The sequence below is a fragment of the Paenibacillus sp. JT22N12 genome, assembly GCF_056269365.1.
Window position 1 is genome coordinate 1 of record NZ_JBWDNU010000024.1, and the last position, 45929, is coordinate 45929.

Annotated in this window: 32 protein-coding genes and 1 pseudogene; 8 read left to right on the plus strand and 25 right to left on the minus strand. The window is 50.9% G+C overall.

The features are described from left to right. Both AC0YOA_RS36725 and AC0YOA_RS36730 read right to left on the minus strand, forming a co-directional pair. A partial coding sequence (locus AC0YOA_RS36725) for an Ig-like domain-containing protein (RefSeq protein WP_475790721.1) occupies positions 1-2190 on the minus strand: 2190 nt, incomplete at its 3' end. 168 nt (positions 2191-2358) lie between these two features. Then, the gene (locus AC0YOA_RS36730) at positions 2359-3438 is read right to left on the minus strand and encodes a HupE/UreJ family protein (RefSeq protein ID WP_475790722.1); all 1080 of its coding nucleotides are present in this window, start codon (positions 3436-3438) and stop codon (positions 2359-2361) included. 181 nt (positions 3439-3619) lie between these two features. Here AC0YOA_RS36730 and AC0YOA_RS36735 point away from each other — a divergent pair, with 181 nt between their 5' ends. Next, positions 3620-4816, plus strand: a complete 1197-nt coding sequence (locus tag AC0YOA_RS36735) for a YibE/F family protein (protein ID WP_475790723.1) — start codon at positions 3620-3622, stop codon at positions 4814-4816. 224 nt (positions 4817-5040) lie between these two features. Here AC0YOA_RS36735 and AC0YOA_RS36740 read toward each other — a convergent pair whose 3' ends face one another. The 3 genes from AC0YOA_RS36740 to AC0YOA_RS36750 form a co-directional block, all read right to left on the minus strand. Then, entirely contained in the window at positions 5041-5370 is a 330-nt protein-coding gene (locus tag AC0YOA_RS36740; protein WP_475790724.1) for a hypothetical protein, read from the minus strand. Further along, positions 5370-7427, minus strand: a complete 2058-nt coding sequence (locus AC0YOA_RS36745; RefSeq protein ID WP_475790725.1) for a PrsW family intramembrane metalloprotease — start codon at positions 7425-7427, stop codon at positions 5370-5372. The genes AC0YOA_RS36740 and AC0YOA_RS36745 overlap by 1 nt, the downstream gene beginning before the upstream one ends. A 322-nt stretch (positions 7428-7749) precedes the next feature. Beyond that, on the minus strand, positions 7750-8211 hold the full coding sequence (locus AC0YOA_RS36750) for a hypothetical protein (protein ID WP_475790726.1): 462 nt from the start codon (positions 8209-8211) through the stop codon (positions 7750-7752). Positions 8212-8380: 169 nt separating this feature from the next. On the opposite strand from AC0YOA_RS36750, the gene AC0YOA_RS36755 reads away from it, so the two are divergent. Next, positions 8381-8731: a helix-turn-helix domain-containing protein gene (locus AC0YOA_RS36755; protein WP_210038655.1), complete on the plus strand. Its 351-nt coding sequence runs from the start codon at positions 8381-8383 to the stop codon at positions 8729-8731. 142 nt (positions 8732-8873) lie between these two features. Here AC0YOA_RS36755 and AC0YOA_RS36760 read toward each other — a convergent pair whose 3' ends face one another. From AC0YOA_RS36760 to AC0YOA_RS36785, 6 genes are all read right to left on the minus strand, one after another. Then, positions 8874-9914, minus strand: coding sequence for a LacI family DNA-binding transcriptional regulator (locus AC0YOA_RS36760; RefSeq protein WP_475790727.1), 1041 nt, complete (start codon positions 9912-9914; stop codon positions 8874-8876). A gap of 258 nt (positions 9915-10172) precedes the next feature. Beyond that, entirely contained in the window at positions 10173-11540 is a 1368-nt protein-coding gene (locus tag AC0YOA_RS36765) for an ABC transporter substrate-binding protein (protein ID WP_475790728.1), read from the minus strand. Positions 11541-11592: 52 nt separating this feature from the next. Further along, entirely contained in the window at positions 11593-12435 is an 843-nt protein-coding gene (locus tag AC0YOA_RS36770) for a carbohydrate ABC transporter permease (RefSeq protein ID WP_475790729.1), read from the minus strand. Between the two features lie 12 nt (positions 12436-12447). After that, the gene (locus AC0YOA_RS36775; protein ID WP_210038651.1) at positions 12448-13341 is read right to left on the minus strand and encodes a carbohydrate ABC transporter permease; all 894 of its coding nucleotides are present in this window, start codon (positions 13339-13341) and stop codon (positions 12448-12450) included. 8 nt (positions 13342-13349) lie between these two features. Then, positions 13350-14450: a Gfo/Idh/MocA family protein gene (locus AC0YOA_RS36780; protein ID WP_475790730.1), complete on the minus strand. Its 1101-nt coding sequence runs from the start codon at positions 14448-14450 to the stop codon at positions 13350-13352. Positions 14451-15074: 624 nt separating this feature from the next. Next, positions 15075-16535, minus strand: coding sequence for an amidase family protein (locus AC0YOA_RS36785; RefSeq protein WP_475790731.1), 1461 nt, complete (start codon positions 16533-16535; stop codon positions 15075-15077). 206 nt (positions 16536-16741) lie between these two features. On the opposite strand from AC0YOA_RS36785, the gene AC0YOA_RS36790 reads away from it, so the two are divergent. Next, positions 16742-19882 (plus strand): hybrid sensor histidine kinase/response regulator, encoded by a 3141-nt coding sequence (locus AC0YOA_RS36790; RefSeq protein WP_475790732.1) that lies wholly within the window; start codon positions 16742-16744, stop codon positions 19880-19882. A gap of 202 nt (positions 19883-20084) precedes the next feature. Here AC0YOA_RS36790 and AC0YOA_RS36795 read toward each other — a convergent pair whose 3' ends face one another. Continuing rightward, a complete protein-coding gene (locus AC0YOA_RS36795; RefSeq protein WP_475790733.1) occupies positions 20085-21218 on the minus strand; it encodes an AlbA family DNA-binding domain-containing protein in 1134 nt (377 codons plus the stop codon). A gap of 999 nt (positions 21219-22217) precedes the next feature. On the opposite strand from AC0YOA_RS36795, the gene AC0YOA_RS36800 reads away from it, so the two are divergent. After that, positions 22218-23015: an SDR family oxidoreductase gene (locus AC0YOA_RS36800; protein WP_210038642.1), complete on the plus strand. Its 798-nt coding sequence runs from the start codon at positions 22218-22220 to the stop codon at positions 23013-23015. A gap of 247 nt (positions 23016-23262) precedes the next feature. On the opposite strand, the gene AC0YOA_RS36805 is transcribed toward AC0YOA_RS36800, so the two are convergent. From AC0YOA_RS36805 to uxaC, 3 genes and pseudogenes are all read right to left on the minus strand, one after another. Beyond that, on the minus strand, positions 23263-28959 hold the full coding sequence (locus AC0YOA_RS36805) for a choice-of-anchor I family protein (RefSeq protein WP_475790734.1): 5697 nt from the start codon (positions 28957-28959) through the stop codon (positions 23263-23265). Between the two features lie 390 nt (positions 28960-29349). Further along, positions 29350-29547, minus strand: a pseudogene (locus AC0YOA_RS36810) (NAD(P)-dependent alcohol dehydrogenase); the annotation flags it as partial. Positions 29548-29680: 133 nt separating this feature from the next. After that, positions 29681-31081 (minus strand): glucuronate isomerase, encoded by a 1401-nt coding sequence (gene uxaC, locus AC0YOA_RS36815; RefSeq protein WP_475790735.1) that lies wholly within the window; start codon positions 31079-31081, stop codon positions 29681-29683. 106 nt (positions 31082-31187) lie between these two features. Between uxaC and AC0YOA_RS36820 the strand changes: the two genes are divergently transcribed. The 4 genes from AC0YOA_RS36820 to AC0YOA_RS36835 all read left to right on the plus strand — a co-directional run bounded on the left by AC0YOA_RS36820 (position 31188) and on the right by AC0YOA_RS36835 (position 34931). Next, positions 31188-31868 (plus strand): GntR family transcriptional regulator, encoded by a 681-nt coding sequence (locus tag AC0YOA_RS36820; protein ID WP_210038639.1) that lies wholly within the window; start codon positions 31188-31190, stop codon positions 31866-31868. A gap of 19 nt (positions 31869-31887) precedes the next feature. Next, positions 31888-32982, plus strand: a complete 1095-nt coding sequence (gene uxuA / locus AC0YOA_RS36825) for a mannonate dehydratase (protein ID WP_475790736.1) — start codon at positions 31888-31890, stop codon at positions 32980-32982. Further along, positions 32979-33833 carry an SDR family oxidoreductase gene (locus AC0YOA_RS36830; RefSeq protein WP_475770285.1) on the plus strand — a complete coding sequence of 285 codons (855 nt, stop codon included), beginning with the start codon at positions 32979-32981 and terminating at the stop codon, positions 33831-33833. Before uxuA ends, AC0YOA_RS36830 begins: the two co-directional genes overlap by 4 nt. Before the next feature lie 216 nt (positions 33834-34049). After that, positions 34050-34931, plus strand: coding sequence for a 3'-5' exonuclease (locus AC0YOA_RS36835; RefSeq protein WP_475790737.1), 882 nt, complete (start codon positions 34050-34052; stop codon positions 34929-34931). A gap of 84 nt (positions 34932-35015) precedes the next feature. Here the strand turns inward: AC0YOA_RS36835 and AC0YOA_RS36840 are convergent, their stop codons facing one another. The 10 genes from AC0YOA_RS36840 to AC0YOA_RS36885 form a co-directional block, all read right to left on the minus strand. Continuing rightward, positions 35016-35441, minus strand: coding sequence for a GTP pyrophosphokinase (locus AC0YOA_RS36840; RefSeq protein ID WP_475790738.1), 426 nt, complete (start codon positions 35439-35441; stop codon positions 35016-35018). 66 nt (positions 35442-35507) lie between these two features. Continuing rightward, positions 35508-36215 carry an AIM24 family protein gene (locus AC0YOA_RS36845; RefSeq protein ID WP_379113482.1) on the minus strand — a complete coding sequence of 236 codons (708 nt, stop codon included), beginning with the start codon at positions 36213-36215 and terminating at the stop codon, positions 35508-35510. A 12-nt stretch (positions 36216-36227) separates the two neighbouring features. Then, positions 36228-36677: an SH3 domain-containing protein gene (locus AC0YOA_RS36850; protein WP_475790739.1), complete on the minus strand. Its 450-nt coding sequence runs from the start codon at positions 36675-36677 to the stop codon at positions 36228-36230. Positions 36678-37040: 363 nt separating this feature from the next. Then, positions 37041-38018, minus strand: a complete 978-nt coding sequence (locus AC0YOA_RS36855) for a 3'-5' exoribonuclease YhaM family protein (protein ID WP_210038633.1) — start codon at positions 38016-38018, stop codon at positions 37041-37043. Between the two features lie 177 nt (positions 38019-38195). Then, a complete protein-coding gene (locus AC0YOA_RS36860) occupies positions 38196-39122 on the minus strand; it encodes a sugar-binding transcriptional regulator (RefSeq protein WP_210038919.1) in 927 nt (308 codons plus the stop codon). 205 nt (positions 39123-39327) lie between these two features. After that, complete coding sequence (locus AC0YOA_RS36865) at positions 39328-40284, minus strand: ABC transporter permease (RefSeq protein WP_210038632.1); 957 nt, start codon at positions 40282-40284, stop codon at positions 39328-39330. 3 nt (positions 40285-40287) lie between these two features. Next, on the minus strand, positions 40288-41364 hold the full coding sequence (locus tag AC0YOA_RS36870) for an ABC transporter permease (protein ID WP_379113480.1): 1077 nt from the start codon (positions 41362-41364) through the stop codon (positions 40288-40290). Continuing rightward, positions 41361-42884 (minus strand): ABC transporter ATP-binding protein, encoded by a 1524-nt coding sequence (locus AC0YOA_RS36875; protein ID WP_475790740.1) that lies wholly within the window; start codon positions 42882-42884, stop codon positions 41361-41363. The genes AC0YOA_RS36870 and AC0YOA_RS36875 overlap by 4 nt, the downstream gene beginning before the upstream one ends. A gap of 234 nt (positions 42885-43118) precedes the next feature. Further along, positions 43119-44252: a BMP family lipoprotein gene (locus tag AC0YOA_RS36880; protein ID WP_475790741.1), complete on the minus strand. Its 1134-nt coding sequence runs from the start codon at positions 44250-44252 to the stop codon at positions 43119-43121. Between the two features lie 429 nt (positions 44253-44681). Further along, positions 44682-45644, minus strand: a complete 963-nt coding sequence (locus AC0YOA_RS36885; RefSeq protein WP_475790742.1) for a helix-turn-helix transcriptional regulator — start codon at positions 45642-45644, stop codon at positions 44682-44684. Positions 45645-45929 lie beyond the last annotated feature (285 nt).

Genomic DNA, 45929 nt, shown 5'->3' on the forward strand with positions numbered 1-45929 from the left:
TACTTTACCCGTCGAATCTACCGTGGCAACCGATGCGTTGCTTGTGCTCCAGCTCACCGATTTGTTCGTAGCGTTCGTTGGTTGTACCGTTGCGGTCAGGTTTGCTGTGTCACCTTCCGTTAAATTGAGCGTGGTTTTATCCAGCACAACTCCGGTTACCGGAACGGTCGTAGTTCCAGCGGTTACTGTCACCGCGCTTGTTGCTTCGAAACTGCCATTCGTTGTCGTTACCTTAATCGTGGCTGTTCCTGCCGATACTGCCGTTACTTTACCCGTCGAATCTACCGTGGCAACCGATGCGTTGCTTGTGCTCCAGCTCACCGATTTGTTCGTAGCGTTCGTTGGTTGTACCGTTGCGGTCAGGTTTGCTGTGTCGCCTTCTGTTAAATTGAGCGTGGTTTTATCCAGCACAACTCCGGTGGTTGGAACTCCGACCGTAACATCAGCCTTACTAACTTCCACAGTGGATGCTACATCACTATGTTTGTTTAGGGTAGTAAGGGCAGACTCTCCAAGATCTAAAGTTGCTGTTACAGGATTTTGCTTATCTACAAGCTCAAAAGAAAGCTTGATGACATCCTTATACGTGTCATACTCTTCAAAGCGGATTGCTTCGTCAAGGTCAGCCTTGATGTTTACCACTCCAGGGCTCACTTCAGTAGCAGCGAAATCACCAGTATCTGCTGTTACCAGTTCCGCACCTACATACTTGATTTTTGTGCTGTCGTAATTGAATGTTGTATCCAGTTTCTGTACTGCGGTAGCATTGCTCATTGCGTAGTAATAATCAACGTTTGCAGTTGCATCGTCTTGTTGATTTGCTTTAGCATACACTTTTACTTTCTCTGGCTCTTTAACCAAACCATAAGTATCAAGTTTTTCCAATGTATCCGACCGGAAAGTGTCAACCGTAATGCTGGTCGGGGTAACGCTGATGGAGGAGAAGGTTGGTGTATGAAGCTGCATTCTGACTTCGGAATATACTTCCGGCGTTGTTTGCAATTCATAATACTTACTTCCGCTCGCCGAGTTCGCTGTAACGTAGGTTGAACCTGTCGGGTTAACATCTCTTCCTTGACTGTCAACAAGCTGTCTTCCTTGGAGATTGTCACCGTTCATAACAAATGTTCTAACGTAAGAGTGATCATGACCCATAAAGATCATGTCTACATCCAGTTTATCGAAGAATGGAAACAAAGCTTGTCTTAAGCCGGTAATTGCTGTTTCCGTTGAGTGTGGACCAGCTCCATAGATATCATGGTGAAACGTTACGATTCTCCATTTGGTGTCTGGAACTGCAGCAACTGTGTCTTCCATGAATTTGCCATGCTCGGCACCGTTCATATTGTTGGTATTCAATACCATGAACAAGGTATCGCCATAGGTGTAGTAGTAGTCACCGCTAGCATTGGTCGCGCCCAGCGTTGATTCATTAGGAACATTAAAGTGATATTTGTAATTCACATTGGTGTCGTGATTACCAACAGCTGTTGCCATAGGCAGGTTTCTAAGAACCGCAGGGCTTTCAAAGGCATCATACTGCGCTTCGCTGCTGTTAGTTTCAATTTGGTCCCCTGCAGACATGATAAAGCTGAAGTTGGGGAATTTGCTGACCGCTTGGTTCAACGTATTCGTCCAGCCTGCTGTATCATTGGGCACACTGCCTGAAGCGCCAATTTGCGGATCTCCTACAAACATGATGGTGTAGTTTGTCGGATCTTGAGTGGCATAATCGTAAACCGGGCTCCAGTTGGCATCGTTGCCGTCACCTACACGGTATACATATTGAGTTTTTGGAGCAAGGTTGATAGCAGTTGCCTTATTGGAATAATAGACTACTCCTGTAACTGTCGCTGCTGTAGTTGCCGTTCCTGTTACTGTCACAGCGTTGGCAGTGGGAAAGTCAGTTCCAGTCATATCTGATTTCTTAGCCATCTGAACAATACTGGCAGCCGGTTGACCGGGTGTATACCAAGTAAAATTCAGTTTTGTCTCATCTGCACCAGTATTAAGCGCGATGTCCTTGACAGAGTAAGGGACTGCATCAGCTTGGACGACGTTTACCGGACTAAGCTTGTTATTAAAGCCCGGGATTCTCGACGGGAGCAGAGATATGACAAGCAGCAATGACAGAGCCATTATACTAATCTTGTAAACTCTTTGCTCCTTCTGACTGAATCTCTTCAACATTAAAAAAATCACCTCTTAAATAATGTTTGCCCGGGTGTCTCACCCATAAGAGCAACTGCATCAATATAGCCTAAGTTTGTAAAATGAAATGTTCAATTACATGAAAATTATGTAAATGTGGCAACATTTTGACTGCCCTCATTTGTGGAAAACGGCAGGAAATTGGTTTTACAAATAGGCTTTCATAATAAACCAGACCAATCCAAAAAGCGCAGTTGCTGTAAGGATTCCCGGAATTACCCGTTGGAGCTTGCGTAAATAATAGAATACGAGATAAAGGATCAGCGCAACAATTATCAAACCGACTTCAATACCTGCATTATAGGCTACTAGAGAAGAGACAGAATGTCCGCCGTCCTCTCTCATCCCTGACAATACTCCAGCAAACCCGAACCCGTGGATTAAACCAAAAAGGCCAGCCAGCCATATATGATACTTCATATTCTTGTTGAACAGGGTGTTCAATGCCACATATAGAACACTCAGGGGGATGACAGATTCAACGAAGGTGTCAGGCAATGACACAACGTGCAAGCCAGCCAAGATCAGGGTTAAAGAATGCGCTGCGGCAAACACAGCCACAACCGCAAGGGTCTGCTTTATCGTTTTGCTTCCTATAATAAGAGCCAATAGGAGCAAAATAGCTTCAACTGCGGTTAACCAATGCTCCAGACCGATCAGGAAAAAATGCTGGATCGCATATTGGAAGCTCATTTGACCTACTTGTAGCTCCCGGAGTTCGTTCACAATTACGGCTTCTTTTTTCAAATCTCCAAGGTTTATCGACACATAGTTAACATGCCATTGATCACTTTCAAAAACCAGATCATAATCCAAAACAAAATCCTTCGGGATATTCCTTACCGGGTACGACAGCTCCGCTTCGGCAAATGGTTGAACCTCGTTCTCCTTCTCTATATGAGAAAGCTTGGTCAGCTTTCCCTTAAGCGGCAAATCATCTGCATATAACTGGATTTTGGAAAGCATATAGGCTTCTACTGATTCCCGCGAATTGTTGACGAAGCGGTCCAAAACCTCTGGAGCTGTTGAAGCTATATCAGGATCATCCGGAGCCGTCGCTGCTCTCAGATCGTACATATCTATCTTCAATACATATTTAATGGCGCCATTTTCAAATGTAATATCCGAATAGGCTAAGCTGTTATTGTCATGGGCCATTGTAACCGGCACCCATAAACCAAACAGAGCTAACGATGCTGCAACCAACAGAATCCATCTTGTCATCATCTTCATGTCCTCCTGAATAGCTTTCTTAAGAAAATCACACCTCTTAAATACTATCTTCTAAATCTAATCAACTGAAAAGAGATGTCATTGTGTTGTTTATGTAAAGCAAGTCCAAAAAATAGGCTTTATTGGTATAATCAATCGTACTGATTTGGGTCACAAACTTCATGGAGGTTAAGATATGTTTGCATCAAAAAAAGTCAGAGTCATTCTTTTCATTGCCATATTGCTGCTCATATCCGGATCAATGTATGCTTTCAATCAATCTCCCGAGCCAAAGTATAATGATCAAGGCAGTTCATCTAACAAAAAATATGAAAAAGCAAAAGTATTGAAGATTGTCAGCGAAAATTTACAAAAGGATCCGGAAAGAGGGAATTTCTATACCGGTTCCCAGGAGATAGAGCTTAAAATTCTGTCCGGTGAGCATAAAGGTGAAGTTCATACCATTACAAACAATGTGAGCGTATATCTAAACGTTATTGCTAAAAAAGGGCAGACCCTGATTGTAAACATTGACACTGCTGACCCCACGTACTATTTGATAACGGTTTACAGTTATTATCGGGCACCTATTATGTATGGGATGGCTTTGCTGTTCTTCGGGGTTCTTTGGTGGATTGGCGGAAAGAAAGGCTTGATGTCGGTTCTGGGCATCATATTCACTTTTGCTTGCGTTGTATATTTATTTATCCCGATGTTATATAGAGGCTATTCTCCGGTTCTTGCATCCGTGTTGGTCGTTATCCTTGCCACTTGTATCACATTGCTGTTATTGAACGGTTGGAGTTCGAGATCGTTGGCAGCTATATTAGGCACTATTAGCGGAGTGGCGATTTCGGGGATTATTGCTTATATTGCCGGAAATTTAGCCCATATTTCAGGCTATAATACCGCAGAGGTCGAAGTCTTGGTTGTCGTTGCCGATGAGACCGGACTCCAACTCGGAGGGCTGCTGTTCGCAGGAATACTACTCTCCTCCCTTGGCGCCATTATTGATGTAGGCATCTCCATTGCCGCATCCATTTATGAAGTTTATACGACGGATCCTAAGCTGAGCAAGCAGGCATTGTTTAAATCAGGTATTAATGTGGGCCGCGACATGATGGGCACAATGGCGAATACGTTGATCCTTGCCCTTACAGGAACGACCCTCGCTTCGCTCATGATCCTATATGCGATTAAAGCGCCCCTCACCCAGTTGCTTAATATGAATATGGTAACCATAGAAGTGATTCAAGGAATAACCGGTTGCTTTGGCGTTGTATTGACCGTACCAATCGTCGCTTTTATTTCCTCAAGAATCATTCCGAATTTCGAGAAGAAAACTGCTATGAATCAGGAGTTAGGAAAATCGCCAGTAACCCGTGTCTCTTGAAGTATGAGACTGGAACAGAGCGGCTGTTTCAGCCCGTTATTTCCTTGCGAGATCCTTTGTTTCAAAAGCTAATCCCAAATTCAAAAAAAGAAGCGTTGGCACCTCATCGGCCAACGCTTCTTCATTATTTACTATTGAAAATATTTACCAATGAAACGCTTCTCCCAATTTCTAGGTATGCGCTCTTATGAATATCGTTCAGTAGTCTCCTGTCATCCCCCAACTCACCCAATAAACACCACGGCCCCATCCCGCTCCAGCGCCTTCGGCAGCTCTGCCGCAAGACGTTCAATCCGGACAAGCATTTGTCCGCGGCGCTCTCCGCTCAGCTCCTGCTCAGCCCACTGCTTCAAGCGCTCCAGCTCATCCAGCACGGCAGGCAGGTCCTCTTTGGTAATATCGATGCCGGATGAGAAAACGGGCACCCACTGCAGCCCGAGCTCCTTCACGGCAGGCTCCCAGCATTCCTGGAAAAAAGCCTCGGTTGCAACCGGCACGTTAAAGAAACGCTCGAATTCATTTTCAGGCTCAGGTATAAAAGCGCTAATGGACATTATGGTTTCCCCCTAAACAGAACGTTGAATGTATGATCCGGAAATTCCGTCCTCAGCTGGTTCAGACTGTTCTCCACGGCGCTTCTGAGCGCAGGCGTATCGCCATCCAGCCGGAAAACGAATTGACGGATCGATTTGATCTCCTCAAGTGACGGCACCTCCGCTGAACCATGCGCAGTGGGACGGGTAGCGACCGCTTTGGTTTGCATATTCAATATGCGGTTGCGGGTCTTCGCCAGGATTTGTTTATCGGCGAACTGCTGCGGCGTCTGGGCCGGCAGGCCGGTCCTTGGATTGATAATATCCAGCCCCTTGGCTGTCTTGTCTTCAATGAAAATACCCTTATCCAAATCGATTCCATCGAACTCGCCGACCGGGTTGCCCCGTTGGTCGACAATTTCGACCTCATGATACGATTTCCCTGCCGCTGCGGTTGTATCGTCCTTCTCTTCGTCGGATTTATTTTCACCGTTGCCTTTATCCTGCTCAGGATCATCGGTTTTATGGCCTCCGGTACCGTCTTTCTTCGGAGGTTGTTCCGGTTCATGCCCGTCAGGCTTCCGCCGCTTGAGCTTGTCGAGGATGCGTTGTATCGGCTTGCGCCCTTTCTTCGCCGCCCATTCGAGGGCTTTGCCAAACGGAATTCGGCTGAGCAGGATGGCCAGACCTGCGGCGATGGCATTCTCCGGCGTCAGCAGCCGCTTGGGATCGCGGATATCGCTGGCAATCTCATGTCCGCTACCGGCAATGCCGGGGATCGTCAGCGCAATGCCGAGCGCCGGCCAGAACTCGAAGAACAGCAGGGACAGCGCAAGCGCCCCCAGTATAATCGCGCCTTTCTCGAATCCGCTCAGACGGTCCCACCAGTTCTGCAGGGAATCGAACAGACAGGCGAAGCAGGCATCACCCGAGCCTCCCGAAGCATACGCCTCCATTCCTGCCCACAACCCCGCAACAAGCAGCACCACTGCAAGCCCCGCCGCCGCCCCGAGGAATATTTTCATCCGTTCCCGGACCCGGTCTTCTCTGCCTGCCGCTTCCTCATTGCCATAGCGTAAAATGAAGCCAAGCTCCCGCCGCTCCCGGTAAAATCCCATCAGATAAGCGAACCTGCCGTTCCTGCGGAAGAGCGCTTCGCCCATATTCCATATTTCGGAGAATGGGTTGATGATGGACTCCTGCGCAAGCAGCGGGAGCTTGCTCCGTACCTGGTTAAGCGTCCAATAATCGGCGACCAGCGAACCTGCCAGCATCAGCAGAAATACATCCTTCGTCTTGTAGCCGCTGCCAGTCCAATCGTGGATATGCAGCAACCAGCCGGGCAGCCCGTATTGCCCATTATAGGCGGCATGATCCAGGATCGCCCATACCAGAAGCAGCCCGGGAAACACAAAAATCCACTTGTTCAGCCGGGTCCGGAGACGGTAGGCAATGCCGCAGCCGAGAGCGATCATGGCCGTATGTACGGGATGGCTTACCGTCATCATGGATGGCAGGAAGCTCTCCTCGAAGCGTCCCGGAAACAGCGTCCAGAAATCCCAATGGATCGTCTCCCCGCCGAACATGGTATAGCTGTAGCCGTAAGTGTCCGAGATGATCCCGGAGTTGGCCCAGCGGCGGGACAGCTCCTCCACCAGCTGAAACCCCGTGCCGGATGCGGCTCCAATCAGCGTATAATCGCTCAGGCTGAGGGCCGAAGCACGCCGCGAGAATAGCAAAAAGACTCCCAGTGGAATCAGCTTCCACGCTTCCTCCACGACCGGTGTCAGAACCGCCATCGACCAGGTGTCCGAGGTTCTCCCTCCGATAACCGCATGAACAGTATTGACCGTAAGGGCCGTAAACGGCACCACCAAGAGGGCACCCGCCATTACGAACGCAGCAGCCGGTTTCCATGGCAGCGTTTTGCCCCTGCACAAGACCCAGAACTGCAGCAGTACATAAAAAGACCATAAATACTGGACCATCATCTTGCGGGATTCTTCGAAAAAAATCAGGCTGAGCAGAAGCACGGCCAGCGAAATCCACGAAAAAACCGTATATGCCGTACGGATCAAGGGATATCTCGCGATCCAGCCTTTACATAACCGGTAAACCGCCTCCAGCCAATCCCGGATTCCGGTGCGGATTTGCCAGATGGTATTCGTTATACTCTCCTCCCTTCACAGCAGCTTATGCCCACTATTGTATGCTTTTTTGCAATACGGCCAAGCCAATATGAGCAAATACTAATGATTACCCCAATTGAATGGAAAGTAAAAGAAAGGCAGCAAAAATAAGACCTCATTCCTGATTGGAATGAGGCCTCTCGTTCTTTAGCCGGATAATATCATCCATCAAGCCCAGGGTTCCCCGCCCAGGACTTGCTTGAGTCCAGGCTTAACCGTGACGATACTCTGCAAAAACCAGCCTATACGGCTCAGCGCCAGCAGCGGCTGCATCTGGTGACAGCCGCAGCAGGTACTCATCGATTTGCTCCAATACAGCTCTAGCCTGCTCCTGCGATAGCTGATGGGTCATTCCATGACCGGGCAGATAGCCGAATTTAGAAAGCAGCTCAATATTCACGTTTACGCCTGTGAGGATTTGGACATGACTGATCAGAACATCGTCGGGAGACGGCGAAGCAGCAGCCGGGAGCTTCCCGTCCACCTTCAGGCAGTAGGCCCGCAGCATGGCATTAACAGCCATAACCGCAACCGTCAGGCTTTGCTCCGCCATTCCGTTATTCCAGAAAATAAGCGCGCTCTCCATATATCGCCGGGAGGTGTCATGCCAGTATTGAGGATTCAACAACAAGCTGTGGGACAATACGGACGATTCATCCAGTCGCTCTGCCATGCCAGCCTCTTTTCGAAGTCGGAAAAAGTAAGATTATTCCGTCATGTCCTGTCATTATACACCATTTTATTACTGTATAGTAGTTGTTTATCCAAAAAACTTATTATCGGTATGTTATGAAGCTTGCTATATTTCACTACACTTTTAGCAGAAGAGAGGTGTAGTCATTATGTCGGAAACCCTTAAGCTGGTTGGCGCGAGAATCCGGGACATTCGAAAATCCAAAGGATTATCCCAGGAGGCTCTGGCCGAATTGGCCGGGTTTAATTCCAGTTATATCGGGTTTATTGAAAGAGCGGAACGAAATATCTCCATTCTTAATCTCGAAAAAATCGCAGTAGCGCTCCATGTTGGCGTTTCTGATTTATTCTCCTATGTCCGGGAATACGAGGATCTTGCTGAAAGCGAGTCCCGCCTCAAGGAGATTTTATCCATGCTGAAAAATCGCGATTCGCGCGATCTCAATACGGCCAAAAATGTACTGCTGGAGATTTTCGAGCGTTATGATCATAAAGGCTGAGGTGTAACGGATATCGCCATCCTTTGGCGCAGTCGACGAAAAGCTTATCCTTCCTGCAACGTTAGAAACGACAAATCCCCCCGCCCTGTCGATCATGGGCTGAGGGGATTTCTTATTTGTTTGCTCTTTGTTCGAATGCCATTTATCGGGCATCGCGTTCTATTTTGCTTCTTGTGGAATGCCTGAGCATCATTTTGTAGGGGATAATCATTTTGACCGGGAGGGGATACTGATTTTCCATATAATCCAGCAGCAGCTTGGCGGCAAACATGCCCATTTCCAGCTTGGGCACATGAATGGTCGACAAAGGCGGCGAGGTGAATTCCGAAATTTCAATATTATCGACGCCAAAAAAAGCGATATCATCCGGAATTTTGAGCTCGCGTTCCGTGGCGGCGCGCATCGCGGCAATGGCCATCATATCGCTCGCGGCAAAAATAGCGGTCGGCGTATGCGCGCTATTCTCGAACGCCTGCTTCGTCAGCTCATAGCTCAAGGAAACATCCCATTTCACATCGATAACCCAGTTATCGTGGACCGTCAGACCCGCCTCCTGCATCGCGCTCCGATAGCCGAGGAAACGCTTCTCATCGCGGAAATTATCGTCGAGCTCCGCTCCCCCGATATACGCAATTTGCCGGTGGCCCTGCTCAATCAGATGGTTGACGGCTTCCTTCGCAGCGGCGGCGCGGTCATAGCTGACAACCGGCACATCCTTATCCGATATATCCACCCCGACAATATTCCGCACATTGGCCTTGATCCATTGATAAGCCTCTCCGTCGATACGCTCGACCACAAGCATGCCGTCGATCCGATGCTCCTTCACAAGCGACTTCAGCTGCTCGATATCCGACTGCTTCTCAATGCTGTATACAAATTCAAGACGCATTCCCGCTTCGGTAAGCGCCTTCTCAATTCCTTCCAAAATAACCGAGAAATACGGATTGTTATACTTGTTCTGAGGCATCGCCACAACGCAGCCAATATGATACGTGCCTTTGGGCTCATTTTTCTTTATCTTGGCCGGGCGGGATGTTTTGTAGCCAATTTGTTCAGCGGTTTCCCATATTTTTTTGCGTGTCTCATCGCTGACCGAACGGTTCGTATCGTTCTTCATAACCCGCGAAACGGTTGAAATGGATACACCTACCCGCTCCGCGATATCTTTCAGTTTAGCCATTCTCCCATTCCTCTTTTCACAAAACCATATCTAATAGAACCGAGCCCGGACTTTGTTGGGGCAATTATTAGTCGCTCAACAAAAATTTGCGGCAAATCTAATTTTATAGTTCTTGCAGGAGTAAGTCAAGAAATTAAAGGGCCGTTCCAAGTGAAAATATGGTTAATGCTGTCTTCCATACGGAAAAATACAGGACAAGCGCGATCACGCTTGTCCTGTATTTGGCTTATACGAATGCCTGGTTTCAACGCTGCTGCACTATTGCAGTTTCGAAGCCAAATCCTTAAGCGCCGCCTGAAGGTCGCCTTCGCCCGAGAGCGGAAGCTTCAGGGCTTGCTCGCCGTAAGTCCATACAAGATCGGTTTTCTTGGTGGTGAATGGTGAAACAATGCCATACTGTTGAGCATCGAGGAAGATTTTGTTGGCTTCACCTACGGTTTGAACATAGGCATCCGCTGCCGCTTTGTTAGCCGGAATGGAATAGCCCTGTTTTGCAAGCTCAGTCTGTCCGTCAGGACCGGCAAGCCAGGCAAGCAATTTGTAGGCAGCCTCTTCATGCTTGGTGCTCGAGCTGATCGCAAGTCCGGCGGGCTGAACAACGGTTTGGTTTGTCTTGAATTTAGGCAAATACGAGATGCCGTAATCGATTTTGGCTTCCTGGTAGTTGGTCGTGTTCCAGCTGCCGCCCGGATTCATCGCGACCTTGCCGGTCGTGAGCGTCAGGTTTACATCGCCGCCCATTCCTTCGATTTGGGCAGGTGTGGTGTTGATCTTCTTGTTCTTGGTCAGATCGATGAAGAAATTCAGCACTTCCTGCGCTTCAGGCGTATCAAGCGCAAGCGTATCGTCATCATTGACCAGCTTGGCTCCGTTCGACCACAATTCAGGCTCCAGGAACCAGTCCATTGAAGAGCCAGGGGACAGGGACAATCCCCACTGCACGATATTTTTGGCGTCAAAGCCGGGGTCGTCAGCGCTTTTGCCGTTCTTGTCCAGCGTCATCTTGGTCGCGATATCGACAATCTCATCCCAGGTCGGCTCAAGGGTAGGAACAGCCGCACCCTTCGGATTTGTTTTGGGATCCGCGAACAGCGCCTTGTTGTAATACCACACAATAACATTGGCATCAATCGGGAGCGATACCTGCTTGTCCTGATACTTGTGCAGGCCAAGAAGGCTGTCATCGATATTGCTAAGATCGAATGAGTTCTCGGACAGCAGGCCGTCCAATTCTTTGAAAATTCCGAGGTCAGCATATTTATCAATATACGCATAGCTTGTTTTCAAGACATCCGGAAGCGTTCCGCCCGCAGCGTTGGCCGTCAGACCATCCCAATAGCTGGCCCAGTCCTTGCCTTCGAGCTTGACGGTGATGTTCGGATTGGCTGCCGTGAATTTATCCAGCAGCTCCTGCGTACGCTGCAGCTCCTCGGCTGTTCCCCACTGGGAGTAAGTGATCGTTACGGGCTCATCGGATGGGGCATTGCTGCTCCCTCCCGTTTCAGGATTATTGGCCGAATTTGTTTCGCCGCCGGTGTTGTTGCTTTTTCCGCATCCCGTTATGACAATTGCCATCGTTAACACCAGAATCATAGCGCTGAACAACCATTTGCTCTTCGTTTTCATAGTCAGTTCCCCTTTAACATAATGTAGAAAACAAGCAGAAGCCTAACAGGAGCTATCCCTTGGAGCCCGTAAGCACCACCCCCTCAACGATATACCGTTGTGCGAAGAAGTAGAGCAGGCCGATCGGGATGATGCTTATGAAGGCTCCGGCGGCGAGCGCCGGGAAATCCTGGCTGGTCTGTCCGATCAAGAGCTGCAGCCCCACGCTGAGCGTAAACATTTCGCTGTTCTTGATATACAGGAACGGACCGAGAAAATCGAGCCAGGAGTTGACGAAAGCGAAGATGATCGTCGTAATGATGATCGGTTTGGATAAGGGCATGATGACTCTGGCATAGACAGTCCATCGATTGCCGCCGTCGAGATAAGTCGCCTCATCCAGCTCCTGCGGTATCGTCAGGAAAAACTGCCGGAACAGGAAAATATAATACGCTCCCCCCAGCCAGGCGGGGACGATCAGCGGCAGCCAGGTATCGATCCAGCCCAGCTTCGCGAATAAAACATAAGAAGGAATCATCATGATGGAAGGAGGAATCATCAAGGTGATCAGTACAATCGGAAACAGCCTGTCCCGGTATTTTGTCCGGAATCTTGAGAATCCATAAGCGACTATGGAACTGGAGATGACAGCCCCCGCCGCGACGAAGATCGATATTGTGAACGAATTCTGAATCCACTTCCACATCAAGGGCTGTATGGCGAATAATCGCTCGAACGCTTCGAAGGTAAACTGCTCCGGCAGCAGTGCGGGAGGAACCTTGTACGTCTCGGATTTCGTCTTCATCATGGTTGAGAGCATCCAGGCCAGAGGCCCCGCAAACAGCAGGAAGACCGCGCACAACAGGAAGTATTTTAAAGCGGTTCCAGCAGCGCCGCTCTTGTGTCTACCATTCATAGTTGTTCCCCCCTATTTCTCACCCTCGTAATAAACAAACCGGTTGGATAATTTCATCAGCACCAAGGTGACCAATGCGATAACGGCAAACAGGAAAATAGACTGCGACATCGCCATGCTGAACTTCAGATCCGTGAAAGCGGATTTATAAATGTTGTACACGAACGTGTACGAAGCGTAATTCGGTCCGCCCTTGGACAGCAGCAGGGCCTCTGTAAACATTTGAAAATTGTACATGGTCTGAATAATGATGACGAACAGAATGGACGGGCTGATCATGGGAAGCGTAATGGAGAAAAATTTGCGCACTCTGTCCGCTCCGTCAATTTCGGCCGCTTCATACAGATGACTCGGAACATTCTTGAGCGCCGCCAGGAAAATCAGCACGCCGCTTCCGGATATCCATACCTGCAGCAAAATGATGACCGGTTTAATCGTATGCTCTCCGCCAAGCCAATCGATCTTGTCAATTCCAAGGAGGCCAAGCCCGGCATTGAGTATGCCGAACTCCGAGTTGAACACCAGCCTCCAGATAATGACCGTCGCCACGATCGGCACAAGTGTAGGCAGGTAATAAAATGTACGGAATATGGCAATACCTTTAACGTTGAAATTAAGCAGCATCGCCAGCAGCAGCATGCCCGCCGTCACAATCGGCACACCCAGCACAACGAAATACAGCGTATTAAAGAGACTTTTCATGAAGATCGGATCGTCGATCATATGAGCGAAATTATCGAAGCCGATAAAATTGTAATGGACCGCGCCAGGAAGCTTGGCATCCGTGAACGCATAGAAGATTGAGGTTCCGAACGGAATCAGGAAAAAGGTGATGAAGCCGATAATCCACGGCATAATAAACAAGAAAAATAACAATGTGTCATATTTCCTCAACCTATTCATCATGACACCCCTTAATTGGATAGCTCATCCAAATATACATACCGTTCTTCCAGTATGGATTTCTCTGCGGCCAAGGCAATCATCAAGGCGTTTCTGCCCACTTTCCCTGTCGCAAACGGCTGCTTGCCCTCTGTGATGCATTTGATAAAATCAATCCGCTGGGTCTGGCCGCCGGTATGGCCGCCCATGATGGAGTCCGAGGTCACATCCATATCCAGATGCTCTCTTGTAAAATCCGCTCCGCCCACGATGTCGATCGCCTTGTCGTTCCTCGCCACCATCTGTCCGCCATTCTCTCCGATCAGGCCGATCTCAAGCCCTTCACCCATCAGATTTCTTGGTTTCAAATACATGCAGAGGCCTAAATTCGCTTTGCTTCCGTTATCGTAATCCACCGTAATGAAAGCATGATCGACAATGGACGTATCGGAAATCGTCTTGGCGGGATAATGGCTGTAGGAGTTGGTGATCAGATTCTCCTGTCCCTGCTTCATGACATGCTGCCCGCCTGAAGCGAATACGCGGACGGGGTTAGCCTTGATCATCCAGTTGAAAATATCGAAATGATGGCAATCCTTCTCGACGATGGCTCCGCCCGACTTGCTCTTGTCATAGAACCAGTCCGTCGGCGGAAAAGGATCGCGGAATTCCTTGCACCACATCAGTTTCACATCGCCAAGGCGTCCATTCTCCACTTCCTTCGCCATCCGGCGGTACAGGTTGGAATAACGGTAGACGAGACCGATCTGCAGGATCCGCTCATGCTTCTCTGCAGCTTCAATGATCGCATCGCAATCCTCCAGGGTGTGGGCGACAGGCTTTTCCAGGAAAACATGCTTGCCCGCCTCCAGAAAGGCGACCGCCACCTCTCTGTGCTTATAGTTAGGGACGCTGATGACGACCGCATCCAGATCCTCTTTATCCAGCAGCTCGCGGTAATCCGTGCAGATGACCGGCTTGCTGTTCGCAAGCTCCACCAGCGTTCGGGCTACATTCGCTTCGTTCATATCGCATATGTACCCGACCTCGCATTCGTCCAGCAGATCAAAGCCGATGCAGTGGTGCGAGCCCATATCTCCGACACCAATAAATGCCATTCTTATCTTTCCCATGCGTGCACACTCCGTTGTCATGAATTTTGCGCCAATTTATACTGCTAGTTTGATGTCAGGTAAGCTAACCAACTCTTAAGCATGTTATGATAGTAATGCAAATTTACGTTATTGTCAAACATTTTTGGCTATAAATTATTTATATTTGCGGCAATTTTCTTGATAACGGCCCTCTAAGCGCAGTAAAGCCCTGATTATGACTATTTTTTGTCCCCTACAAAATGAAGGCGATTTCAACTGAGTAGTCCCGAAAAACAAACATGCATTTATTTGCCGCAAATTTTTTTGCATGTCATTCTCTTGTTAGATTAGGGTACGCTTCGGGGAAAAGCGTAAACTAGCAGGCTCGGCGTTTATGCAAGGATAGCTGGCAAAGCAAACAGGGCTATCCTTCAGCCGGATGAACGGCTTTTTGGAATAACCCTGTACTTCTAAGAGACTGGTGAAAAAGATGGATTTCGCATGCGAAACTATTTTCCGATATTATGTGGGATGTTATAAGCGAGCTAACCGCTTGCCACTTGTTGAAAGAACTGCTGCAGTCTGATTAATTTGAACGATAACCGAGAAGGAAACTACCTGTACCGTCACACTGGGCAGCAAAGTTTCTTCTTCTTAATCTCATTATTCGATAAAGCTCTTCAATGATGGCGCTTTGCGGAACTTCGTATGCTGCTCGAAAGCATAAGCCAGCCTGATCAGCACCGGCTCCTCATAGGCCCGTGCCGAGAAAGTGACCCCGAACGGCGGACCTGCCTGCGTGTAGCCTGCCGGAACGACGATTGACGGATATCCCGCGCGGGAAGTGATTCTGGAGCCGAAATCAGCGGGAAACAGCAGCGCGTCCAATTGATGCTCCCGCATCGTCGCATCGATCCCCTCATCCTTGCAGAGCCTGAGGTCTGTCGTACGATCCCGGATGTACCGGGCTTCGGTCAAGGTGCCCGAGGTCGTGTATTCCGTATCGATAAGCGTCTTCTGGCCGTATTTCAACGTTTCCATAGGGTGTTGATTATTGAATTCGATAATATCCTTCAGCGTGCGCATCGGAGCGTGAGGGCCAAGCTTGGCCAGATACGCATTAAGCGAGGCTTTGAATTCATTGAGAATCACCGTGGAATAGACGATGCTCCTCGCCGTCGTAATATCCGCCGGGTCCACGATAACCGCACCCAATTCCTTCATAATCTCCACCGCACGGTTGAAGATACCGAGCTGCTCGTCCGTCAATTCCTCAAAATAATAATCCCGGGGAATGCCGATTCTCGCGCCTTTCAGCCCATCCTTATCCAGAAAAGCCGTATAATCCGCGTGCTGCCTGCCGATCCCCCCGCCCATTGCCGCGTCCTCTGCATCGAATCCGATAATTCCCTGCAGCAGCAGTACGGCGTCCTTCACCGTTCGGGCCATAGGCCCGGCGGTATCCTGAGAGTTGGACAGTGGAAGTATTCCGGTTCGGCTGATCAGCCCCACGGTGGGTTTGATTCCTACCGTCGAGCTCAGATTGCCCGGATTCAGAATCGAACCGGACGTCTCTGTCCCGATCGACGCCGCGCAGAAGTTCGCCGCTACCGCAACACCCGAGCCGGCGCTGGAGCCGCCGGTCGGCGTGGAGATATTGTACGGATTGAGCACTTGACCGCCGCGCGAGCTGTAACCGGACGGCATCCCTTCTGTCATCATATTGGCGAACTCCGTCATGTTGGCCTTGCCCAGTATGATGGCTCCCGCTTCCCGAAGCTTCTTCACGATGAAGGCATCCTCCGCGGCATAGGAACTCGCCAGGGCAAGCGAGCCGGCGCTCGTATGCATTTTGTCCCCTGTATTGATGTTATCCTTCAATAAGATGGGAATGCCATGCAGCGGCCCGCGGGATTCGCCCCTTAGCCGCTCCGCATCCAGGGCATCCGCGATGAACAGGGCGTCGGGATTAATCTCCAGCACGGAATTAAGCGTCAAGCCATTCTTGTCATGATCCGCGATCCTGTTCATGTACAGCAGCACCAGCTGCCTGGAGGTCAACTCACCGGATGCCAGCGCCGCCTGAATATCCGCAATGGTCGCTTCAATGATTTCAAATCCCATTTTCGTCACCCTCTCCTGCCAATAACAAATTGGCCTTCTGCTATCATTATATCCGCTCCTGATGATATTTCCCTGACAACCTCCGTCAGCTTCCGGCATTGTTTCAGGATCCGGACAGAAGAAGCCATCATTCCCATTTTGTGATTGAACGAAACGTATTCTGCTGGAAAAGGAAATACAGCTGTCATGTCGAATTTAAACGAACTATGATGAAGAATCGACGCAAGCCTATGCTGAAATTTGCAGCTGTTATCCTTCTATCTCTCGCCGTTCTCCTTGGCCTGAGATTGCTGTGGTCCTACGCGCTCAGCACGCCGGAGCATCCCCGCGCGGAGCAAGGCGTGCTGGATTTGCGCGGCTGGGACTTCGGGAATTCCAGTCCGATCACACTGGACGGCGAATGGGAGTTTTACCCTGATGCCTTAATCACACATACAGACCCTCAGCGCCAATTCGACGGCAAGCGCTCATTCGTGCAGGTGCCGGGCGATTGGAGCGAGGCTTTCCATGGGGACGGCCACTCGTCGTTCGGCTACGGAACGTACAGGCTGCGTATTCTGGTCGATCCCCTGGATCAGCCTTATGAAATCTCGGTTCCGGAAATCCAGACCTCGTCCCAGGTGGAGATCAATGGCCAGGAGGCGACGGAATTCGGCAAGCTGGCGGCGCGGGCAGAAGACTACAAGCCGATGGGAGTCGCTAATTACACCGTATCTTACGAGGCTGGCAATCAGGAAAGCATCGAACTGCTTATACGGGCGGCCAACTTCGATAACCCGACTCATGGAGGGATCGCCAGATCCATCCGCTTCGGCTCGCAGGCCGCTATAGACACGGAGCACTGGTACTCCATCGGATTCCAGCTTGTGACCTTTGTCATTTTGCTGCTGCATGGTTTGTATGCCCTCATTCTGTTTGTGTTCAACATCCGCCAGAAGGCATTTCTCGTTTTTTTTATGATGCTTGTCACCGTTGGTATTTCCATTATCGCCGACCATGATTTGCTGCTGCTCACCTGGTTCCCTGTTAATTACACCTGGGCTTTGAAAATCAGGCTGCTCTCGTATATGTGGCTCTCCTTCTTCTTGCTGCTGATGGGCAGGAGTTTCTCCGGAAATACCGGACGGGGAAAGCTGTTCTATGCGTACATAACCGTACTTGGCCTTTATTCGGCGAGTCTTGTACCCATGTCTGCACCGTACGTTTATTACACAAGCGATGCCAGAATATTTGCCGTCCTTTATATTTTTCCAGTGTTCTGGTTCTTCTGCCTGATCGGACGCATGGTAATCCATAATCATAAGGACGCCGTATTTCTCCTGTTCGCCGCGGCCAGCATCCTATCCAGCGTCATCTGGGGTGCAGTCGTCCATGAAGGCACGTCCAACAGCATTTATTACCCGATCGATATCATTGCCGCCATTGTCGGGTTCTCGGCCTACTGGTTCAAGCGGTATTTCCGCAATACTGCGGAGAACATCAAGCTTAATGAGCAATTGCAGGCGGCGAACAAACTGAAGGATCAGTTTCTTGCCAATACGTCGCATGAGCTGCGAACCCCGCTGCATGGCATTATCAACATCGCCCAGACTGTCATAACCAACGAGAAGCATGCCATAGGCGAAAAAAGCTTCAGGGATATGGAGCTGCTCGTTACCATCAGCCGCCGGATGTCGCGGATGCTTAACGATCTGCTGGACGTCGTCCGGCTGCAGGATAAGCAGATCGTCATCAAGCCGGAGCCGCTCTGCATCCAGTCGGTCACTTCCGGCGTCATCGACATGCTCGAATTCATGACCGAGGGTACGCCCGTCCGGTTGAAGCTGGACATTCCGGAATCCATGCCTTTCGTTCTGGCCGATGAGAGCAGACTTATACAAATTCTGTTCAATCTGCTGCATAACGCGATCAAATACACCGACGAAGGAATGATTTCTGTAACGTCCGAGGTGATAGACGGCCAGGCTATAATCCATGTCAGCGACACCGGGTCCGGCATGGATGAGGAGACCCAGGAGCGTATATTTCTGCCCTACGAGCAGGGACAGCAGGGAATAAGCGGCGGCGGCATCGGGCTTGGCTTAAGTATTTGCAGGCAGCTTGTCGAGCTGCTTGGCGGAGAGCTGACGGTCCGGTCCACCCCTGGAGAGGGCTCCGTGTTCAGCTTCACGCTTCCATTGGCCGGGAATTCGAATATCGCGTCTTCCCGGCAAAGGTCCTTTCAAGGAAATATCGAGTATGAGGAAGCGGCCGTCCGGCTGCTCATCCCGGAAGCTGCAGCGTCGGCAGAATCAGCCGTCATGAAGGACGCGCTTCCTGCTGCGCTGCGTTCCTCCGCTGCCGGGAATCTGAACATTCTCGTGGTGGATGACGATCCGGTCAACCTGAAGGTGCTGGTCCGCATCTTCTCCTCGGATCCTTATCATATCCGGACCGTTATGTCCGGCCAGGAAGCACTGGACCTGCTCGGAACCGAGCAGTGGGACCTGCTGATCGCCGACGTCATGATGCCGCATATGTCCGGCTATGAGCTGACGCGGACTGTACGGGAGCGCTTCACGATATCGGAGCTGCCGATTCTGCTTCTGACCGCGCGCAACCAGCCGGAGGACATCTATGCCGGCTTCCTGTCGGGAGCCAACGATTACGTCGCCAAGCCCGTTGATTCGCTGGAGCTCAAATACCGCGTCTGGTCGCTCACGACATTGAAGCAGTCGATCAATGAGAGCCTGCGTATGGAGGCCGCGTACCTGCAGGCGCAGATCCATCCTCATTTTCTGTTCAATACATTGAATTCAATCATGGCCTTAAGCGAAATCGACACCGAGAAAATGCGCAGGCTCGGAGATGCCTTTATCTCGTATTTGCGGATCGGCATTGACTCTCTGAATGCAGAGCAGCTGGTCATGCTTTCCCACGAGCTGGAGCTTGTCCGCGCTTATCTGTATATCGAGCAGGAGCGTTTCGGAGAGAAATTGTCCGTCGTGTGGGAGGTTGAGCCGGATATTGACCTGCTCCTGCCGCCGCTCACGGTGCAGCCATTAGTCGAGAATGCCGTACAGCATGGACTGCGCCGAAGCAGCCGAAACGGCACCGTGCACATCCGGATCACCCGCCAGACGGGCTCCGTACTCTTCGAGATCAAGGATGACGGCAGGGGCATGGACGAAGAAGAGGTCAATAGGCTGCTTGATAACGATAGAAGGCCTAAAGGCGGGATTGGGCTGTTGAATACGAACCGGCGGTTGACGCAGCGTTATGGGCAGGGGTTGAAGATTCAGAGTCAGGTGGGGGCGGGGACGATGGTGTCGTTTGTGATCCCGGAACGTGGGACGGAAGACCTGTAGGAAACCGGACTGCGCAGGGGGGGCGTCTTACGGTATGCGCATGTGGTGCAAGGTATCACTTCTGTTGGTTATGTGATTGTCGGGGGGATAGAGTTTATTGTCATTTCACCTTAGATGAACAAAGGCAGCCCTTCTCTAAAAGGGCTGCCTTTGTTAAATTATAAATTCTTTTCAAAAAAATATGCTCTTATCAAATATCACCCTACTCTTTTAATTTATATTTAAAATCAAAAGTTCTAGCTTTTGCATTCAAAGGCTCTAGAATATCTTGCTTTCTTAATTTTTGAAAAGCCTTCTTAACTTTATTTACATCTTCCTCACCACTAATATTGCGAACATCCTTATTTGTTATAAAAACCCCTGGTAGTTTACCAGGACTTTGAATTTCAATTCTATTATCGTAAATTTTGATGTGTATATCATCGTTCAAGCTATAATCCCTATGAATCACAGCATTCACTACTATTTCCTTAATTGCCTCTGTAGGATAAGTAAGTTTTTCAAGTCTTCCAGCAACATAATAACTAGAATCTGAAAGTATTTCACTTATCTTTTCCAAAATATCATGTACTTGATTTTCAACTGTTCCTTTAATTGTTTCTGGTTTTCCATCTAGTTGTTCTCTCTTGTATTCTGTTCCAGAAGTTCTCAACCGATAGATTTTTATTGCGCATCTAGTATCAAGTGTCGCTTGTGGCTCTTCATCAAATAATAAAACACCTGCTGCATTAGGAAAAAATTGATCATCCTTTTTAGATAAAAGTCTCTGTTTTCTAAGAAATGATCTACGATCCAGATTGGATTCAATTCTATTCATGTAGTCAATAAGATGAGGGCTATCTTCAATATCTTCGATGTCAATATAATCAATCGGTTGTTTTTCATACGAATAAGCTCCCTTAGTATAACTAAGGGATGTTATCCGTTCTCCCTTTATTTCTTTTTTTTGTGCATTTATACGAATAAAACACTTCCCTTGTGCAGTATAGTGTATTTTGGGACTCTTAGGAATTGATATATGAAGAACCAGACCTAAGTCACCAAAATCAATAAATTCGATTAATACATTTTCCACAGATGGTTGCGTTTCTTCAAGTAAGGTATGAATTATGTCATTAGCATCTTCCTGCTTATCAAATCCAATTATTCTTTCTCCTGACACTTTTTCGTCTTCCATACCTACATATAAATCTCCACCGTCGGTGTTAGCAAATGATACAAAAGTTTCCTGTAACGTTGAAGGCCTTATTCTATAACTCTTAACATCATTAAAGTGATCCTCTTTTAGAGAAAGTAATCTTTTTCTTTCACCTTTCTCGTGAATTCTTTTTATCATATACCCTCCAAAACCCTAATTACTTCCATAAATATTTAATATAACAGTCCTTCTCTTAAAAGTCATTCCGATTTTAGAAATTCTTGTAATAAATTGTCGATTCTTTGTGCATCCAATATTCAACCCCTGTTGAGCAAAGTCAAACGATATTACTCACACCTTACTTTTCTCGCCAGCGAAAGTGCCGATCGGCAGACGTCGAGAAAACAATCAAGCTGCTTGCCAAAATCATTACGCTCGTTATACCCGGAATTCGGATCGGACAAGCGGCGTTACAATGCTATTCAATACTTATTATTTTGCCTGACAGGAAGCCCCGTCCAGCTCCCCCAGCAGCAGCATGAAGCACTTCCTGCTGTTTGTATTATTATAGGTAAAGTGCAGCATAATGGATAACATGGTATTAGATTTCATATAAACCAGTTACTCGTCTATTCCCAGAACATACGAAGCTCCGCTGCCGGTTTTTCCGATGGTGACGTGGGCGATCTCCTCGCAGTTGAGGCTTTCTGACTTGACCACGCAGTCATTGTTGATGTTCTGCGTCGGTTCGATAAATAACAAGAAATTATTAAATACTTCATTGTTCGGGCGCTTTTCCGTCTCCAGATATGACTTGACCGCGCCATCATATTCGACAATAAGCGCCTATGACAATTTTCCGGTAAAGCTGATCAGGATGCTGTGCGGGAGTGCTGAAAATGCTGGACTTTAAACTTATCTGTGAGCATTGCTGGTATTCAATCTCTTTAACTGTGCACGAAGGCGCAGGTCTTTATGCCTTATAGCAAATTCGCTTATTTTCGCCAGCAAATATCTGCAAAAATCACTTCTCTTCTTATTTGACAATTTTCGTAATTTCCCTTTCGGGAAGGATCCTCACTGATTATTAATCGCTGGTTAAGCACCGGCCCCCCCGGCGTTCAACTGGTTCAAGCATTTGCCCCATGTGTAAACAAAAGTAAATCAATCCGCAAGAAACAAAGGAGATCTGTACTTATGACAATTGAACAACGTTTGCAGGGAAAAGTAGCTGTTATTACTGGCGGAGGCTCCGGTATCGGCAAAGGTGCGGCCTTGAAGCTCGCCAAGCATGGCGCCGTGGTCTGCATGCTGGACCGGACTCCGGAGAACGCCAACAAAGTCAAGAAACAGATCGAATCGATGGGCGGCCGGGCGGAGGTATTTGAGACGGATGTTTCCGTACCCGAGATGGTGGAGAAAGGGATGCGGCAGGCGGCGGAGAAGTTCGGCAAAATCGATATTGTATTCGCCAATGCCGGCATTAACGGCAAATGGGCGGCGCTGGAGGAGCTCAGCGTGGACGATTGGGATCAGACTCTCTCGATCAATCTCCGTGGCACCTTTCTGACCTTGAAATACGCTGTGCCCTACCTGAAGAAAAACGGCGGCGGCAGCATCATTATTACCAGCTCCGTCAATGGCAACCGAATCTTCTCCAACACCGGCGCAACCGCCTACAGCTCCAGCAAAGCGGGCCAGGTGGCCATGATGAAGATGACAGCGCTTGAGCTTGGCCCATCCCGCATTCGCGTCAACGCAATCTGCCCGGGGGCTATCGATACGAATATTAACGACAATACCGATATCTCGCCTACGCTGGATGATGTCAAAATGGAGGTGGAGTTCCCTGAAGGCAGCCAGCCGCTGGAAGGTCACGCAGGGAGCATTGAGCAGTGTGGGGATCTGGTGCTGTTCCTGGCCTCGGACGAGTCGTCCCATATCAGCGGTACGGAGATTTATATCGACGGGGCGGAATCGCTGATTCGGGGATGATTAGAATTAATTGATCACCGTATAGAGGCTGATGTGTGATCGGTCGCCAAGGTTATCTGCTGCTGAACAGGTTGTTGGCTTATGCCGGAATTGAAGGTTGGATGAGACGGGTAGCAGTGGTAATTGAGAAAGCGGGGTAACCAGTCTTTCTCAGACTAAAAAAAGGGATACCGCGGCACAGCCGCAGTATCCCTTTTCCCATATTAACCCTATAAGCTCCGTCCGGCATCAGCCGGACCGGAATCACTTAGTCGATGAAATTCAATTCTTTCAGCGTCCGCTCCAAAATCAGTGCCGCTTCAGCGCGGGTTGCTTTGTTTGCAGGAGCGAAAGCGCCTTTCGTGTCGCCTTGCATGATGCCTTTGTCCGCGAGCAGCGCCGCTTGTGCGGACGCCCAATCCGGAATGGAGGCGCCATCGGTGAACTTGCTCAGCGAAGCCGCATTGCCTGCAGCATTGGCCTTATCGACCATTTCCATTGCGCGGGCGATCATTACGGCCATCTCTGCACGGGTAATATTCGCAGTTGGCGCGAATTTGCCCGGCTCCATGCCGTTGACCAGTCCGGCTTTAACCGCCGCTTCTGTCGCTCCTGCATACCATGCATCCGAAGCAACATCCTCGAACGAAGCCGAGCCTTTGCCCATTGTCAGCCCCAGGCTGCGAACGAGCAGGGAAGTGAATTCCGCTCTGGTGATGGCGTTGTTTGGTGCAAAATGAGTGTCGTCCATACCTTTGACAATCAGCTTGGACGCCATGTCCTCAATCTCATTCTTGGCCCAGTGTCCATTCAAATCAGCGAAGCTCTTGCTGTATTTGATGACGGTATAGGTGCTGTTGCCCGGACGTTTCATTTCAACCGCCGGTTTGCCGTTCAGCGTCGTTCCGACATTCGGTACGAATACGAGCTCGCCGCTAACCGGGTCAACCATAACAGCCGTTCCGCCGTTCAAATCCGTTGAGGCTGGCAGATAAATGATGCGGGATACATAGGTGGTGCCAAAATCGTTCCGCTCTTCTTCTTCATTGCCCGTAACCAGTACAACCTCGAATTCCAGCGAAGTGCTGTTGACCAGCTGCGCTCCCATGGAATTTGCTTTACTGGTCAGCGCGGCAAGGGCAGCATCGCTTACTGGTGCAATGGATACGCGGACGCTCACATTGCCGAGCGCGCCGGCTTCGGACAGATTAAGAACATTCAGCGGCAGGTTATAGGCTGCTGCTCCTGTCTCAATTCTGATCGTCATTTGACCGGCTTTGTCTGCCCCAACATTCAGCGCTTCCGCAGGCAGCGTAATTTCCGTTGCTCCGCTCAGATCCTGCATGTTGATGACCAGCTCCGCCTGCTTGCCTGTTCCTGCTGCCGTGAATGCAGCCGCAAGGGCAGCTTGCAGATCCTCTGCCTTAACTGTTACCTGATTGAGCGCTTGACCTGCTTCATTCGTTCCTTTGGTCACCTGCAGGGCAGCTTTAGGCAATTCAGTCGTTCCTGCAGCTGGCTCTTGATCCGGCTCTTCCGTTACAGGAGGTGTTGGTGGCGGGTAATAACCTCCGTTTCCTTCTGTCGGCTTCGCCTGCTCCGTAATACGGCCATCGACCGCTGGGGAGATGGTTCCGCCAAGCGAAGTCATGTACTGGATGAAGATTTCATAATCCGGATAGCCCAGATCCTCATGGTACGCGCCTTCTTCAATCGCTTTGGCGAAGGATGTATATCCGTCTCCTCCAAGAGCGACAAAGCTGTTCGTTGCCAAACGGTATGTTTTCGTCAGATCAACCGCGGTGTAGCCCGATTCTGTCTTGATTTGCAAATCAAAAACCTTGCTTCCTGCGGCCTGGTTCGGGTCCCATTTGAAGCGCATGCCTGCCACCTGCGGGAATTTGCCCGGCAGATCGCCCAGCTTCGCGCCGCTGACTCCATTCTCCAGCCCGTCCTTCAGTTCTTGACCCGTTACATCAAGCACATACAAGGTGTTGCCGAAAGGCATAACCGTACGCAAATCGCCCATCGTAATATCGCCGAGTTTGATTGAAGTACGGATACCGCCGCCGTTCATGATGGCCACATCGGCATTTTTGAGTTCTTTCGCCCGGGCCAGCATGCCGTCTGCAATGAAGTTCCCCAGATTGGTTTCCTTCGCGCGGACATCATTGCGTTCGCCGTTCAGAACGACAGTCGTCTTGCCGATAACCTGCTTCTTCAGCTCTTCAAGATCCGCATTGTATGGAGCGAGCATGTTTTTGGCAGCCTCGTCCTCCGTTACGGTTGCGTCAACTGTCATCAGACCGCCTTTAAGCAGATTTTCACCCGTCATGACTACGCCCTGATCATCAAAAGCCAGATCGACGCGGCCAAGGAATTTGCCCCACTCGTTCGCCTGTACGATAACCGTTGGCGCTGCATGATCACCTTGTACGACAACTGGTTTATCCAGCAGCGTATGGGTATGTCCGCCAACGATCAGATCGATGCCCTCGACAGCCTGAGCCAGATCTCTGTCGCGGTTGTAGCCCAGATGGGACAAGGCGAAGATAACATCAATGCCTTGCTCTTTAAGAGCGGCAACCGTATCCCTGGCAGACTTGGTTGCATCGTTGAACACAACATCCTTGCCGGGACTTGAAGTTTCCTTGGTGTCCTCGGTTGTTAAGCCGAATACGCCAACCTTATGACCACTCACATTCAGAATGATATAAGGATATACGCCTGCGTTATCCGTTGATTTCTTTGCGCTGGCGTCAATCGTTGCCGGCGCTTTGAGCAGCGGACTGATGTTGGCATCCTTGCTGAAATCAATATTCGATGTGAGCAGCGGGAAATTGGCTTTGCTCACGAAATCCTTCAGAGTATCTGTGCCGGCATCAAATTCATGATTGCCGAAGGTCATGGCGTCATAGCCCATGTAATTCATGAAGGACAGATCCGCTTGACCAAACCATTTGGTGAAATACAGATCGCCGGAGAATACATCGCCCGCATCGAACAGCAGGCTGTCGCCGCCTTCACTGCGCACCTGGTTCACAAGCGTTGCCCGTCTGGCAACGTCCGCCAGATGTGCATGCGTATCGTTCGTATGCATAACGGTCAGGTTCCAGAAACCGTCGCTCACCGTCACTGTCGCTTCGGCAACGCCGTAACCGTCAGCGCTAAGCGCGGTAATGACGACTGTGCCTTCTTTGGAGCCCGGTTTTACAAATCCGTTCGCATCTACTTCGGCAATGCTTGAATTAGAGGAGGTCCAGGTTACCGTTGGTGCGCTATCGCCCGCTGGTGTTACAGCAGCAGTCAACTTCGCGCCTTCTCCGCCCGGCACCAATGCAAGCTCGGACTTGTCCAGCGTCACTTTGGTCACGTTCAATTGAAGAACAGCCACCGTTCCGCCTACTTCATTCGCGACCAGCAGAAGCGGAAGATCTGTAGGGCTTTCCGTAGCCGGAATGAATTCCAGACCTTCAGGACCGGCATCCGTTTCGATCCCCTTGGAGAAGTCGCGCGTATTGATGTAATTGGCGAAGGCAGGCTTCGTCGGGTCCGTCACATCGTAGGTCATGATGCCGCCGACGCGCTCAAGTCCCACGAAGGCGAAGGCTTTGCTGCCCACTTGGCCAACAGACACATACTCCGGTTCAGGACCTTTTTTAGGGCTTCTGTCATCCATATCGGTCTTGCTGTTGCTTGCGTTGAAATTATCAGGAACGCGCTGTCCGGTGATTTTCTCGAAATCGCTGCCGCTGTCAAAGACTTGCGTCATGTTAGTTGTATCCCAGATGGAGAACGAACGTCCACCATACAAATAAACACCGTCATTGCCCATGTCGCTGACGACTTCAACGTCATCGTATTTGTCTTCTCCATCGAGGAATTTTGCTGCGGCTGAGTCAGGATTCAGCCCGTCTTTGATATCCTCAATTTTCGTTGCATTTGTTCTGGTCAGCTCATCAGCGTCGACTGGCCATTCTGTCGCATCCCCTTCATTCGCTGTGAACAGGTATTGCTTGCCGTTCGCACTGTAGGTGGCAATGCCGTCAGGCATGTACATGCCCGAGAAAGGCACGTTCTCCAGGTTGATCTCGCCATCCTCTACCAAATCCAGAGCGTTCTTGGGATCATTAAGATCCTTAAGTCCCAGACCTTTGATGGAATCGACCGTTTTGCCTGCGATGTCTATCGTTGCAATGGCGTTGCCTTCCTGCAAGGAGACATAGGCTTTGGTCTCATCCGCCGAAAGTGCGATATATTCTGGCTCCAGATCGAAGATTGCATCTTCTTTCGTTCCGCTGCCGGTGATTTGGCCGTCTGGGCCGGATTCGCCCCGAATGTGCACGTTGTTGTCAATCACTGCCGTGTTGTTGAACGCCACTTGCGTCGACACACCCGTTGTTGTGTCCACAATCGTCACGCTGCCATTCGGATCGTCAGGTGCATTGCGGGGTTCAGCTTCATCCGCCGTCATCAGGTATTTACCGTTGGTTGTATACTTCACCATATCCGGCTGTACGCCCGCTGGGTAGCTGGTCAGCAAATTCCCGTCATAATCAAGCACAAGAATCTTGCCCGGCTTCATGGAATCAGCTTCCTGAATCGCTACCGCCACACGTTTGGTCGCGGTGTTGACATCTACACTGGTCAAGTCGCCATATTCGAACCCATCTACTTCCGAGAGGTTCTTGACGAGAACCGATTTCTCTTTTGTCAGTTCCTCATCGTTTGTAAGGGCCACAATATCCAGGCTTGGCGGCGTACTGGAGCCGTTGACGACATACATTTTGCCATTGTCTTTATTATATTTCACAATTTCGGCTACGCCGCCGTCTTCGTTCGATTCTCCAACTTGGTATTCGCCGATTTTCTCAACGCTCAGCTTGTCCTCAATTGCGGGAGGCAGAGCGGCATTAACCGTGATCGGGAGTTCGATACTGGCAGAATATGCGCTGTCGGTTACGGTAATCTTCACCGAAGCGGTGCCTGCCTTGCTAGGCGTACCATTAATGTTGCCGCTTGATGCGTTCATGCTAAGACCGTCAGGCAATCCGGTCGCATTGAATGTATAAGGAGGCTTGCCGTTATATACAGCTGCCGTCACCGAATAGGCAGAGCCGACATTGGCACCCGGGAGGGATAAGGTCGAAATACCAAGCGGCGGAACGACCTGGAACCAGCCTTCACTGTTGCGCGGCCCCATAGATGCAAGGGTCTCATCATCGGCTTCGTCGTAACTCAGCTGCTTAAAGTCGACTTTGTTGTTATCCGTATCGCTAAAGTTCACTCGACGTATGGCTAATTTCTTAGAGGTTCCTTCTGTTTTTCCGCTAGGATAAGCTGTTTCATAGCCATCAATCTTGCTGTCCTTGTCATTGCTTCCAGTCCCCACCATATCTACATAGTTGGATGACTTTGAAACAAAAGGGTTCTTTTCTTCAAGCTGGGTCTGATCGCTCATGAGCGCAACCTTCATGCCTTTATTGTTAATAAACCGGTCGAAGAACTGATCTTCTTTGCCTGTAGTCACAAGCCTCGCTTCAGCAGCGCCCGTTGCTTTGCCGTTAATTAGATAAAAACCATGCGCGGGAATCGTCCCCGTAAGATCAAACTTTTCCCAATCGCCTGTTACGCCGCCAGCCGTGTCGCTTTTATCGGTGGTGCCAGGAATTCCATTATCGGCATACTGCAGCGACCAGCCCTCCAGGGAAACAGGACTGTTTGTTGGATTATAAAGCTCGACAAAACCATTGGAAACCACGATTTCGTCATCCAATTCACGTCCACCGCCATAAATCTGATTGATAATGACGTGAGGCACAGTAACATCATAAGTACCGTTTGTGTAAGGCGTCCCTACGATCGGACCTTCTGCAGCCATGGCAGCGCCGCCAGCGAATACGGAACCGGCAAGCATTTCGGCTGCTAGCAGTAGCGAAAGTAATTTCTTCCCTCTTTGTTTCAAAAGACTATCACTCCCCATTTATATTTAATAATCCCATTTATTGTAGTAGTCTTTTGTTAACGCAGCCGCCCTTCTTTTTTTAAGGTTTTGTAAAAATACATGAAAGATGAAGTTGATAGAATAATAAGGAGCAGGCAAAACTAAGAAGGAGTTGTTATCATCATCATCCGGCGGCAGTATTAGCTTCTTCCTCAAAAATATCAAAAAAAGGTAGGATATATTTTATGCTCCCGGGTATTTCAAGAAGCAGCGATTATCGCCATCCGGCGGCGCAGCAGGTTTCTTCCCTCAGACCCTTTTGTAAAGGTTAAACTTATAAACGTTATATAGCGCACAAAAAACGCCAGGATGCTCATCCTGACGTTTCTTCCGAATCTATCCTATTGGCTATTACTCGTTGTGATAAACCATAACCTTCAAGCTGCCGCTCTTGTTATGTATTGCACGCTCCATCGCATCCCTCGCCTCTGCAAGCGGATAGCGGTCCGTAATAAGCGATTTGGCGTCGATCATGCCGGATGCGAGAAACCCGATCCCCATCGGGTATGTATTCGCATAGCGGAACACGCCGTAAATATCGATCTCATTGTGGCGGCGCAGTTCGTTTCTTCCCTTAGACCTAATAGACATATGTACAGACGTGAAACTCATACATGCTATAAGGTCAAAAAAAACCGGCCCCTGGCATATGTGATGCCTCAAGGCCGTTTGAACGAAAGTCTTATTGGATGCGGATATATCTATCGGCATTATTGAAGCAGATATCCTGGACCAGCTTCCCGATAAACGCATAGTCGCGCGGCAGCTCGCCGTCTTCGATCCATGTGCCAAGCAGGTTGCACAGCACCCTTCGGAAATATTCATGTCTCGTGAACGACAGGAAGCTCCTGGAGTCGGTCAGCATGCCCACGAAAGTACTGATCAGACCGACATTCGAAAGCACCTTCATCTGCTGCAGCATGCCGTCCTTCTGGTCATGATACCACCAGCCTGAGCCGAGCTGGATTTTACCCCTTACGCCGGGCGACTGAAAGTTGCCGATAGCGGAAGCAATCGCTTCGTACTGCGCGGAATACAGCGTATAGACAATCGTTTGCGGCAGCTCGCCGCTGCTATCAAGCTTACCCAGAAACCCGTTAAGCGACCTTGCCAGCTGAAAATCCAGTATCGAATCGTAGCCGGTGTCCTTGCCAAGCTGAGCGAACATTCTGGCATTATTATTGCGTATCGCTCCGATATGAAGCTGCATCGTCCAGCCATGCTGGTTATACAACCGGCCAAGCTGCACAAGCGTGTAGGTCTGGTATTGGATGACTTCCTCCTGCGATACCGCCTCGCCCTGCAGAGCCCGCTGGAAGATCGCCGCCGCTTCCCGCTCGTCTGGCAGCGTAAAAGGAAGCATCTCGAAGCCATGATCCGACATGCGGCAGCCATGACTGTGAAAATAATCGACCCTTGAAGCAACCGCTTCCAGGAATTGATCATACTGCGTAATCGGAAGCTGTGTAACCCCGCTCAGCCGGTTCACGTAATCCCCAAATCCGCTGTCTCCAACATTCAGAATACGGTCAGGACGGAAGGTTGGCGCAACAGCCGTTTCAATCGCGCTATCGCTGCGGATCTGCTGATGATCCGCCAGCTCGTCGATAGGATCATCGGTGGTGCAGACGACTCTGACATCGAACCGCTTCAGAATCCCGTTCGCCCGCATATCCTCATCCTGCAGACGCTCATTGCACCGGTTCCAGATATCGCGCGCATTATCGCCCGTCAGCAGCTCGTCTATGCCGAAATAACGGCTGAGCTCCAGATGCGTCCAGTGATAAAGCGGATTGCCGACAGTATCCGGTACCGAACGGGCCCAGACCATGAATTTGTCCTCGTCTGGAGCATCTCCGGTAATGAGGCGTTCCTCCACGCCCAGCCAGCGGAGCGCTCTCCACTTGTAATGATCGCCTCCGAGCCAGATCTCGGCCATATTGCGGTATTTCTTATTGACAGCGATTTCATTAGGGCTCAAATGACTGTGAAAATCATAAATCGGCATATCCTTTGCATAATCGTGGTACAGCGTCTTAGCGCTCTTGCTCTGAAGCAGCCAATCCTCATGAATAAATGACATCGTAGACCTCCTAAAGTTAATATCCGCATTAAAGAATCCGCTTCCATACTACCATACTTGTATGGTAGTATGGAAGCATTAACTTACAATCCAGGGAGGTGAACCCATGACTTTTACGATGAAGCCTCAAACTACCTCCACCCGCGATGCCGTAAGCCATGCGCTGAGGGAGCAAATTATGATGCTGGAGCTTGTTCCCGGCACCGGTATTTCGGAGAAGGAAATTTCCCTTAAATTCAATGTCAGCCGGACGCCGATTCGTGAAAGCTTCGTGCGTCTGGCCCAGGAGGGACTGCTGGAGATCCTCCCCCAGCGCGGCACCTTCGTCTCGCTGATCGATCTTGAGCTTGTGGAGGAAGCGCGGTTTATGCGCGAGCAGCTGGAGCGCGCCGTCATCCGGCTGGCCTGCTCGGACAGCTTTCCGGATGAACAGCTGAAGGCGCTGCAGAAGAATCTCACCAAGCAGCAGGCCTGTATCGATAAGCAGGATTACCGTACCATGTTCGAGCTTGACGAGGCCTTTCACCGCACCATCTTCGAAGGCTGCAGGAAAAGCAACACCTGGGCGGTTATCCAGCAAATCAACATCCATTTGAACCGCAGCCGCATGCTGCGTTTGGCTGCCGACCATCACTGGGATCACCTCTACGAGCAGCATCTGCATATGGTAGAGGCCATCCAGGAGCATGATGCCGACCGGGCCGAGAGGATCATGAAGGATCACTTGAGTCTCACAATTGCCGATCAGGCGCTGCTGAAAGAGAAATTCCCATCCTATTTCAAATGAACGGAGGCTAATCTGCACGATGAAAATGGTATTCCGCTGGTTCGGCGAAGGCAATGATACCGTCCCGCTCCATTATATCAAGCAAATTCCGGGGACAGAGGGCATTGTATGGGCGCTGCATGACGTCCCTGCAGGTGAAGAATGGCCCATGGAAGGCATTATGAAGGTCAAGGAGGCAGCCGATGCGGCCGGTCTGCATACCAAGGTCGTGGAGAGCGTTAATATTCACGAGGATATCAAGCTCGGACTGCCAAGCCGCGATATGTATATCGCGAATTATAAGAAAACCATCGCCAAGCTGGCACAGGTCGGCGTTGAGGTGATTTGCTACAACTTCATGCCGATATTCGATTGGCTGCGCACCGATCTGCACAAGCAGACGGCTGACGGCTCTACGGCGCTGTTCTATGAGAAAAGCAAGATCGACAACCTCAACCCCTTCGAGCTGGTCAAGCGGATCAATGAGAATTCCGCCTTTACCATGCCGGGCTGGGAGCCAGAGCGGCTGCAGTATTTGACAGGATTGTTCGAAGCCTACAGGGACGTAACAGAGGAAAACCTGTGGGATAACGCAAAGTACTTCCTGGATGAAATCATACCTTTCGCCGCCGAGCATAACATCCGGATGGCCATTCACCCGGATGATCCGCCGTGGCCGATCTTTGGACTGCCGCGCATTATTACAAGCCGGGACAATCTGCGCCGTTACCTTAAGCTGCACGACAGCTACTATAATGGCTTGACGCTGTGCAGCGGTTCGCTTGGGGCCAATCCGGACAATGATATCATAGCCATGATTCATGAATTTGCCGACCGTATTGCGTTCGCGCATATCCGCAACGTGCGCGTATTCGAGAACGGCGATTTCATCGAAACCTCGCACCGCACCCAGGATGGGACCGTGGATATTGCAGGTGTGGTGCAGGCCTATCACGAAAATAATTATGAGGGCTACTGCCGTCCTGATCACGGCCGGCACCTCTGGGACGAGCAATGCAGACCCGGTTACGGTCTGTACGACCGCGCGCTCGGCATCATGTATCTATGGGGCTTATGGGACGCATACGTCAAGAGCGCTTCCAGCCAAAAACAGGAAAAGGAGATCTACTCATGAACCAATTACCTATTCACCCCTCCCTGCAGGGAAAAGTCGTCGTCGTTACAGGCGGAGCCGGCGTATTATGCCGGGTTCTGGCGCTTGAGCTGGGCCGTCAGGGAGCGCGGGTCGCCGTGCTGAACCGGACGCTGTCAAGCGGGGAAGCCGTTGCCGCGGAGATTGCGGCCGCCGGAGGGGAAGCGATCGCTCTCTCCTGCGATGTGACCGACAGCGACAGCGTCCGGCAGGCCGCCGAGGCTGTACAGCAGCAGCTGGGCTCCTGCGATATTCTGATCAACGGTGCAGGCGGCAACCAGCCGGCAGCCATCACGACGAATGAGCTGTTTAATCCCGAGGACGTGGACGCACCCGGCGTGACTTCTTTCTTTGACTTGAGCGTAACGGGTTTCCGCAGCGTGCTTGATCTGAATTTTATCGGCAGCCTCATTCCGACACAAGCCTTCGCCCGCCAGATGCTTGGCAAGCAGGGTGCGACGGTTATCAATATCTCATCCATGAGCGCATTCTCGCCGATGACCAAGGTTCCCGCCTACAGCGCCGCCAAAGCGGCAATCAACAACTTTACCGAGTGGCTGGCGGTCCATCTGGCGGAATCCGGCATCCGCGTGAATGCGATCGCCCCCGGCTTCTTCCTGACCAAACAGAATGAGAAGCTGCTCACGAATGAGGACGGTTCATTGACTCCCCGCTCCCACAAAATCATCTCCCATACGCCGATGCGCCGCTTCGGCAAGCCCGAGGATCTGCTCGGCACGCTGCTCTGGCTGACGGATGAAAGCATGTCCGGCTTTATTACCGGAACTACCATTCCTGTCGACGGCGGTTTCATGGCTTATTCCGGAGTATGATCCATTTCAACGAATGCCATAATTTCACTCATCATAAATGTAATGGCCGATTCATCTGCTGATGGATCAGCCATTACCGAAACGGGCGCTTGCCGCCCGTTTTTCTTTTTGCCTGCCTCCCCGCCCGATTCTCGACGGAGGCATCCAAACATGCTATTGTGGAGTAAGCACGCATAAGTTCCTTGAGGAGCGAAAGACACAAGCTGTCAAGGGATTATGCGCTCAATAAAATCGGAGGCGAGCATTACGGACTACATTATTTTGGATATTGAATTCAACGGGCGGAAATTCGCCAGCGACAAGCCGATGGAGGTAATCGAAATCGGCGCGGTGCGGCTTACTGCGGATTACCGGCAGGTGGATGAATTTTCTGCGCTGATCAAGCCCGTCTACTTCTCCAAGCTGAACAGCTTTATTAAGGGAAAGACCGGCATTCCCCAAGAAGATATCGATGCGGCCTCAGGCTTCCGGACGGTAATTGCCGACTTTATCCGCTGGCTGGACCGCAGCGAAACGTATATGCTCCTTACCTGGGGCGGCGAGGATTTGAAACGGATTATATACGATACGCGCATGCACAAGCTGGATGATTCCTACTGGATGAAGGCGCTGGCCTTCGATCTGCTGAAGGGTTTCCTGAGAGATCAGAAGCTCACCAATGACGTCAGCGTCGAAGCCGCGCTGGTACAGCTGGGCATTACCCCCGAAGGCTCGGCGCACCGCGCCCTTGATGATGCCCGTATGACCGCAGAGGTATTCCGGGCGGTTGCCCCAAGGCTGGACTTCTCCCAGGCCCAGCACTTCAAGGATGTCTATTCCAATGCCAAGGAACGGCGTATGGTCAAGAACGCGGTCCGCACCATGCAAGCGCAGCGGGTGGTTCCCCAATGGGAGCTGATCCTCGAGCATTTTCTGAAAGACAAGGTAACCTTGACCGATCCGCGTAAGGCTGCCGAGCTTGAGGCCTATTTTGATACCGTGGTTGAAAGTCAGCAGCCTCAGAAGCAGAAACCCGCACCCGCAGCTCCAGCCGGTGAGACCAACCCGCCTTCCGCTGAATCCTCCAGCGATGATGCTGGCAAGCAAGAACAAGAATAATCAACGGCTCCAGGCATGATAAACACACCAGATCCCGACTGTTGTTACTCAGCAACAGTTTTTTGGCGTTTTATGGGGGAACTTCTATTCACTCTGATTCAGCGCAACAAGCGCGCGGCGGTATTTGTCCAGCCGATCGTGATCCTCCTGCTTTGGCGAAGCAATCCGGCCCAGATCCATGTTATCGCTAATATCCAGGATCTTGACTCTTGAAGCCAACGGATTCACCCTTATCCGATCGATAAAGGCATCATAGGCTTCGCCATCTCTTCTGGTCAGACAACCCACAGCCTGAACGATCTCGTCCGGGAAGCCCTCCCCGGCAAGATGAGCGAGCGTATAACCGGTATCCTCGACCAGATCATGCAGCACAGCCACGATCCGCTCATCCTCCCCCTTTGCCGACTGCATCACCCGAAGCGGGTGAAGAATATAAGGCTCACCGCCCTTGTCCGTTTGGCCGTCATGCCCCTGTGCGGCAAGAATGATAGCTTTGGTCAGAATATCCATAGCCGTTCCCTCCTAATGTAAAGCGAGCTGAAGGTGCGATCATCCATCAGCTTCGTATCCTCCAAATTACTTGAACCAAATGCCACCGAACGGAACAATTTCCCGCAGCAGCCGCTTGACCAGACTATCCTGGCCGATGAACTGCTCCAGGCCCGCATCCGGCCAGCCGACCTGCAGCAGAACCTTGCCGGTTCCGGTCATTTTCCACTGGTAGCTCATATGCTGGCTGGCCAGATGGTTGCCGTATACGCTCAGATCAATCCCGACATGGCTTGGAAAAGCGATCAATGCACGGCTGTCGATGAAAGAGGGCGTAACCGGATCCAGCTCCATCTCGATCACGGGGCCACAGGAAATAAGTCCGATTGCGCCATGGCCTTGAAACTTCATGCGCATAATATCTTTGGTGGCCACGACATTCTTGAAGCTCTGCAGCACGCTCTTCATCTCGATGCCTTCCGTATAAAACAACAGATGGCGAAAATCAAACAGCAAGCTGCTGTCGCCGTCAAGCTCCATGCAATGAAGCATATAACCGCCGGGCAGGCCGAGAATAAGGCTGGACGGCCCGGACAGCTTTGATTTGATGAGCTTCTTCTTCCGGTAAATCCCCTGCATATTCATAAACTTGTCTTCACGCTGACGCGAGAGGCCCTGAAACGCCGCAATCTGCTGGGGGTGAAGCACATGAACGGCATCCCCTTCACGGAGCTGCAGTTCGACCGCTGATTGCTGGCTGGCAGCCGCGCCCCCCATACGAGATATGATTTCCATCCGCGCCCCCTCTTAAGCTTGTCTGCTTCGCAGCAGCAGCCGCAGCAATCTGCCCGAGAGGAAGTAGAGCACCAGCAAGCCGATACCGGAATAAATAAAGAACCATATGCGTCTGGATTTGGCGGTCCGCGCTTCTTCCGAAGCCTGAAGGGAAATAACGGCCTGCGAGAGCTCGTCATTGCGTTTGGCGAGATTCTCGTTCTGCTCCATCAGCTTCACATTCTCCTCATGCAGCCGTTCCTCCGCCTGGCGGTACTGCTCGATGGTTTCCTGCGACTGCTTCGTAACCTCATCGAGCTGCGTCTTCGTGCTGTCATACTGCTCGCGCAGCTCATCCACCTCGTCCGGCAGCTGAAAAATCCCTTTCACATTCTCCATAAAGCCGGCATACGCAACATTCGAGACAGCGCATGCCAGCAGAACGGCACAGCATAGCGACAAGCCCCATTTCACAACGCCCACACGGCAGACCTCCCTTCCAACGCATTCGCAAAAACCATGGCATCGAAACAGCAATACCGTCTATCAATCTCACAATCTCTCAGATAAACTTGTAAAATCTGACTATAGTCTATTACGCATATACAGCTGCATTTGTTTCAGACCCACCCAAAATTCGACAGCACGCGAAATGGCGGTTTTACAAAACATTACCTTTTATTCCCAATTTTTCCGCCCGCCAGATGAAAAACAGCAAGAAAAAACGGTTAATGCCCCTCCTCTTGACGACAAATCAAGGTTCTTCGCTGCTATAAGGTCAAAAAAAGGTGAAACCTGACCGGATGCACCGGACTTGTTTCACCTTTAAACTTTAGACAAGAAATATCAGGATTCCAGCACAGCACGCGGAATGTTCGTCCGATAGACGGCTTTATTCTCCAGCCCTCTGATCATCGGCGTCCATGGCTCCGTCTCCGGCGTCGTATCGAGCGCATCCTCAACCATCTGCAGCTTGGCATCCAGAGCGTCGATATGATGGAGCGCAACCGCCTCTGCCGTCTGGGGCTGAACGGGACTGCCCCACTCTCCCAGATTGTGATGGGACAGGACCAGATGCTGGAGAGCCAGAACGCGGTCGGAGTCGAGCGCAATTCCCTTCAGGATAGCCGCTTCCGTAATCCAGCTGGATGCCATCGAGATATGGCCCATAAGCTTCCCCCGTACGCTGTAATCGGAGACGATGCCAAGCTGCGCGATCATCTCCTCGGGCTTTGCGATATCATGCAGAATGATGCCGGCGAGCAGCAGATCGGGATTCAGGAACGGGCGCTGCTTGCAGATAAACTCTCCTAATTCGAGCATTCGAACCATATGATAGGCAAGTCCGGCGAAATAGGCGTGATGATGCGTCTTGGCCGCCGGATAATGCATCAGTTTCTCTTCCACTTTGGCGATACAGAAGGCGACAATGGTTTTGATCTCCGGGTCCCCGATGCTCTCCATAGCCTGCTTGATGGTATAAACCAGATCAATCGGCCGGATCGGCGCCGAACGGATAAAATCGGTGATATTCACGCCGTCATCAGGCTCTGTTTTGCGGATGCGCGAGATCTTGATCTGCAGCCTCTCCCGGTACGTCAGAACGGTGCCCTGCACCTTGACCAGCCCCATCGGGAAGAAGGTTTCCTTGTCCGTGCCGGTGACATCCCAGTACTTGGCCGGCATTTGGCCGCTGGAGTCGCAAAGCACAATATCAAAATAATCCTTGGGGGGCGTGCCGTTCGTCTGCTTGACCTCCAGCTCCTTCAGCAAATAGAAGCCGACAAACTCGTCTTGCGAATTCAGTTCTTTAATAAGCGTCATATCAGGCAAGTCCTCCTAAAGCTTCCTTCGGCTGCTTCGCCTTGTCCCTGGCTTTACGTATGGCAGAATAAGAGACAAGAGAGCATCCGTAGGAATGGTTAGGGTTATTATACTATGAAAGTCTATCCAGCCGGGGAAAAAAAGTGCTGCAGCCGCCTTCCCGTTCCCCATTGCGGCTCAGGCAGAACCGTCCCGTTCCAGCAAATGTTTCGCCGTGAAGATATCGGTTATGAGAATATTGGCATATTTGCCGCGCAGCGCTCCGTATATGCCGTCCACTTTGCTTGGACCGCCTGCGACAAGAATCGATTTCTCCTTGATCTGGAGCTGCTCCAGGTCGATTCCGATCGTCCGCTCATTCAGTTCCTCCGAGCAGAGTGTGCCTGTCTGATCAATATAACGGGAACATATATCGCCTGCGCCCTTCTCTCCGATCAGACGAAGGTCAGACTCGGTAAAATAATTGGCCTGGATCAGCACCGAATCCTCGGTTGGCGCGCCCACCGTGACGATGGCGATATTCGCCTGCTTGCCCAGCTCCAGTATATTGCGGATATGCCGGTCCTGCTCAATGGTCTGCTTCACCACGGGGTGGTCGACAATAGCAGGCAGCGGAATAAAATACGGGGCCGTATGAAAGGCCTGGCCGAACAGGCTGACGATTTCATACGCATAGGTCTGGGTCTGCGAATGGCTGACGCCTCCGTTCAATTGAACAACCTTCACATTCCGTACATGCTTGTCCTTCAGATTGAGCGCGACCTCATACAGCGTTGTGCCCCATGTAGTGCCGATCACATCCCCGTCCTTGATGATGGAATCCAGATATTCCGCCGCTGCCTCCCCCAGATATTTCTTGACGATGGCATCATCATAACGCGGTACGGACACAAGCACCGCCTTCTCGACGCCGAAGGATTTCTCCAGCTGCCTGGCCATAGAATCATGGCTTTCCAGCGGGTCCACAATGCGGATCTGCACAAGCCCCTCTTCCTTGGCCTGCTGCAGGAAGCGGCTTACGGTCGGCCGGGAAACTCCGAACTGCCGGGCTATTTCCTGCTGGCTGTAGTCCAATTGATAGTACATTCTCGCCGCATCAAGCATTTTGCCCCTTTTATCCTGCAATCGTTCTTCAGTCACTGCACCTCAACTCTTCCTCTATTGTTCTCTACAGAAGACCGGTGAACAGGCCTTGATCGCCTAAGTGGAGCTGTCTTTTTGACCGCTGCTGCTTCCACCTGCTCCGCCAGTCCATCACCGGCCGCTATTCTTTATTTTCGCCTCCATTGGCACCGCTTGGCGTCGCCCGTTACCGCTTGGCCGAATCAAACACCTCGCCCGCGGCCTTCGGAGCCTGCGAGGACTTGGAGAACAGCACCAGGGCGATCAATGTCACCACATAAGGAAATACCTTCAGAATGACAGGCGGGAATACGGACAAGGCCGGTATAACCTGCGACACATTCGCTACCGTGCTGGCAAAACCGAAGAACAGCGCAGCCGCAAGGATGCCGAGCGGACGCCACTGCCCGAATATTAAAGCCGCCAGGGACAAGAAGCCAAGCCCCGCAACTGTTCCGGTGAACTCGCCTGCGATTGTCACCAGCAGGACCGCTCCGCCAAGTCCCGAGAATGCGCCCGAGATCATCACGCCCATATAGCGAATCCTTCTCACGTTGATGCCTGCAGCCTCCGCGGCCTGCGGATATTCCCCGCAGGCTCTGAGCCTGAGCCCAAACGCCGTTTTCTTCAATACAAAACCGCCGAGCAGAACCAGCAGCAGGATCAGCCAGGTGGTGGGATAGGTCTTGGTAAACAACAAATCGCCGATAACCGGTATTTTGGACAACAGGGGCACATTAAACGGCTGGAATCCGCTTGTAATGCGGATATTGCCGCTTCCGGTTATATTCCTGGCGAGGAAAACCGTGAGCGCCCCGGCGATCATATTGATGGCTGTTCCGCTGATGACCTGATTCGCGCTCAGGTGAATGCTGGCGAAGGCATGCAGCAGAGAGAACAGCACACCGGCCGCCAGTGCCGCAGCCAGCCCCACCCAGATCGCGGCAACCGGATGATCCGGCCATGCGGTCTGCAGCTTGAAAATCACGAAGGCGCCCATAAACGAGCCGATGACCATCAGCCCCTCAAGGCCGATATTGACAATCCCGCTCCGCTCGCTGAACAAGCCGCCCAAGGCCGTAATCAGAAGGGGGATCGTAAACATAATCGCATAGGGAAAAATTTGTTCAATCGTGGTCCACATCGTTTATCCCCCTTCCTTTCTTTCCAGCTTCCGTTCATCGGCAGGCGCGCGGCGCCTTGCCTTCAGCCAGCTGATCAGCCGGTCCATCAGCACGCTCGTCGCCGCAAAATAGATAATGATGGCGATGATGGAATCCGCGATCTCCGGCGGAATCTCCGTCATCGCGTTCATAAAGCCTCTTCCCGAATACAGCAGACCGAAGAAGAGGGCTGACACGAGCACGCCGACAGGGGAGTTCGCGCCTAAAAGAGCAACCGCAATGCCGTCATACCCCTGCGTGGGCAGAACCCCGATTTGAATATTCGAGCTGTTGCCCGCATACTGCGCAACCCCGCCAAGTCCGGCCAATCCGCCGGAGATGACCATGGACAAAATAATGCTCCGTTTAACCGGCATCCCGCCATATTCAGCCGCATGCCGGTTGAAGCCAACGGCTTTCAATTCGTAGCCAAGCGTAGTTTTATTGATGATAAAGGAAATGACGATCACGACGATGACAGCAAGAAACAGACCCAGGTTCACATAGGAACCGCCGAACATATCGGAGAGAAATGGCGCCTGCAGGGATGCATGCGCTGGCAGAGGCCTTGATTCCGTCTCCAGAAATTCCGCCTTCAAGTAGTAAGGCACGGCATAATAAATGGTCCAATAGGCGATCCAGTTCATCATAATGGTCGAGACTACCTCATGTACATTGAACCGCGCCTTCAACAAGCCGGGAATAAACGCCCAGCAGGCTCCGCCCAGGAATCCGGCGATAATCATGAGCAGCAGCAGCAGCGGTCTCGAGACATCGAGATTCAATCCGACAGCCGTCGCGCAAAAGCCTCCGAACAGCATCTGTCCGGCCGCTCCAATATTGAACAGGCCTGTCCGGAAGGCAAAGGCAACCGACAATCCCGTAAAAATCAGCGGCGTTCCCGTAGCAAGCGTATTCCCGATCCGCTCCGGGTTCTTCAGCCCGCCTTCGAACAGGAATCTGTAGCCTTCCATCGGCTGATGTCCGGTCAGGATCATCAGCAGCGCGCCTGCCAATAAGCCGAACAGAACGGCCAGCAGGGATATGATGATTTTTCTCACTGTTCATCCCCTTCTTTCCAGCCTGCCATCATCAGCCCGATTTCATTCTCATTGGACTCCTCCGGCTTCACGATACCCATCAGCTCACCGTTATACAGAACGGCGACCCGGTCCGAGACATTCATAATTTCATCCAGCTCCAGAGAGATGAGCAGAACGGCTCTTCCTTTGTTCCGGTGCTCAATCAATCGTTTGTGGATATATTCAATGGAGCCGACATCCAGCCCCCGTGTAGGCTGTACGGCAATCAGCAGCGAAGGATTACGTTCAATCTCCCGCCCGATAATCGCTTTCTGCTGATTCCCGCCGGAGAGCGAGCGGGTCAGGGAGAGAGGGCCCTTGCCGGACCGGACATCGTAACTTGTAAGGACGCTAGCAGCATATTTGCGAATGGCGGACTTGTTCATAATTCCCCTGCGGGAGTATGGAGCATCATTGTATATCTCCAGAATCATATTCTCCTCCAGCGTATAATCGAGAATCAGTCCCCGCTTCTGCCGGTCCTCCGGAATATGGCCGATTCCGCTGTGGATCCGCTCCCGGATTGTCCGGTTCGTAACATCCTGCCCTTGAACCGTGATCGTCCCGCCGCGCACCTTGCGAAGCCCCGTAATGGCTTCCACCAGCTCGGTTTGGCCGTTCCCCTCGACTCCGGCAATGCCCACAATTTCACCGGCGCGCACCTCCAGCGAGAAATCCTTTAACGCCTGACTGTTCTTGTTATTATAAACAGAGAGATCCTCAAGCTTCAGCAGGACATCACCTGGAGTACTCGCTTCTTTCTCCACCTGGAAGCTCACATTGCGCCCGACCATCATCTCGGCCATCTTCAATTCGCTGGTCGAGCGGACATCGACTGTCCCGACCGTCCTTCCCCTGCGGATTACCGTACAGCGGTGGGCCACAGCTTTGATTTCCTTCAATTTATGCGTGATCAGAATGATCGACTTGTCCTCTGCAATGAGATTCAGCATAATCCGGCCCAGCTCCTGGATTTCCTGCGGCGTCAAAACCGCCGTCGGCTCGTCCAGAATCAATACATCCGCATCGCGATAAAGCATCTTGAGGATTTCTACCCGCTGCTGCATGCCAACCGAAATGTCCTCGACCCGCGCATGCGGATCAACGTTCAGCCCATACTGCTTTGACAGCTGCTCGATCCGGCGGGCAGCTTTGGCAATGTTCAGCACGAAGCCCCTGGAGGGCTCATTGCCCAGTATAATATTCTCGGTTACCGTAAAATTGCCGACCAGCTTGAAATGCTGATGCACCATACCGATGCCCAGCCTGTTCGCCACATTGGGGCTTGTGATCTTCGCATTCTTGCCATTAACCGTGATCGTCCCGCGATCCGCCTGATACATGCCGAACAGAATGCCCATGAGCGTGGATTTCCCCGCCCCATTCTCGCCAAGCAGCGCATGAATTTCGCCCCTCTTGAGCTGCAGCGTAATATCGTCATTGGCTACCACGCCGGGGAACTCTTTACGGATATTGATCATTTCCACGACAAAATCCATACCGCACGACTCCTTTCCTAAAATTACACGTAAATGCAACGAAGCGGCGTAATTCCGTTAATTCGAAGAGCGTTCAAGAAGAAAACCAAATTTTATACCTTCTGATCGTTTGAAAAATGCTTCTTCCCTCAAAGATAGCAGAAAAGGTCAGGTTTGAAACTTAAACAGGCTAAATAATTTAAAAAGAGACGGAGTTTCCCGTCTCTTTTCCGGTCTATTGGGCAAATGCGGCCATTACTTGATTAAGCTGCCCTGCTCGGCCGCTACTGTAATTTCACCGCTTTTCAGTTTGTCCGTTACCTCGCCGACCTTCGCAATCGTGTCATCGCTTAGATTCGGGTTCTCGGCCGGAAGCCCTACACCGTCGTTTTTGATATCGAGGGTCAAGGTTTGTCCACCCGGGAATGTTCCTTCCTTCTCCGCTTTGACCATGTCATAGGAGGCTTGGTCAATCTTCTTCATGGCAGAAGTCAGGATGACCGATTTCTCCCCTTCATAGACGCCATCGGCAAACTGATCCACGTCTACTCCGACAACCCATACGTCAGACCCGGCTTTGACACGGGTCTTCGCTTCGTTAATGGCGCCCACGCCAACACCACCGGCAGCGGCAAAGATGACTTTAACGCCACGGTCATACATCTGTGCAGCCAGCTGGCCACCGGCAGCTACGTCGTCGAAGCTCCCTTGATAAACTACATTTTCCGGCTTGATCGTCAGCTTGGTACCCAGATTGTCGTTGGCATATTTGACGCCCTGCTGGAAGCCCCAGTTGAATTTCTGTACAGACGGAATCTCCATTCCGCCAATAAAGCCCGCTTCCGCTTCCTTGAGCTGCAGCGCTGTTGCCACGCCGGCAATAAATCCGGACTCATGCTCCGCAAAGAAGATCGACACGGTATTCTCCTTCACTACCGGAGTCGGATCCTCAGCCGTATGCGGCGTTCCGTCGACGATGACGAATTTGGCATCCTTATACTTGTCCTGAGCGGCAAAGATCGCCGTTTCAAATTTAAAGCCCGGCGCCACGATAAATTTGTAGCCCGCATCGTAGAGATTGCCCATTTCCTTCAAATAATCCGCTTCCGTTGTTCCCGTTGGCCGTAAATATTTGGTTTCCAGTCCGAACTCGTCGCCTCCGCGCAAAATACCTTCCCAGGAACCCTGGTTAAACGATTTATCGTCAATCGTACCGGCGTCCGTTACCATGCCTACCTTAAATCCAGCCGGCTCGGCCGCGTTCCCGCCATTGCCTTCATTTGTTCCCGCGTTTGTATCCGAGCCGCCCCCGTTATTGCCGTTTCCGCATCCGGCCGCAAAGGCAGCCACTATCATAACCAGAACCAAAGTAAATAAACTTTTTTTCATTGTCTCTACTCCCCATCTCATATTTTTCACGGGCCTTGCTCTTTATTCTTCTCTAATCTCCCTTCCCCCATAATTGAACAATTGTAAAATCGCTAATTTGCCATTTGTTTGATCTGTATTAAATATAAAACTCATCACACTATTTGTAAACTAATATTACATATAAAATTTATTTTTCACTGTCGAATTTCAAGGAATTTAGGCGGGACAAATCGTATCTGTTTTAGCCTCTTGAGAACTCGATGCATAAATATGACATGTAAGTAACATTTTATTCACCATATCATTTACCTAATAGAGGATAAATAAGGAAAATTACAGTTGATTATGAATACCCCGCAAGCCATGACGAATAAACGTTTGCCGGTTCGACAAACGCAAATGTTGTAGGATGGCAGCCTGCACAGGCAGACGCTCGAAACCGTGAGGCTACTGTTTTTTATAATAATCCAGCAGCTCCGAGGTTACTTCAATCAGCCTTTCGTGCAGGGAGCGAGGTTCCACGATCCGGACTGACCGCCCATACAGCATGAGCAGATGCGGAACCATCACAAGGGCTTTCTCTTCCATCCTCACATGGACATGGCGCTCCGAACGGTCGACGAGCATATGCCCGAACAGCCAATGATCGCATAAATCATTAATGGATTGCTCTATCCCTTCAATCCGGACGGAAACCAGATTTTCCGCATGCCCGGAGCGGGGAAGCAGATCCTGAAGAAGAAAGGCCCGCGCTGAAAAATCCTCCGGACGCTCGAACACAGCTCCGGTCCGGGAAATGCCGTGAATCCGGTCCACCCGGAAGCTGCGGACCGCCTGGCGGAGATGGCAGTAGCCGACGATATACCATTTGCCTTTCCACAGGACAAGGCCGTAAGGATCAATCGATCGCGGTTCGGGCTGCTTGCCGTGCGATTTCCTGTAAAGCATCAGCAGCGTAAAGCCGCCTGCCGCCGATAGCTCAAGCTCCTGCAGCACGGATTCTAATAAACCATTGTAGGGCGTGCTGATCACATCGATTCCCGCTTCATGGCGGTTGATCAGATTCAACTGTTCCTCATTGGTATACTTCTTCAGCTTCGCCACTGCGCTTGTCAGCGACTCGCCAAACGGATACCCCGCCTCCTGCGCGAAGATCGCCGCATGGATGAGGGCTTTCTGCTCATTCATGTCAAAAAGCAGCGGAGCCTCATTGAATTCGGTGAGCAGGCTGTAGCCGCCGTTGTGCCCCGAATCCGAGATGATGGGAACTCCGCTTGCGCATAGAGCATCAATATAACGATAGATGGTGCGTATATGGATTTCCAGCTTTTCCGCGAGCTCCCTGGCTGTAATCCGCTTCTTTGTTTTGAGCAGCCACAGGATGGACAGCATATTGTCGGCTTTTGACACGATTAATTCCCTCCCTAAATCCCTCCTGAGGAGGGACCCCAAGGGCCCCGGCCCTCTGGACACCCGGAATGGCATAACGTCTGTGTTACAGAGAATCGCTTGTTAGCTACAGCCTGCATAGATCGTTTTCGTCCCTTGCGGGACACACTTCCATTTAACGCTCCCGTGCCGCCTGGTGGACTTCGTCCCATCATAACGTTGGCGGGAGTGAGATGCGTTTATGATTGTTTCCCTCCCTAAATCCCTCCTGAGGAGGGACCCCAAGGGCCCCGGCCCTCTGGACAC

Coding starts and splice junctions, on each gene's coding strand:
- AC0YOA_RS36730 (WP_475790722.1), bottom strand. CDS start 3,438: ATGATGACAAGATGGATTCTGTTGGTTGCAGCATCGTTAGCTCTGTTT.
- AC0YOA_RS36735 (WP_475790723.1), top strand. CDS start 3,620: ATGTTTGCATCAAAAAAAGTCAGAGTCATTCTTTTCATTGCCATATTG.
- AC0YOA_RS36740 (WP_475790724.1), bottom strand. CDS start 5,370: ATGTCCATTAGCGCTTTTATACCTGAGCCTGAAAATGAATTCGAGCGT.
- AC0YOA_RS36750 (WP_475790726.1), bottom strand. CDS start 8,211: ATGGCAGAGCGACTGGATGAATCGTCCGTATTGTCCCACAGCTTGTTG.
- AC0YOA_RS36755 (WP_210038655.1), top strand. CDS start 8,381: ATGTCGGAAACCCTTAAGCTGGTTGGCGCGAGAATCCGGGACATTCGA.
- AC0YOA_RS36760 (WP_475790727.1), bottom strand. CDS start 9,914: ATGGCTAAACTGAAAGATATCGCGGAGCGGGTAGGTGTATCCATTTCA.
- AC0YOA_RS36765 (WP_475790728.1), bottom strand. CDS start 11,540: ATGAAAACGAAGAGCAAATGGTTGTTCAGCGCTATGATTCTGGTGTTA.
- AC0YOA_RS36770 (WP_475790729.1), bottom strand. CDS start 12,435: ATGAATGGTAGACACAAGAGCGGCGCTGCTGGAACCGCTTTAAAATAC.
- AC0YOA_RS36775 (WP_210038651.1), bottom strand. CDS start 13,341: ATGATGAATAGGTTGAGGAAATATGACACATTGTTATTTTTCTTGTTT.
- AC0YOA_RS36780 (WP_475790730.1), bottom strand. CDS start 14,450: ATGGGAAAGATAAGAATGGCATTTATTGGTGTCGGAGATATGGGCTCG.
- AC0YOA_RS36785 (WP_475790731.1), bottom strand. CDS start 16,535: ATGGGATTTGAAATCATTGAAGCGACCATTGCGGATATTCAGGCGGCG.
- AC0YOA_RS36790 (WP_475790732.1), top strand. CDS start 16,742: ATGATGAAGAATCGACGCAAGCCTATGCTGAAATTTGCAGCTGTTATC.
- AC0YOA_RS36795 (WP_475790733.1), bottom strand. CDS start 21,218: ATGATAAAAAGAATTCACGAGAAAGGTGAAAGAAAAAGATTACTTTCT.
- AC0YOA_RS36800 (WP_210038642.1), top strand. CDS start 22,218: ATGACAATTGAACAACGTTTGCAGGGAAAAGTAGCTGTTATTACTGGC.
- uxaC (WP_475790735.1), bottom strand. CDS start 31,081: ATGTCATTTATTCATGAGGATTGGCTGCTTCAGAGCAAGAGCGCTAAG.
- AC0YOA_RS36820 (WP_210038639.1), top strand. CDS start 31,188: ATGACTTTTACGATGAAGCCTCAAACTACCTCCACCCGCGATGCCGTA.
- uxuA (WP_475790736.1), top strand. CDS start 31,888: ATGAAAATGGTATTCCGCTGGTTCGGCGAAGGCAATGATACCGTCCCG.
- AC0YOA_RS36830 (WP_475770285.1), top strand. CDS start 32,979: ATGAACCAATTACCTATTCACCCCTCCCTGCAGGGAAAAGTCGTCGTC.
- AC0YOA_RS36835 (WP_475790737.1), top strand. CDS start 34,050: ATGCGCTCAATAAAATCGGAGGCGAGCATTACGGACTACATTATTTTG.
- AC0YOA_RS36840 (WP_475790738.1), bottom strand. CDS start 35,441: ATGGATATTCTGACCAAAGCTATCATTCTTGCCGCACAGGGGCATGAC.
- AC0YOA_RS36845 (WP_379113482.1), bottom strand. CDS start 36,215: ATGGAAATCATATCTCGTATGGGGGGCGCGGCTGCCAGCCAGCAATCA.
- AC0YOA_RS36855 (WP_210038633.1), bottom strand. CDS start 38,018: ATGACGCTTATTAAAGAACTGAATTCGCAAGACGAGTTTGTCGGCTTC.
- AC0YOA_RS36860 (WP_210038919.1), bottom strand. CDS start 39,122: ATGCTTGATGCGGCGAGAATGTACTATCAATTGGACTACAGCCAGCAG.
- AC0YOA_RS36865 (WP_210038632.1), bottom strand. CDS start 40,284: ATGTGGACCACGATTGAACAAATTTTTCCCTATGCGATTATGTTTACG.
- AC0YOA_RS36875 (WP_475790740.1), bottom strand. CDS start 42,884: ATGGATTTTGTCGTGGAAATGATCAATATCCGTAAAGAGTTCCCCGGC.
- AC0YOA_RS36880 (WP_475790741.1), bottom strand. CDS start 44,252: ATGAAAAAAAGTTTATTTACTTTGGTTCTGGTTATGATAGTGGCTGCC.